Source organism: Streptomyces sp. NPDC126497, assembly GCF_040302425.1.
Classification (GTDB): Bacteria; Actinomycetota; Actinomycetes; order Streptomycetales; family Streptomycetaceae; genus Streptomyces.
In genome coordinates this window covers 214,932-264,599 of record NZ_JBEORT010000001.1, presented here as the reverse complement: position 1 = coordinate 264,599, position 49,668 = coordinate 214,932, and the positions used below count along the sequence as shown (strand labels likewise).

48 protein-coding genes and 4 pseudogenes (1 of these 52 cut by a window edge) are annotated in these 49,668 nt (G+C 69.4%); 28 read left to right on the top strand and 24 right to left on the bottom strand.

All coding sequences use genetic code 11. The annotated features are described in order from the left end of the window. Positions 1–246: 246 nt before the first annotated feature. The 7 genes and pseudogenes from ABTY20_RS01145 to ABTY20_RS01115 form a co-directional block, all read left to right on the top strand. A complete protein-coding gene (locus tag ABTY20_RS01145) occupies positions 247–2,340 on the top strand; it encodes a CHAT domain-containing protein (RefSeq protein WP_351994907.1) in 2,094 nt (697 codons plus the stop codon). A 168-nt stretch (positions 2,341–2,508) separates the two neighbouring features. Then, a pseudogene (locus tag ABTY20_RS01140) lies at positions 2,509–2,946 on the top strand (hypothetical protein). Positions 2,947–3,129: 183 nt separating this feature from the next. Further along, the gene (locus ABTY20_RS01135; RefSeq protein ID WP_351994906.1) at positions 3,130–3,858 is read left to right on the top strand and encodes a hypothetical protein; all 729 of its coding nucleotides are present in this window, start codon (positions 3,130–3,132) and stop codon (positions 3,856–3,858) included. 136 nt (positions 3,859–3,994) lie between these two features. Then, positions 3,995–5,782 (top strand): type IV secretory system conjugative DNA transfer family protein, encoded by a 1,788-nt coding sequence (locus ABTY20_RS01130; protein WP_351994905.1) that lies wholly within the window; start codon positions 3,995–3,997, stop codon positions 5,780–5,782. A gap of 223 nt (positions 5,783–6,005) precedes the next feature. Continuing rightward, the gene (locus tag ABTY20_RS01125) at positions 6,006–7,166 is read left to right on the top strand and encodes a DnaB-like helicase N-terminal domain-containing protein (RefSeq protein ID WP_351994904.1); all 1,161 of its coding nucleotides are present in this window, start codon (positions 6,006–6,008) and stop codon (positions 7,164–7,166) included. Between the two features lie 170 nt (positions 7,167–7,336). Beyond that, positions 7,337–7,447, top strand: a pseudogene (locus tag ABTY20_RS01120) (DNA cytosine methyltransferase); the annotation flags it as partial. Between the two features lie 121 nt (positions 7,448–7,568). Beyond that, a pseudogene (locus ABTY20_RS01115) lies at positions 7,569–7,802 on the top strand (DNA cytosine methyltransferase); the annotation flags it as partial. 126 nt (positions 7,803–7,928) lie between these two features. Here the strand turns inward: ABTY20_RS01115 and ABTY20_RS01110 are convergent. Next, on the bottom strand, positions 7,929–8,096 hold the full coding sequence (locus ABTY20_RS01110; protein WP_351994903.1) for a hypothetical protein: 168 nt from the start codon (positions 8,094–8,096) through the stop codon (positions 7,929–7,931). A 462-nt stretch (positions 8,097–8,558) separates the two neighbouring features. On the opposite strand from ABTY20_RS01110, the gene ABTY20_RS01105 reads away from it, so the two are divergent. The 7 genes from ABTY20_RS01105 to ABTY20_RS01075 all read left to right on the top strand — a co-directional run bounded on the left by ABTY20_RS01105 (position 8,559) and on the right by ABTY20_RS01075 (position 14,392). After that, positions 8,559–9,158, top strand: a complete 600-nt coding sequence (locus ABTY20_RS01105; RefSeq protein ID WP_351994902.1) for a DUF4913 domain-containing protein — start codon at positions 8,559–8,561, stop codon at positions 9,156–9,158. Further along, on the top strand, positions 9,155–9,931 hold the full coding sequence (locus ABTY20_RS01100) for a glycosyl hydrolase (protein WP_351994901.1): 777 nt from the start codon (positions 9,155–9,157) through the stop codon (positions 9,929–9,931). The genes ABTY20_RS01105 and ABTY20_RS01100 overlap by 4 nt, the downstream gene beginning before the upstream one ends. Then, on the top strand, positions 9,928–10,404 hold the full coding sequence (locus tag ABTY20_RS01095) for a hypothetical protein (protein WP_351994900.1): 477 nt from the start codon (positions 9,928–9,930) through the stop codon (positions 10,402–10,404). The genes ABTY20_RS01100 and ABTY20_RS01095 overlap by 4 nt, the downstream gene beginning before the upstream one ends. Further along, a complete protein-coding gene (locus ABTY20_RS01090; RefSeq protein WP_351994898.1) occupies positions 10,401–11,069 on the top strand; it encodes a hypothetical protein in 669 nt (222 codons plus the stop codon). Before ABTY20_RS01095 ends, ABTY20_RS01090 begins: the two co-directional genes overlap by 4 nt. An 846-nt stretch (positions 11,070–11,915) precedes the next feature. Continuing rightward, entirely contained in the window at positions 11,916–12,767 is an 852-nt protein-coding gene (locus ABTY20_RS01085) for a winged helix-turn-helix transcriptional regulator (protein ID WP_351994897.1), read from the top strand. A 114-nt stretch (positions 12,768–12,881) separates the two neighbouring features. Continuing rightward, positions 12,882–13,832 (top strand): SPDY domain-containing protein, encoded by a 951-nt coding sequence (locus ABTY20_RS01080; RefSeq protein WP_351994896.1) that lies wholly within the window; start codon positions 12,882–12,884, stop codon positions 13,830–13,832. A gap of 71 nt (positions 13,833–13,903) precedes the next feature. Further along, positions 13,904–14,392, top strand: coding sequence for a hypothetical protein (locus ABTY20_RS01075; protein WP_351994895.1), 489 nt, complete (start codon positions 13,904–13,906; stop codon positions 14,390–14,392). A gap of 4 nt (positions 14,393–14,396) precedes the next feature. On the opposite strand, the gene ABTY20_RS01070 is transcribed toward ABTY20_RS01075, so the two are convergent. Then, positions 14,397–14,660 carry a hypothetical protein gene (locus tag ABTY20_RS01070; RefSeq protein ID WP_351994894.1) on the bottom strand — a complete coding sequence of 88 codons (264 nt, stop codon included), beginning with the start codon at positions 14,658–14,660 and terminating at the stop codon, positions 14,397–14,399. 217 nt (positions 14,661–14,877) lie between these two features. Between ABTY20_RS01070 and ABTY20_RS01065 the strand changes: the two genes are divergently transcribed. Continuing rightward, on the top strand, positions 14,878–15,225 hold the full coding sequence (locus tag ABTY20_RS01065; RefSeq protein WP_351994893.1) for an SPDY domain-containing protein: 348 nt from the start codon (positions 14,878–14,880) through the stop codon (positions 15,223–15,225). A gap of 69 nt (positions 15,226–15,294) precedes the next feature. Then, a complete protein-coding gene (locus ABTY20_RS01060; protein WP_351994892.1) occupies positions 15,295–15,507 on the top strand; it encodes a hypothetical protein in 213 nt (70 codons plus the stop codon). A gap of 489 nt (positions 15,508–15,996) precedes the next feature. On the opposite strand, the gene ABTY20_RS01055 is transcribed toward ABTY20_RS01060, so the two are convergent. Then, on the bottom strand, positions 15,997–16,200 hold the full coding sequence (locus ABTY20_RS01055) for a hypothetical protein (RefSeq protein ID WP_252537744.1): 204 nt from the start codon (positions 16,198–16,200) through the stop codon (positions 15,997–15,999). Positions 16,201–16,328: 128 nt separating this feature from the next. On the opposite strand from ABTY20_RS01055, the gene ABTY20_RS01050 reads away from it, so the two are divergent. After that, a complete protein-coding gene (locus ABTY20_RS01050) occupies positions 16,329–19,013 on the top strand; it encodes a helix-turn-helix domain-containing protein (protein WP_252537741.1) in 2,685 nt (894 codons plus the stop codon). Positions 19,014–19,136: 123 nt separating this feature from the next. Here the strand turns inward: ABTY20_RS01050 and ABTY20_RS01045 are convergent, their stop codons facing one another. From ABTY20_RS01045 to ABTY20_RS01010, 8 genes are all read right to left on the bottom strand, one after another. After that, a complete protein-coding gene (locus ABTY20_RS01045; RefSeq protein WP_252537738.1) occupies positions 19,137–19,541 on the bottom strand; it encodes a hypothetical protein in 405 nt (134 codons plus the stop codon). Between the two features lie 106 nt (positions 19,542–19,647). After that, entirely contained in the window at positions 19,648–21,420 is a 1,773-nt protein-coding gene (locus ABTY20_RS01040; protein WP_351994891.1) for a relaxase/mobilization nuclease domain-containing protein, read from the bottom strand. Then, entirely contained in the window at positions 21,420–22,085 is a 666-nt protein-coding gene (locus ABTY20_RS01035) for a MobC family plasmid mobilization relaxosome protein (protein WP_351994890.1), read from the bottom strand. Before ABTY20_RS01035 ends, ABTY20_RS01040 begins: the two co-directional genes overlap by 1 nt. Beyond that, positions 22,082–22,306, bottom strand: a complete 225-nt coding sequence (locus ABTY20_RS01030) for a hypothetical protein (protein ID WP_085573417.1) — start codon at positions 22,304–22,306, stop codon at positions 22,082–22,084. Before ABTY20_RS01030 ends, ABTY20_RS01035 begins: the two co-directional genes overlap by 4 nt. A 103-nt stretch (positions 22,307–22,409) precedes the next feature. After that, positions 22,410–23,453 (bottom strand): DUF2637 domain-containing protein, encoded by a 1,044-nt coding sequence (locus tag ABTY20_RS01025; protein ID WP_351994889.1) that lies wholly within the window; start codon positions 23,451–23,453, stop codon positions 22,410–22,412. Next, complete coding sequence (locus ABTY20_RS01020; RefSeq protein ID WP_351994888.1) at positions 23,450–24,016, bottom strand: WhiB family transcriptional regulator; 567 nt, start codon at positions 24,014–24,016, stop codon at positions 23,450–23,452. The genes ABTY20_RS01025 and ABTY20_RS01020 overlap by 4 nt, the downstream gene beginning before the upstream one ends. A 118-nt stretch (positions 24,017–24,134) precedes the next feature. Further along, positions 24,135–24,830, bottom strand: coding sequence for an ATP-binding protein (locus tag ABTY20_RS01015; RefSeq protein ID WP_085573420.1), 696 nt, complete (start codon positions 24,828–24,830; stop codon positions 24,135–24,137). Then, complete coding sequence (locus tag ABTY20_RS01010) at positions 24,830–25,831, bottom strand: hypothetical protein (RefSeq protein ID WP_351994887.1); 1,002 nt, start codon at positions 25,829–25,831, stop codon at positions 24,830–24,832. The genes ABTY20_RS01015 and ABTY20_RS01010 overlap by 1 nt, the downstream gene beginning before the upstream one ends. Before the next feature lie 373 nt (positions 25,832–26,204). On the opposite strand from ABTY20_RS01010, the gene ABTY20_RS01005 reads away from it, so the two are divergent. The 4 genes from ABTY20_RS01005 (at position 26,205) to ABTY20_RS00990 (ending at position 29,187) form a co-directional block, all read left to right on the top strand. Then, a complete protein-coding gene (locus ABTY20_RS01005; protein WP_351994886.1) occupies positions 26,205–26,705 on the top strand; it encodes a helix-turn-helix domain-containing protein in 501 nt (166 codons plus the stop codon). A gap of 163 nt (positions 26,706–26,868) precedes the next feature. After that, positions 26,869–27,378: a hypothetical protein gene (locus ABTY20_RS01000; RefSeq protein ID WP_351994885.1), complete on the top strand. Its 510-nt coding sequence runs from the start codon at positions 26,869–26,871 to the stop codon at positions 27,376–27,378. 13 nt (positions 27,379–27,391) lie between these two features. After that, positions 27,392–28,573 carry an MAB_1171c family putative transporter gene (locus ABTY20_RS00995; RefSeq protein WP_351994884.1) on the top strand — a complete coding sequence of 394 codons (1,182 nt, stop codon included), beginning with the start codon at positions 27,392–27,394 and terminating at the stop codon, positions 28,571–28,573. Then, positions 28,570–29,187 carry a phosphatase PAP2 family protein gene (locus ABTY20_RS00990; RefSeq protein WP_351994883.1) on the top strand — a complete coding sequence of 206 codons (618 nt, stop codon included), beginning with the start codon at positions 28,570–28,572 and terminating at the stop codon, positions 29,185–29,187. The genes ABTY20_RS00995 and ABTY20_RS00990 overlap by 4 nt, the downstream gene beginning before the upstream one ends. Before the next feature lie 10 nt (positions 29,188–29,197). Here the strand turns inward: ABTY20_RS00990 and ABTY20_RS00985 are convergent, their stop codons facing one another. Then, entirely contained in the window at positions 29,198–29,833 is a 636-nt protein-coding gene (locus ABTY20_RS00985) for a hypothetical protein (protein WP_351994882.1), read from the bottom strand. 1,006 nt (positions 29,834–30,839) lie between these two features. Between ABTY20_RS00985 and ABTY20_RS00980 the strand changes: the two genes are divergently transcribed. From ABTY20_RS00980 to ABTY20_RS00965, 4 genes are all read left to right on the top strand, one after another. After that, on the top strand, positions 30,840–32,993 hold the full coding sequence (locus ABTY20_RS00980; protein ID WP_351994881.1) for a hypothetical protein: 2,154 nt from the start codon (positions 30,840–30,842) through the stop codon (positions 32,991–32,993). Continuing rightward, entirely contained in the window at positions 32,993–33,463 is a 471-nt protein-coding gene (locus ABTY20_RS00975) for a hypothetical protein (RefSeq protein ID WP_193512621.1), read from the top strand. The genes ABTY20_RS00980 and ABTY20_RS00975 overlap by 1 nt, the downstream gene beginning before the upstream one ends. A gap of 313 nt (positions 33,464–33,776) precedes the next feature. Further along, a complete protein-coding gene (locus ABTY20_RS00970) occupies positions 33,777–34,814 on the top strand; it encodes a hypothetical protein (RefSeq protein WP_193512620.1) in 1,038 nt (345 codons plus the stop codon). A gap of 141 nt (positions 34,815–34,955) precedes the next feature. Then, positions 34,956–35,234 (top strand): hypothetical protein, encoded by a 279-nt coding sequence (locus ABTY20_RS00965; protein WP_351994880.1) that lies wholly within the window; start codon positions 34,956–34,958, stop codon positions 35,232–35,234. A gap of 200 nt (positions 35,235–35,434) precedes the next feature. Here the strand turns inward: ABTY20_RS00965 and ABTY20_RS00955 are convergent, their stop codons facing one another. The 10 genes and pseudogenes from ABTY20_RS00955 to ABTY20_RS00910 form a co-directional block, all read right to left on the bottom strand. Continuing rightward, entirely contained in the window at positions 35,435–36,433 is a 999-nt protein-coding gene (locus ABTY20_RS00955; RefSeq protein ID WP_351994879.1) for a thiopeptide-type bacteriocin biosynthesis protein, read from the bottom strand. Further along, positions 36,415–37,647: a lanthionine synthetase C family protein gene (locus tag ABTY20_RS00950; protein ID WP_351994878.1), complete on the bottom strand. Its 1,233-nt coding sequence runs from the start codon at positions 37,645–37,647 to the stop codon at positions 36,415–36,417. The genes ABTY20_RS00955 and ABTY20_RS00950 overlap by 19 nt, the downstream gene beginning before the upstream one ends. Continuing rightward, positions 37,644–40,709 (bottom strand): lantibiotic dehydratase, encoded by a 3,066-nt coding sequence (locus ABTY20_RS00945; RefSeq protein WP_351994877.1) that lies wholly within the window; start codon positions 40,707–40,709, stop codon positions 37,644–37,646. The genes ABTY20_RS00950 and ABTY20_RS00945 overlap by 4 nt, the downstream gene beginning before the upstream one ends. 93 nt (positions 40,710–40,802) lie before the next feature. Continuing rightward, entirely contained in the window at positions 40,803–41,006 is a 204-nt protein-coding gene (gene fxlA / locus ABTY20_RS00940) for an FxLD family lanthipeptide (RefSeq protein ID WP_252537677.1), read from the bottom strand. 51 nt (positions 41,007–41,057) lie between these two features. Beyond that, complete coding sequence (fxlM, locus tag ABTY20_RS00935) at positions 41,058–42,296, bottom strand: methyltransferase, FxLD system (protein WP_351994876.1); 1,239 nt, start codon at positions 42,294–42,296, stop codon at positions 41,058–41,060. 187 nt (positions 42,297–42,483) lie between these two features. After that, positions 42,484–43,077: a hypothetical protein gene (locus tag ABTY20_RS00930; protein ID WP_351994875.1), complete on the bottom strand. Its 594-nt coding sequence runs from the start codon at positions 43,075–43,077 to the stop codon at positions 42,484–42,486. 89 nt (positions 43,078–43,166) lie between these two features. Then, complete coding sequence (locus ABTY20_RS00925) at positions 43,167–43,367, bottom strand: DUF5999 family protein (protein WP_252537669.1); 201 nt, start codon at positions 43,365–43,367, stop codon at positions 43,167–43,169. Between the two features lie 44 nt (positions 43,368–43,411). After that, positions 43,412–43,854: pseudogene (locus ABTY20_RS00920) on the bottom strand (DUF6302 family protein). 32 nt (positions 43,855–43,886) lie between these two features. Next, on the bottom strand, positions 43,887–44,339 hold the full coding sequence (locus tag ABTY20_RS00915; RefSeq protein WP_351994874.1) for a DUF6415 family natural product biosynthesis protein: 453 nt from the start codon (positions 44,337–44,339) through the stop codon (positions 43,887–43,889). 39 nt (positions 44,340–44,378) lie between these two features. Continuing rightward, complete coding sequence (locus tag ABTY20_RS00910; RefSeq protein WP_252537663.1) at positions 44,379–44,852, bottom strand: ATP-binding protein; 474 nt, start codon at positions 44,850–44,852, stop codon at positions 44,379–44,381. Between the two features lie 175 nt (positions 44,853–45,027). Here ABTY20_RS00910 and ABTY20_RS00905 point away from each other — a divergent pair, with 175 nt between their 5' ends. After that, positions 45,028–46,419 carry a helix-turn-helix domain-containing protein gene (locus ABTY20_RS00905; RefSeq protein WP_351994873.1) on the top strand — a complete coding sequence of 464 codons (1,392 nt, stop codon included), beginning with the start codon at positions 45,028–45,030 and terminating at the stop codon, positions 46,417–46,419. After that, positions 46,416–47,303: a phosphotransferase family protein gene (locus ABTY20_RS00900; protein WP_252537658.1), complete on the top strand. Its 888-nt coding sequence runs from the start codon at positions 46,416–46,418 to the stop codon at positions 47,301–47,303. The genes ABTY20_RS00905 and ABTY20_RS00900 overlap by 4 nt, the downstream gene beginning before the upstream one ends. Before the next feature lie 11 nt (positions 47,304–47,314). On the opposite strand, the gene ABTY20_RS00895 is transcribed toward ABTY20_RS00900, so the two are convergent. After that, positions 47,315–47,482, bottom strand: a complete 168-nt coding sequence (locus ABTY20_RS00895; protein WP_308293361.1) for a helix-turn-helix transcriptional regulator — start codon at positions 47,480–47,482, stop codon at positions 47,315–47,317. A gap of 474 nt (positions 47,483–47,956) precedes the next feature. Between ABTY20_RS00895 and ABTY20_RS00890 the strand changes: the two genes are divergently transcribed. Next, a complete protein-coding gene (locus ABTY20_RS00890) occupies positions 47,957–49,231 on the top strand; it encodes a tyrosine-type recombinase/integrase (RefSeq protein ID WP_351994872.1) in 1,275 nt (424 codons plus the stop codon). 201 nt (positions 49,232–49,432) lie between these two features. Here the strand turns inward: ABTY20_RS00890 and ABTY20_RS00885 are convergent, their stop codons facing one another. Further along, positions 49,433–49,668, bottom strand: partial view of a histidinol-phosphatase gene (locus ABTY20_RS00885; protein WP_351994871.1) — the 3' portion only. Its footprint extends 580 nt past the window's final position; the window shows 236 of its 816 coding nt (coding positions 581–816); its start codon lies beyond the right edge, outside the window; it ends in the stop codon at positions 49,433–49,435.

Here is a 49,668-nt window from a genome sequence, read left to right as displayed (position 1 = left end):
CTGGCGACGCCGCCACCAGGCCCGATCCCAGGCCAGCCACTATCAGCGACAAGCCGCCCAGTCATGAAGATCGCGATCTACAGCTGGAGTACTAGAGCGGGCACAAACGCCCACAACAGCAGCCACAGACGCCGATAGGGTAGGACGTGTCGGGCTGACCAACGTTTCGCCAGCCCACTCGGCCCAACTGCCGAGTCAGGTGTGGGAGTGCAACGCCCTGCAGGGCAGAGAGCGAGTCTGACGCAGGTGCGACCCGATGAATTGTTTCCTTCCGCTGCCGGATACCTCGACGTGCCCTCCAATTTGGATGTGGATCCCACGGATCCGACCAGTGTGGCGCAGTTGCTTGCCCATATCCGACTTCAACAGGATCACCTTCAGGACACCCCCCACGTGTGGGAGCAGTTCGCCAAAGCGCTCCTGAGCGACATTCGAGGTGTTCCAGCTGTCGCTCCCCAGGTTCCTGAAGGGGCGCGTGTTGTTCTAGCGCTGGGCGTCTGCTGGGCCCCCGCGCGGCTGGCGTTCGAGTGTGCGCAACCCTTAGCCATGTGGGAGTGGTTGCATAGGGCGGTGGCTACGTCAGACAACGAGGGCGGATCGATCGACATTGACTTGGGGCCGGTCGACCGGGCCCTGAAAGACCCGCACTGGGCCAAGTCCGTGGAGCGAATCGTCATCTTGCTGGCGCCGATGGTGTTCTATCTGGCCAATAACTACAGTACCGGCGAGCACCTGGCTCAGGGCTTCCGTGCACCTGCATTCTCCATCTGCGTCCGCGCCTTGCCGACCGGGGACGAGCATGTGGTGGAGGCTGCCCTTCACCTGACAAAGCATTTGGTCTGGCAGGACTTGCGTCGGCCGGCGTGCCTCCTAGGACACGCCTTGGAGGTTCTCCTGCTGGCCAATCCTACTCACCCTCTCGCGGGGGCCATGGCTGCCTTTCTGGCCGGGGAGCGACCTCCGGTGACCCATCGCGACCCCACTGTAATCGCGGCGTGGGCGGTACAACATGTCTCCATGAATCCCTTCGCCACCCTGAATCTTCAGGTGAGTCGATTCTTGGGGATGCCCAAGAACGAGGGGGACGCCGTCCTGCCTGAATTGTTGCAGCAGGTGGAAGAGGTCATCGCCATAGTGGAGAGCGAGAGCGATCCGGCGCAGGTGTCACGCGATCGAGGCATCGTTTTCTCCATTTTGGGCCAGCTTCAGTACCGGCTCCTCCAGTCAGGTGACACGTTGCACCTGACCCAGCTGCTGAGCATCTGGCGGGGTGTACCAGCGGATCAGGCTCGCAACGACCGGTGCCTTACGCTGGCGAACGCCGGAAGCAAGGTCTGGTTCCGGCCAGGTTCGGCCCCATCACCTGACCTCCCGGACTCGGGCAACCGTCTCACCACGGCCTTCAATAAGGCATTGGGGAAAGCCTTGGTTACCCGCGGCCAAGGCGACACCGCACTAACTCACCCTGCCACCGGGCGCAAAGATCTGACGCAGGCAGAGGAGTTGCACGACGCCCTGCACGCGCATCTCGACGTAGCGGATCTCGTGGAATTCGCCTTTAGTGAAAACACCGCCGCCTTTATCTCACTGCTGCCGAGTCTAACCCCGGTACAAGCGCTGCTGGCCCGCGCGCAAGGGCCGGCCCTTCCGCTGGCCGTCAGTTTGCGAGCACCGCTGCCGGACCGTCCTGTGGAACGAGTGCAGTTGTGGTGTGGCGATGCACCGTCAGCTCGTACGGAAGCCATCATCGTGGAGACAGTTTTTTCCTACGCTGGTAAAACTGTCGACGTAATCACTGGCGATGACCTGTCCTGCGACCGATTCCTTGCCGAGTTCCAGCGCGATGACTACGACGTCATCTGGGTCGTCGCGCACGGATCGCATCCTCCCTACGCGCCCGACCAATCTGCTGTCGTGCTCAGCGACAGCGAATACGTCTTCCTCGACGACCTCGCCCGCGTGACGCGGCCGCCAGCGTCAACCCGGCGACTCGTCGTGTTCAATACCTGTGACAGCGCGGCCGCTGACACACAAGGCCCTTATGATGACCGGGGAATCGCCCGTTCCGTGGTGGGACCCGACCAAGCGGTCATTGGCCACTTGTGGCCAGTCGACGGAGATGCCGCCACCGTTTTCGGTGCGCTCCTCGCAATCGAACTCGCTGACGGAAGCGATTACGCGGAGGCATTCGCCAACGCTCTGCGCGATCTGCAACAGGATTGGGCCACGTTGGCCGGTCAGCTTGGTGACCGTGGTATCGGGTCCCTGGTAGCCGAGCCCTTGGACGGCTTCAGGCAGCCCACCATCTTCGACTGGGGAAGCGCCGCCTTCCTGGAATGACCGATGGTGCACGCAAGGGGCTACGGGGGCCAGGCATCGCCAGCGCACGGGTCGCCCAAGCTGGCAGGCGCCTGATCGACTCAGGTATTGCGGAATTGGGATGATCCCTCGCGGTTGAAGACCATCTGGCCAATCGATCACACCTGCGATCACCATGCCGACCGCGACCTGTCCGACCGACCGGCCGACCGCCGGGCGGGCTTCGTCGAATGGCTCGCCAGGTAGGAGTGCACCGCCTGCTGGCGTGCCTCCAAAGAGGGCGACGAGCAGGACAGGGCCGCCTGGCTCAAGGCCAAGCGCGCCGAGGAGCAGGCCGCGTCCGAAGCCTGGTCCGAGCAGTACCGGATGCCTCCCCTGGAGGGGACTGAGCGGGCTGTCTCCTGGGGTGTGCGCTGTCGCCACCGGATCCTGACCGCCGCCTCCACCGCGCTGGTCACCGAGGGCGAAACCAGCGAGGCGGAGTGGGAGGGGATCGAGGAGAGCGCTCGTACCGTCACCCGCGCCGGGTGGTGGCTCGATCAGCGTTCCTCCCAGCCGGGCGACCTCACCGAGCTGCTCCAGGCCGCTACCGGGGCCGACCGGCCGGCCGAGAACCCCTACTTCTGACCGACCGGGTGCCCCGCTGCGGCGGGGCACCCGTCTTCTTCCGCCACCGGCGCGCCGGGGCCCCAAGCTGCCTGCGGCTTCTACCAGCGATCCCCGGCCGGGCCAAATCCCGGATGCGCCGGATTCTCTCCCTGCTGCCCCGATCATCCGGGCCCCTTGTTTCCCCCGAGCCCAGGAACCCTCTTGCCCACACGTTCGATCACCATAAAGTCCGAGCTCAGCGGCAGCGTCGTCGTCAAGGGCGCCACCGACGACCTCTCAGCCCAGCTCCTCAGGCACGCCGGTTTTCAGCAGATCGACGACTGGCACGGCCGGCGCCATCGCCTCCCCACCACCACCCCGCTCGCCGACAAGGTCGCCATCGCCACCCACGCGGCCGAGATGCTTCGCGCCGCCCGCTACAAAGTTGATCTTCCGCCCTCTCTCGACACGGCCCGGATGAGCCCTCCGGTGCATCCGCTCGGGCCCTACGCCGCCGGAGCGGAACTCCTCAGGATCACGGACCGGATCCGGGCGGCCGAGAACGGGGCCGACCTCCAGCAGGCGGTCGGCCACCTCCTTCACCCCGAGCACGGTGCTCTGGAGCGTGTCCGGGAGGCGCTGGAGGCGGTGGGGGAACAGGTCAACGACCTGGATGAGGAGGCGTACGCACTCGCCGATCGGTTCGGCTTCGCCTCGGAGTTCGTCAGCTCGGCGCAGTCCGAACTCATCGACTCCGAGGCCGAGCTGCGCCGCGTCGGCACCGCGTCAGAGGTGAACACCGCGGCACGGGCGCTGCGCGATCACCGGGGTGCCGCTCTGGCCACGTCGCCCGCAGCGGCCAAGGCCAAGGTCTCCTCGGCGCCCGGTTCCGAAACGGCGCAGCCCAACGCAACCGGATACTCGCCGCACGTCTCGGGCCCCCGGCGGTGACCCAGGTCGTCTTCGTCACCGTCGGCCTGCCGGTCGTCCTGAAGCATTTCCGCTCAAGCCCCCAGGAGTAGCCCCATGTGCTGTACGAGAGCCGAGCGCGCCCCGCCCCCGCACGCTCCACACCCAAGGAACCGCCGTGCCCTCCCCGCGCACCAGCGCGCCCTCGACCACCACCGGGTCGGACGCGCTCCTCCACCTCCTGTTCGGAGTCCTCGGCGCCGCCGTGGCCTTCGGCTCCCTCGCCTGGCTGACCGGAAATCTCACCAACACCCTTACAGGAAACGGGCCGTGGGTCCCGTTCCACGCCACCGACGCCCTGCTGCACCCTGACGTGCTGTGGCCGAACCTGAGCACCACCGCGCTGCTGGTCGGCGCCCGCGTCGTTCCCGGCATGCTCACCGTGGCCCTGATCACCACCGGAGCGGTGCTGTGGATGCGCTGGCGCGGCGGCTCCAAGTCCGGCCTCGCCCGCAAGGCCGACCTGGCGCCCCTGCTGGACAAGGAAATCGTCGCCAAGGCGAAGAGCCTGCGTCCGTCTCTGGGCGGCCGGGAGGGTAAAGAGGTCGCTCCCCCTGACCGTGGCATCCTGCTCGGCACCCTCGACCCCGGTCGTGCCGAGGTCCGTGCGTCCTGGGAGGACGTGATCGTCGCGATCATGGCCCCGCGCTCCGGCAAGACGTCCGGGCTCGCGATCCCAGCGATCCTCTCGGCACCCGGCCCGGTCCTGCTCACCAGTAACAAGGCCGCGAACGACGCCTTCACCGCCACTGTGGACGCCCGCGCCGAGGTCGGCACGATCTGGACTCTCGACCCCCAGCAGATCGCCCACTATCCCCGCGAGATGTGGTGGGACATCCTCGCCGACGCCCGCGACCTCGCCGGAGCGAAGCGCTTGGCCGGGCACTTCGTCACCGCGAGCGTGGACGAGTCCAGCGGATCCGACTTCTGGTCCACCGCCGCGAGCAACACCCTCGGCGCCCTGTTCCTGGCAGCCGCCAGCCACCGACGGCCGATCACCGACGTCCTGGCCTGGCTCGCCATGCCGGCCGACCGCACCCCGGTGGACCTGCTCACCGACGCCGGCCACGACGCGGTCGCCGCCCAGCTCCAGGGCACCGTCTCCGGCGCGACCGAGACCCGTGACGGCATCTACGAAACGGCGCGGCAGTACGCGAGCTGCCTGCTCGACCCCGACGTCGCCGCCTGGGTCACGCCGGACGAGGACCTCCCCGAGTTCCAGCCGATCGCCTTCGCCACCTCCCGCGACACCCTGTACCTGCTCAGCAAGGACGGCGGCGGCAGCGCCAGCGCGATCATCGCGGCGGCGGCCGATGCCGTGATGCGCGCGGCCGTGATCGTCGCCGAACGCTCCGGCGGTCGGCTCGACCCGCCCGCCCTGTGCGTCCTCGACGAGGCGGCGAACGTGTGCCGCATCTCTGACCTCCCGGACCTGTACAGCCACCTGGGCAGCCGGGGCGTGATCCCGATGACGATCCTGCAGTCCTACCGGCAGGGCCAGCGGTGTTGGGGCGAGGCCGGCATGGACGCCCTGTACTCCGCCGCCACCGTCAAGATCATCGGATCGGGTATCGACGACGCCGACTTCGCCGACCGCCTCAGCAGGCAGGTAGGCGACCACGACGTCCAGACCACCTCGGTGTCCACCAGCGAGGGCGGCAAGTCCACCTCGGTGAGCATGCGCACCGAGCGGATCCTGCCACCGGACGCGATCCGCGCCCTGCCCAAGGGCAAGGTGCTGCTGCTGGCCACCGGCATCCGGGTCGCCATGCTCAACCTCAAGCCCTGGTACAAGGAGCCCTCCGCCAAGGTGGTCGGCCCGGCCTCCGCCCGCGCCACGAAGGCGATCACCGAGCGAGCCCTCGCGAAGAACATCGGCCACGACGACCTCGGGCTGTCGGCATGAGCGCGCCCACGCCGCGTCCCCGGCAGCTGCCCCACTCTCCGGTCGTTCTGCGCAGCGGTCAGTGGTGGCTGATCGGAAGGACCGGCTCGGTCCCCGCCTCGGATCCCACCTTCACCACCGTCCTGGACGACTTCGCCCAGACGATGGCTGCTGCCGACCGGGCAGTCGCTGGCCTCCGCCTCCGGCAGAGCAAGCCCTCGGAACCTGATCCGGGAGACCGTCGATGAACCCGCTGCTGAGTGCCGAGCAGGCGGTTCTCGGCGCCGTGCTCCTCGACCCCGACCAGCTCTCGCACCTGGACTGGCTCGCGCCGGATCACTTCTACCGACCCGTCCACCAAGCGCTGTTCGGCGCGCTCCGCAAGCTCCGCAGCGACGGTCACCCCGCGCTCTCGGCCAATGGTCCGTTGCCACTGTCGTGGGTGACCGACGCGGTCGACGAGGCCGGCCTGCACGTGCGAGGGCTCACCGCGGCGTACGCCCACACCCTGGTCCAGGCGTGTCCACGCACCGAGCACGCCCCGGTGTACGGCCGCATGGTGCTGGAGGGGGCGATCCACCGCACCATCGCCCAGCACGCGATCCGTCTCCACCAGGCGGCTCGGGCCGACGCCGTCCAGGGCGAGGTCGAAGGAGCGCTGCGTACGGCGGACGTCCTGAACGGAGTGCTCACCGACCTTGCGCGCCGCTGGGGCACCGACCCCCGTCCGGCCGCGCCCACTGTCGCCTCGGCCGTCCCGCCACCGGTCCAGGCCGACCATGTCGCCGAGGACGAGCGGTTCCTCCTGGCCGTCCTCACCGAGCAACCGAGGGCCATGGACGAGGTGGTGGCCTGGCTACGGCCGGGCGACTTCGCCGACCCGGCCCACGGACAGCTCTACCGGTGCCTGAGCGCGCTGCACCACCGGGGCGAACCCATCGACCGGATCACCCTGCTCTGGGAGGCCCAGCGGCGCGGCCTTCTGGCCGACGGCACCCTGTCGAGCGAGCGGCTGACCGCCGTCTGCGACGGGATGGTCCCAAGCAGCGCCGACTGGTTCGGGCACCGGGTGATGCGCTCCTCGCTCACCCGCACCGCAGCCGCCTCCGCGCGTGCCATCCGGGCCCTGGCTGAGGACGAGACCCTGAGCTCCGGCCGGCTGATCAACCATGCCCTGCACACGCTCGGCCCGCTCGACGAGGTGCGTGCCCGCTGGGCGACCGCGAACGGCAGCTCAGCTCCGAAGCCCAGGGCCTCCGCTCCATCAGCGGGCGGACCGCCTCCCGCCCGGGTGCAGGCCGCCCGCGCCCGCAGCACGCCACACCCAGCCGCATCACCCCCGGCCCCGACCGGCCCCGTCTCCGCGTCGGCCGCCGCCCGGTCGCCCTCGCGCGGCCACTCCTGACACCTCACCACCCAGCACACCTTGCCTTCCTCTTCAGGGACTTCGCGTTGACTGACACCCCTCCCTCCGCTGCACTGGCCCATCGCGCCACGACGTCGGCCTTCGTCGCCCCGGCGCGTCCCCCGCTGATCGGGTCGCTCTGCTCGGGGTACGGCGGCCTCGACCTGGGCGTGCAGTCCGCCTTCGGTGGCACGCCGGCCTGGCACGCCGAGGTCGATCCGAACGCCTCGCGCATCCTGGCCCGCCACTGGCCCGGCGTCCCCAACCTGGGCGACATCACCACCGTCGACTGGTTCGCCGTCCCGCGGGTGTGTGTCCTGACGGCCGGCTTCCCCTGTCAAAGACGTCTCGGTCGCCGGCCGCCGGGCCGGACTCAACGCCCAGACCCGCTCCGGGCTCTGGCTGCACGTCGCCCGTGCGGTCCAGGCCCTCCGACCCTGCCTGGTTGTGATCGAGAATGTGCGCGGCCTCCTCACCTCACCCGCCGGTGCCCCTGGCGGCGTGGAACCCTGCCCGTGGTGTCTGGGAGACAACACAGGTCAGCCTGCTCTGCGGGCACTCGGTGTCGTACTCGGATCCCTGGCCGACATCGGGTACGACGCGAAGTGGCTCGTGCTTCGCGCCTCCGACGTCGGGGCCCCGCACCGCCGCGAGCGCGTCTTCCTCGCCGCCTGGCCCGCCGGACATCCTGCTGAAGACGCCGACCAGCAACATCGGCAGGAACGGCGGTTCGCAGCATCCGTCGAAGAGGAAGAGCGGGGGTCACGGGCCGAACCTGGCCGACGAGGTCGAGTGGCTGCTGCTGCCGACCCCGAAGGCGTCGGACGGGACCAAGGGCTCGCCGAACCAGCGGCACGGCAACGGCGACATGACCCTGCCCAGTGCGGCGGCGTCACTGCTGCCCACGCCGAGGGCCGGCGGCACGGGCACACCGGGCCGTCACCCCGGGAAGGAGTGGCGCCCTCCCCTGTCGGCGGTGGCCCTGCCGCTCTGGGCGGAGGAGTCGCCGGAGGCCGGGGAACAGACCGGCGATGGGGACCGTACGGAGCCGCCATCACCCGATGGGAGAGGCTCACCCGTCCCGCCCCGGCCTCCACGGACGCGGCTGGTCGGCTCCGCGCGGACTTCGTGGAGTGGATGCAGGGCCTCGACGCCGGCTGGGTCACCGCCACCCCGGGGCTCGGGCGTCCGGCACAGCTCACCGCGCTCGGAAACGGCGTTGTCCCGCAACAAGCCGCTCGGGCGTTGCAGTTGCTGGCACCAGCCTTCCCTCGCTGTCCCCGCTGCGCGGGCGAGTAGCGCTCCACTACCGCGTTTCTCCGGCCGGACCAACCCGCGGTTTCTCCGGATCCTCTCGGGCATGTCGCCGTCCCACAGATGGAGCACACCCCTATGCCCGACACCAGCCCGACCACCCCCGGCCCCGAGCCGTTCCGCGTCTCCGACGGAGACCTCGACGACCTCGCAAGCACCCTCGCCAAGACCATGGCCGAGGTCAGGCAGCACGGCGTCCTCCTCGACCGCCTCGGCTCCGAGCCCGAATCCGCTGCCGGCCAGCCGGCGGACGAGGCCCCGGAAGCCGAGGCGGCCGACGACAGGCAGGCCGACGGTCCCGCCTCGGTGTTCATCCTCGCCCTGGGCGGAGAGGCGTACGCCGTCGAGCTCGCCGCCCTCAGCGACTGGGTGAACCACCTCTTCCTCCCGGTGTACGGCCGGGAGATCAGTACGAGCCGTCCGTGGTGCGCGCAGTGGCACGAGCACCCCGAGGCCGTCGCCCGGCTCCACGCGCTCTGGCTCGCCTGGCAGCAGTTCACCGACGCGGAGGCCGGCCTGTCCGGCCCGTCGACCTGGCACCGCGACCACCTGGACCAGACGCTGGCGCACCTGCGTGCCCCAGACGGGCCCTTCGCGGCCTGCACGACGAGCGTGAGCCGCCCCAACCATCGTGTGCTGGCCACCCCGGCACCCGAGCAGACGGTGGTGACGGTGTGAACGCCTTCGACTTCGACCTCGCCGACCTCGTGCCCGCAGACGAAACCTCCGAGGACGCGATGGAGGCTTTCCTGGCCGGCGACCTGACGGTGCTGTCCCAGCACCACACCGCGCCCAACGGCTCCCACAGCTTCGTCCTCGCCCACGACCGGTCGGTCACGTGGGGGGTGCCCGGCGAGCCGCAGCTCGTTGCGATCGCAGTCGCACGGGATCTCAGCCGGTCCACGTTCACGTTCGAGACGAGCCGCCACGCCACGGCGTCCTTCGCCCAGAACTGGCTTGCAGAACGAGGCTGCCCGCTCGATCGAATCGCTCTGCGAGGTGGCGATTATGCCGAGCCCGCCGACGACCTCACGGTCCAGGTGGAACAGCAGATCCAGAGGTCGGGCACGCGCTACGAGGTCCTCGACACCTGTACCTCCGACCACGACCCCAGTGAGGCGTGGACGCTTGTCCGCGACTCCCGCGTCGCCCAGGCGCCGGTTCGTCTCTTCCACGAGGAGTGGGACCACGACGCCGGCACGTACACGGTGCGCGAGGGCGCCTTCGCCGACGTCGGTGCCGCCCAGACCTGGCTGGACGAGCGCAGCGGGCCGCTGCCCGAGCCACCGGAGTACAGCGATCACGACGGCGCCGTCGTCCGGGCCCGCATCGCCCGCATCGCCCTCGCCCGGTCGGCCGGTGCCTCCGCGACGCCGCGGACCGGCCTCGACGCACCCCGCACGACCCCGGCGGGACCGGTCCAGCGTCCGGTACGGGGGAGGCTGCTGTGAGCCGCGCCCGCTTCGCCTTCGCCGCGCACCCCGACGCCATCGCCGACCTGCGGCAACTCCCCGACGAAATTCGCGACCTGGCGCTGCTGGAGCTGCAGAACCTGGTCCACGGCAGCGACGACTGCCTGCCGTTGAATGGGCGTCTCGCCGGCTTCCACAAGGTCTACGTCGACCCCTCCGTCGCCTACCGGATGGTCATCCAGTTCCGCCCGGCCCCGCCGACCTCGACCCACAGTCGCGAGATCTACCTCGTCGCCGCCGGCAGCCGCAAGGACTACGCGGTCTATCACACGGCCCACCTGCGCACCGGCCCCCGACAGAACGTCGAGACGGCTTCCGCCACGGAGGCCCGCGTGCAGGCCGCCCGGTCCCGGTCGTCCGCCACCCTCGGCCGGGTGACGGCAAGCCACGCAGATCCTCCGACAACGGTGCCTCCCCCGGCTGCTGCGCCCCGAAAGGTTTCCCAGCGATGACCACCGACCGCACCCCGCTGACCCGTACAGAGCTGGCGGACCTCCTCACCGATGCCGCGCAGAGCGTCTCCGGCATCCTCACCGCCGAGTACCCGACGGCCGCCACCCGCTCCTACCTGCACCCCGTGCTGGGCGCACTGGCCGCCGGACCCCGGGTGGTCGGCGAGCTGAACGACCGACTCGAAGAGTTCGTGGCTGCCGAGCCGCGCCCCGCCACGCCGGCGGGCCTGTTCGCCCTGGCCTCCTACGCCTCCGCGCTGGGGTGGCTCACCGAGTCCCTCGCCGAGCTGACCGCCTCGGTCGACGAGATCTGCACCCGCGTAGGCATCCCCACGGAGCCCAGCGACCCGGCCGTCGCCGCGTCGGGCGACACCGAACGGGACGACGAGTTCGACTTCGCATTCAGCGCACTGGAGCTGCAGGCGATCCGCACCGCGGCCGAGGCCGCCGGTCTCGCGCCGGACGACTACGTCGAGGTCCTCTCCCAGTCGCTGCTCGCCGCTTCCCGGATCACCGACGCCTGCATGGAGATCTCCAGTGGCCTGCTCGAAGACGCCGCGTACGTGCTCGACGAGGCAGGCGACCAGATCTGGCTCGGCGACGGGCCCAAGGGCCTCCCCACGCTGGTCCGCTCTTTGCTCGCCCGGATGGAGGCGGCGGAGTGAACCCGTACGACGCGACCACGCACCCCGGGACCCACCTCGTCGCCGAGACGCTCGGCGTCACCGGAGTCAGCACACTCAACACCACGTACCACCTCGGTGATCCGCTGTACCGGGCTGCGACACAGGTGATCGGCGCTGCGTACGAGTTGGACGAACTGCACAGCCGGGTGACGCACGCGGCCAAGGACGCTCTCCGGCTACTCGAACCCGTCGGTCGCGGTGAACTCGACGGCGCGCGGGTGTCGTACGCGCTGCTGCGGACCGCGGTCCCCGGACTCGGAGACCTTCTCGCGCAGCAGGACCGAGCCTACGGCCAGCTCGTCGAGTCCATCTCCGCCTACCGGTGTCTTCTACTCGCGCCGGATTCGGCTCAGCGCTCGACGAACAAGGGCCTAGGGCCGGCCCAGAGGACGACTTCCGACCGGGATGACGACTGGGTCGTCGCGAGGGAGCGCCGACTCGTGGCTCTCGAAGCCGTTGAGGCCGGCGACGTCCGGTTCCGCCGGACCGCGATCGGCGAGGACGCGTACGTCTCGTGGGAGAAGATCCAGCGACAGGCCCCAACGATCTGGCCAGAGACCGTGCAACGGCTGGTCGCAGAGGGGCTGTTGCACCAGGACACCAGCGAGGGCCTGTACCGGCCCGGCCAGCTCCTCTCGCTCACACCGCAGGGCGAAGCCGCCCTGCGTGACGCTCGCGCGACGACGACCCGTGTGTCCGCCGCCCTCGGCCGCAGCATCACCCCGACCAGCTCCGGCGCCCTTGCTCACTCAGCCGCCGCACCCGTCGCCAGGACGCCCCCACGTCCTCCCGCTCCCGCTGACCCCACCCCGACAGGACGCCACTATGCCCGCCCCCGCACAGCCCCCCGCCTTCTCCATAGCTGCGATCGACGCTCAGCGCGTCGAGGATGCGCTTGCCCGGATCGGACCGAAGTGGACCACCTGGGCGGCGATGACCCTGGCCCAGGAGAACCGTCCCATGCGCGTGCGCGACGTCGCCGCCCAGCTCCCCTTCCTCAGCGAGCAGTTCGTCGGCAAGCGGCTGGCCACGATGCACGCTGACGGACTGGTGACGCGAGACGACGACCGTCGCGGGGCGCCGTACCGACTCAGCGCGCTCGGCACGTCTCTGGCTCCCGTACTGCGCACGGTGTCGGACTGGTCCCGCGCCTACCTGCCGCAAGGCCGGATGGCCGAAGCCGAACGTGTCGAGGACGCCCTGCGCCGGCTGCGTCCTCGGCACTCGACCGCCGTGATCCAGGTTCTCGACTCGGGCGGCGGCCCGATGCGGTTCGTGCACATCGCTGAGAAGGCCGGTCTGGACAATGGCCTCGCGCGGCAGCGGCTCCTCCGGCTTCAGGCCGACGGCCTGGTCGCCCGGACGGGCCCTCGACACGGTGACCCCTACGTGCTGGTCGATGCCGGCCAGGCGCTGGGGGCCGTCTACTCAAGTGTCGAGCACTGGAGCGAGCCCGTCGCCCTGCGGAGGGCCGCGTCGGTCCCACGTCCGGCAGCGACGGCCACGCGCTCCCACGCCGGCGTCCCGCTGGGGGCGGGGACGGACGGTGCCCGGACCGCGGCGGCCCTGCGGCGGAGCGCCGCCGCGCCGAACGTCATGTTCAGCCACGCGCCCCAACCGCAACCGCGGGTGCCGGCGGCCGTGGCCGCCCAGCCGGCACCGGGCCGGGGTCGGTGACGGTCGTGAGAACCAGAAACCACTCGTCGCTGCCACGGCGTCCACGTGCGCTCAGCCGCTCGTCCTGCCGCGCACGCGGGCGTGTTCCCCTCCTTCACTTCCGGAGCCTCGACCATGCACGCCCCTGATGACCCGAACCGGTACCAAGAGGTGCTGGTCAGCCCCATGTATCTGGCCGGCTCCAACGGGACCGGCGAGGCTGGATTCACCCCCGTCGCCCACTGGCCACACCACTACCTCGACGAGGGGCCCTGTCAGCTCCTCGTCACCTCGCCCGACCAGCGGATCAGGATCGGCTGGTTCGGCGACGACTTCGAGCTGTGGAAGATCAGCGCGGCTACCGAGGCCGCCTCCGCCACCCGCTGGACCGCCACCTTCAACCACGTCACCCCAGCCGAGATCGTCGCCGGTCTCACCACCGCGCTGGCCCACGACTACGCCGAGGCCGACACCTACGAGAGCAACGGACGCTTCCTGGCACACCCTTCGGTCTACTGGGCTGACGCCGTCCGACCACTGACGGATGCCGGCTGGACGCGCGGCATCCCCGACTCGCCCGGCATGATCGAGATCGTCGCCCCCGACGGCCAGGCCGGCGCCGTTATCGACAGGCGCGACCACGGCCCGGACGACGAGACCGTCACCCTGTGGGCCGGTCCACCGGGGTGGGGCACTCGGGCGGAGGCCGTGTTCACCGCTCGCACCCCGTCCCACCTGATCGCCGCGACAGCGGCCGTGATGGCGGAGTCGGCCCCGGTGATCCGTGAACGGCACCAGATCGACCGGCGGATGCAGCACCTGGTCACGATGACCCCGGTGACCTCGGTCATGCCGACCGCCGACGCTCAGGTCTCCCGCGCTCCGACCCCGCTGGACGTACGCCGTACGGCGGTCACCCAGGCCGTCCACCGTGCCGCGCGGGCTCCGCGCACGGCAGCCGATCTCCGAGTGATGGCCGCCCGGAGCCGCTCCGCGGGTGCGGTGCAGAACCGCTCGGGCAGCCTCGCGCCCACAAACACCGTCCGGCTGCCGACCGGTCCCTCGGCGTCACGGCACGGCCGCTGACTCCGGCCGCCCCAGACCTCTCCGGGATACCGCACCACCCGAAACCGTCCCTGCACAACGGGAGTTCCGTCATGCCCACCACCACCATGCTCGACCAGGCGACGGCCATGATCGAGGAAGCCTGGGGACGGCCCATCGAGGCTCTGGAGGTCCTCGCAGTCCGCCGCCCCAGCGAGGACCCGCTCCTGCGCTCGGCCATGCACACCCGTACGGCCCTGGCCATCACCGACAACGCGGTGACCGCCCACCAGGACCGTCTGCACGCTCTGACCCGACGCGGGTACGTGCCGGACTTCTACGAGCTGGACCGGATCACCGAATCGGCGGCCAGCCTCCGCGTCGCCCACGCGGAGAGCCGTGCGTACCTCCAGGCGATCAGGCGTGTGGTCGAGGCTCGTGAGGCCGCCGCGCCCGTGGCCGAGGCCCCGACGGTCCGGCTGGCCCAGGCCGCTGTCGCCCGCTCCGGGCAGGCACCGCACGCCTCGGGCCGCGTACCCGAACCGTCCTCTCCGTCGGCCGTCGTCGGGCCACCGGTGCCCACCACGGGGCCACGTCGCTGAACGGTCAGCGCGGGCCCTCGTCGCGGTGGGCGTCCTCGGCGCGGAGGCCCACCGCGCGGGCCAGCTCCTCCATCGTCAGCTCGACGCGCCGGCCTTCCGCGATCCGGCGCTCCACCAACTCCTCGTCCGGCAACCGGTCGGGCTGCGCTCCGACGCCCCACTGGCCGTCGGCGACCATCACGATGTCACCCACGGTCCACGGCCGCCCGGCTGCGCAGATCTTGCGCTCCAGCCCGGCGCCGTCCCGGTGTCTGCTCGCCTCGGCCATTCCTGCTCCCCCTTCGGTCCCGTGCGGCCCGTCGCCGCAACCCCGGTACGACAACCGTGGCCGCCGATCCATTCCCGGCCTCCAGTCACCCGCTGGCGACCTCGAGTTCGCCCACGGCAGACGTCATCCCTGGGGAAACGACTACGTACTTCGGCACGCTGCATGCCAACGTACGGGTGTCGGGAAAACCGCAGGTCAACGAAGGGATCGTCCAACCGTGAGCACCTCCGCCACCCTCCTGCCCGCCGCCGTCCGCCCCGCAGCGAACGACCACCACTGGCTCTCCTCCGACCACTGCGCCGGTCCGGTGCTCGATCTCCTGGGCGCCCTGGGTTGGGCAATCGTCGACACCCAAGAGGCCAACGTCCACGCGACCAGTCCCGACGGCCGTGTCTACGTCGGCTGGCTCCCCGAAGACCCGGCTGCGTGGAAGCGCGACATCGTCTGGCACGTCCGGGTGCAGCCCACCGACGACACCCCCTGGGTCCAGGAGTTCGGTCTCCACACTCCGTCCGAGGCCGTCGCCGGGTTCCTCGCCGCCCTGGTCACCCATTCCTCGCGCTGACCGCCGGGCAGGCCCCTTCGCCCTTCTTGCCGGCTGCCTCGTCACCTCCCACCGCTCTCGGAGATTCTTTTGCCCCAGTACCTGACCGTCGGCCACCTGCTCCGCCAGCTCCAGGAACTCGACCCCGACCTGCCGGTCCGCCTCGCCGTCAACCCCGACTTCCCCTTCGCCCACTACGTGGGAGCCGACATCATCGTCCGCGACGGAACGGCGTACATCGCCGACGACGGACAGGAGGGCTACCTCCCGGTGGGGGCACGCGACGCCTTCGCCTGGACCTGACCAATTCCTTCAACACCACGGAGGCTCCTATCTCGTCGCGGTCTCACCCCTCGCTTCTCCTTCCGCTGCACGACCTCGCCGTACGCCCCATGCCGGACGGCGTGCGCGGCGCGCTTATCCGGCGCATCTCCACCCGGCACGACGGCCCCCTCGACATCACCTGGCTCGCCGCCGGAACTCCCGGACTCCCCCTCGGCCGCATCCGTCTGCACTGGGAGCCCGCAGCTCGGCCAAGCATTCGCGCCACTCGCCGCACCAGCATGGTCGGCTTCAGATTCTGTTCCACTCTCAGCAGGCAGCTGACTGCAGACCACCAAGCTGAGAATCCCGTGCCTCCGCCATAGCTCGGCGCAGGGTCGCGGTGACGACCGCGAGGGCTTCCCCAGCAATCAGCACATTGCCCGCCCGACGGTGTGATGTGAGGTTGCGGTGAGGGGCATCGCCGACTGGCACGGCAACGGGCGGGGAAGCCTCTGGCCCGTCGGCCTCTCACCCCGCCAGCCCGCCAAGCGCTGCCGTCACGGCCGTGGCCAACATCAGCGTCGCGGCGAACGCGGCGGCTGCCCTGCCTACAGCCGCCGGATACGATGCCCCGTCCCGGCGGGCCAGATACCCGGCGCCTATCCCGGCCAGCGCTCCGAACAGCACCGCCAGCGCACAGCCGACCAGCACCATGAACACCTGCACAGACATAGCCCGTCGCTCCTTCACAATCTGCGGTTGACGAGTCGAATGTGGTGCAGCAGATGTCCGTCATGGGCCGCGCGAACAATGACGGACAATGACCGACACTCAGCACAGCGCATCGCGAAGGGAAGCGAATGACCGGCGACCAGCCAGAGACGCAGGAGTTCGGTGGCCGGGAATCGGCGCTCGCCGAACTGCGTGACCGTCTCAATGCGGCTCGTGCCAAGGCCCAATGTGACCAGACGCAACTGGCCAAGCGAGCACAGCTTGCGCGCTCGACCGTCAACCAGGCCCTCAGCCACACCGCGCCCGCCCCCAGCGTGAACACCATCACCGCTCTGGCAAAGGCATTACGACTCGATCCAGACCCACTGCTCGCACTGCTGCGGACAGCGCGGAGCACGCCGTCTTCTGAGGTCCTCAGGGACTGTGAAGCTGACGACGTCCCTGGACGCCCGATCACGGCATGTGACCCGCTGGAACTCGAAGTTCATCCGGCAGCCGCCCCAACTGCGCAACTGGCCTCACGCCCCCAGCGCGCAGCTCTACCGGCGTACGTGCCCAGGCCGCACGACGATCGCCTTGCCGAGATCGTCCGCGAGGTGAAGGCCGGCCAGAGCCGCATGGCTGTCCTTGTCGGCACCTCCTCCACAGGAAAGACGAGAGCGTGCTGGGAGGCCATTCAGCCCCTTGCAGAGGAAGGTTGGCTGCTATGGCACCCCTTCGACCCCACCCGCGCCGAAGCCGCCATCGCCGGACTGCAGCGTGTCCGTCCCCGAACCGTGATTTGGCTCAACGAGGCCCAGCATTATCTCGGGGCGCGCCAAGGCTCAGGGGAACATCTCGCCGCCGCACTCACCACGCTCCTCCAAGACCCTGCCCGCGGTCCCATCTTGATCCTAGGCACGCTGTGGCCTGACTACGCCGATGCCTACACCGCCCTCCCGAGGCCCGACGCGGAGGACTCACATCCTCAAGTCAGGGCGCTTTTGAACCACCGCCGACTTGATGTCCCGGACCGGTTTGACGCTGCCACGCTGGACAAGGCCCGGACAGCCGCCGTGAACGACGACCTGCTGCTTCAGGCGCTGGAGCGCGCGCCCGATGGCTGCGTGACGCAGGACCTCGCCGGGGGCCCCGAGCTTGTCCACCGGTACAACTCGCTAGCCCCGGCTGCCCGCGCCGTCGTGACCGCCGCCATGGACGCGCGCCGCCTCGGCATCGGCCTACACATCCCCCACGGTTTCCTTGCCGACGCGGTGGAGGGCTACCTCACAGACGTCCAGTACGACCTGCTTCCCAGCAACTGGTTCGAACAAGCCTTGGCCGACGCAAGCCAGCTTGTACGTGGCAACCTCGCCGCGCTGCGTCGAGTCCGCCCCCGACCATCACGTCGGCTCGGTCTCGCCGAGGCGCCCACCCCAGACAGCGTGTGCCCTGTGTATCGGCTCGCCGACTACTTGGAGCAGCACGGCCGCACCACACGACGCATGCAGTGCCCACCTGAGTCGTTCTGGCACGCGGCGTGGGTGCACATGGACAATCACGAAGACCTCGGCCGGTTGGCCGAGGCGGCCCTGGCTCGCTACCGGCTGCGCTGGGCCTTTCTCCTGCACCAACGCTCTGGTTGCTACCGCGACCTGGGCGAGGACTGCGTGAGTAAGTTCGTCGTAGCTCAACTGACGGGCGCGGCTGCCGAGGCCGTCGCAACGTGGGCTGCTGAAGAAGGGGAGACGTGGGCCATGCTCCACCTGGCGCGGGTGAGCTGGCGTAACAATGACCTAGAAACAGCCGAGGTCTATGCCCGACGAGCCGCCGATGCCGACGATCCCGAGGGCCTGTACTACCTAGGGCACATCCGGGAAGACGCAGGCGACCGTGAGGGGGCCAACGAACTTATCTGCCAGGCAGCCGATCACGGACACGAACAGGCGCTCCTACTCCTTGCTGACGCCTTCCACGCAGAGGGAGACACGGTCAATGAGATGGACGCTGTCCGTGACGCGGCCGAGCGAGGCAGCCTCGCGGGCCTTGGGCGCTTCCTCACACTGCTGCAAGAGGAAGGCGACGAGGAGCAGTTGACGCGGGTCGGATGGCAGGTCGCTGTCGCGTGTGGCCTCCCCGGAATGCTCTGCTACGCGGGCGTGAGGCGAAATGCAGACCACACCAGTGCACCTGAGGACATCGTCCACAACACCGTCGGTGGACCAGGTCCCGTCACACTCACCCGGATCGCTGAGGAGTTGTACCACCGAGGGGATAAAACCGCAGCCGCCGACTTTACTCTTGAAGCTGCGGCGGTGGGGGAGGCAGAGGCGTGGGGTGAACTCGTCGAACTCCGCCTCAAGGCGGGAGATGCGGCGGGAGCAGAGAAATTCGCAAGGAATGCGGCTGCAGCAGGCGACACGCTCAGCCTGCTCATAGTGGCCGAGGCCCACGAGGAAGCTGGCAATCCCGCAGCAGCCGAGGCCCTGGCGCAGGAGGCAGCTGCCGTAGGAGACACCGACGCTCTGCTGACCCTGGCGGACTTCCGGATGAACGCCGGAGACTCGGCAGGTGCCGAGGCGCTGGCCCTGCAAGCAGGTCGTCTGGGCAATACCGAGGCGCTACTCTGGGTCGCCGAGCAACGCGAGAAATCGGGAGACATCAACGGCGCCGAGAAGTATGCGCGTCAAGCCGCTGACGGCGGAGCCTTCAGTAACCCAGGTTACTCACACGTAACATACGGTGAATGGCTACCTGCCCAAGTAGCCGCACAGTGGCCTTACGGCCTCGACCCGGACGGCACACCCTCCACCGCCTGGCACCTCTCCAGATAACACCAACACGCTCGATTCCAATCATCCTTCGCCGGTCTGCCAGCACTGTACCCACTCCAGGAACCCCCGGAAGTCTTTGCGGGCGCGGGGCTGGCGTCTGCTGTATGGGGGCAATTCCGCTCACTACCCCAGGTAGGTGCCGGCAAAGACGCCGTCGAAGCCGAGCGCGATCAGCCCCTGTTCGATACTGGGGTAAGCCGTCCCATCCGCGATGTCGATCATGGTGTCGAAGTCGGCGCGGCTGATCTCGGGTTCGAGCCACTGGTCGCCGCATCGGCAGCGGATCCAGACGTTGCGGCCGTGGCTGATGAGCAGCCAGTCGCGTCGGGCCTGGCAGGCGGAGCACATCACGGGGATACCGCCGAGGGCGAGTTCGCGTGAGTGGCCGACGCAACGAATTGCGCCAGGACCGTCGGCCGGCCGCGTCTCGTACTGGAGCTGCAGCAGAGGGGCGGTGCCGGTGGGGAGGACGGGCAGCGCGGATGCCGGCTCCGTGGTGCGGTCGGTGGTTCTGAGCACGAGCGTCATCTCCCGGTCGTGAGTCCTGTTTTCATCCCTGACAGCCGGTGGAACCGGCTGCCCAGATATTTCGTGGCGTCCGGTCAGCCAGTGGCCGCCTGTCCGGACGAGCTGGTCAGCGACGTGGCGGGCGGCGGTCGTGGTCCGGGACAGCCGGGCGCGGCGCCGCTGCTGGGGCGTTCCGTTCGATGGTGCGGCTGGTCGAGGTCTTGGCCTGGCGGGTGCCGGCCTGTGGGCGGGGCGGAGCTTCGCCGGGGTGTGCGGGCAGCTGCGCTATGCGGCGAAGGCGCCAGACCAACACGTCGTTGACGTCCTCGGCGGTGTCGAGTTCACGCATGTCGATGGCCTGTCGCAGGAGGGCTTCGGGGTCGTGGCCCGCCTGCTCGGCCTGGGCGAGGGTGGCGACCAGGGCGTCGGTCCTCGTCGCCATGCCGCCCGCTCGTACGTCCTGCTCTGGCAGAACCGCGCGAAGAGTGGCTTCGTGCGACCGGCGTTGGGACTCGGGGAGGGCGCGACCTTGGTCGTGCAGCACCCGAATCGGTGTGGCGGCGGCCTGGTGGTAGGCGGTGCGCAGGTGCTCGGCGGCCTGTCGGGAGGCGTGGGCCTGCTGGGCGTGACCGCGGGCGGAGTGCCAGCGGGCGGCGGCGAGGGTGACCAGGACCAGGGTGGAGACGAGCATGGCGGTGGTGCCGCCGTCCTCGCCCCTGCCGAGCGCGCCGCCGGCCTGGACGATGCCCCGGGCGGCCGAGCGGAGAGCCCGGGTGTCGGCGAGTTCGGCGCGAACGTGGCTGCGGGTCGCCCGCTCGAACGCGCGAGCGGCGGCAGCCAGCTCGGCGCGGGTGGCGGCCGGGGAAGTCTGGGCGACCGCGTCCAGGAGTTCTCCGACGCCGACGAGCTGGGCGGCGGCTTCGCCGTCGTCGTCGCGGTCCAGAAGAACGGCGGAGCGTTCGGCGATGCCGGTGGCGCTCCGGCGTGCACCGGCGGGCGGAGACCAGTCCGTCCGGCCGCCGGTGGCCGAGGGCGTTGTCCGCTCGACGGTGCCGTCGGTCAGCCGAAGGCGGATCTTCGGCAAGGAGAGGTCGGGGGCCAGCTTGGAGCCGGGGTACCAGACCGGTTCGCCGTGGCGGTTGCGGTCGCCGGGCAGGGCGACGTTGTAGCCGATGGCGTCGCCGGACGGAGCGGTCCGCGTCTTCACGCGCAGGCCCGCCTCCCGGAGCCGGGTGAAGAACTCCTCTTCGGTGGCCGCGCCGGCGAGGGCCTGGCGGACGGCTTCGCGGAGCGTCTCGCGGGGGGCTTCGGGACGGCCGGTGCGCTCGGCCTTGAAGCGTTCGGCGCTGGTGGGGGTCTTGGCTCCGGTCCCGTCGCCGGGCTTGAGGCGGCGCAGACGCATGTCCTTCTCGATGCGTCGGCATTCCGCCTGGGCCTTCTTGAAGTCGTAGTTCATCCTCGGGCGGCGCAGGTCGCCTCGGACCATGGTGGCCAGGATGTGGATGTGGTCGTCGGCGTGGCGTACGGCGACCCATCGGCAACCGTCCGGGTCGCCTTCGGGGGCGAGGTTGACGGCGTGGACCAGGCGGCGGGCGACGGTGTTCCACTCGGCGTCGCTCAGGGTCCGGTCGCCAGGGTCGGTGCGGACCGAGCAATGCCAGACGTGCTGGGTGGGCGCGCTGTCGCCGGCTTGCTTGACCCGCAGGTCCAGAGCGGCGGAGAGGCGGGCGAGGGTGACCTTCGGATCGGGATCGAAGCTGGTGTCGCGGCCGGGGTCGGGGGCGAAGCCGTCCCAGCTCCCGACGAGGTGGGGGTCGACGTGCTCGTCGCGCTTGCCAGGGCCGTACAGGTAGACGAGCAGGCCGTGGGTTCGCGAGCCGCGCCGGACCTTGGGAACCATCAGGTTCGCCTCCTCACCAGGGCGTCGGCGGCGTCGTCGACGCGGGCCAGGAGCCGGGTCAGGATCGCGAGGGCGTGGTCGAGTTCGCCGGGAAGGGGCTGTCCGCCGGCGTTGTGGACGTGGGCGATCTGGTTGATGTTGTTGCCGATCCGGGCCAGGGCGGTTCGCAGGGCGGCGAGTTCGTCGATGGCGCTGTCGAGACGTTCGTCGGTGTGCAGGGCGGTCGAACCGCGGGCGGCGGCGAGGCCGGCGGTGGCGAGGAATCGGGCGACGGTGATGCCGCGCTGCGTGGCGGCGACGACGATCTCGGCGTGCTCGGTGTCGGAGAGGCGGGTGGTCGTCTTACGGGTGCGCTCGCTCGGGTTGCGGCGGCGACGGCGCGGTGTGCGGTCGGGAAAGGCGGGCGTGCTGGGGCGCGGCTGCTCGCGGTGGTCGTCGCGGTCGGCTTCTCCTCCCGTGACCGGTGTTCCCTGGTGCCGGTTGCCCGGCTGGTCCCCGTGCGCCCTCGCTCGGGGGCCGGCCGGGTCTCCCCTGCCCTCCTGAGCGGGGGCAAGTGCGTACGACGGGCCGTAGGACCGTCGTACGCGACAACTTGCTCCGCCTGGAGCCGAGTTGGGGTCACGCTGCGGTCCGGACGTGGTGGCCGCCGGGTCGTTGGCGGTCACCGGCCCGTCTCCGCGTCCTGCTGGTGGACGTCGCGGACGATGTCCTCGATCCAGTCCATGGCCAGGACCGGGTGGTGCAGGGTCCAGGGGCGGCTGTGTCGGCACCGTTGCACGGTCCAGGTGTTGTCGGGACCGGATTCGGCACGGTGGAGGTGACCGCGCTGGTGCAGGACGGTCAGCCAGGTGTCCACCTCGGCAGGGGTGGCGGGGTTCGTGCGCATGGCGGTGCTCTCCGGTTCGCGGGAGGGGGTCGTGGGGCGGGGTGCCCGGGGCGGGTGACCGGCCGCGGTGTCCGGCTCGGTCACCCACCCCTGGGGTGTGCGGTCAGTTCCGGGCGGTGGTGACCGACTGTCCGTGCTGCTGGCGGAGCTGGACCATCAGGGCGGTCAGCGTGTCGCTGGACAGCGGGATCTGCTGACCGCGGATCGCCTGGGCGACCACCTTGCGGGTCAGTTTGTCCTCGGCCCTGACCGCTGACCGGGCGATCTCCAGCAGTTCCTCGGTGTCCGGGTCAGGTCGCCGGCCACCCGTTGTCCGAGGGCCGCGGGCAGTGACCGGTGGCGGAGTGACCGGCGGGAGGTCGGCCAAGTGACCGGTGACCGGCTCAGTGACGGCCTCTCGGGCACTGACCGCCGGGGTGGTGTCCGACTGTCCGCCCAGGTCAGCGGCCTTGGGCTCCCGGTCAGGGTGACCGGTGTCCGGGCTGCTGCTGTCCGCTGGGGTACTGCCCCCGGTCAGTGTCCGGGCCTCTGGTGCCTGCTCGTCCGGGGACAGGCGGGGCCGGTCGGTCAGGGCGGTGACCGGCTGTCCGGCGCCTACCTGACCGGGCTGCGGCTGCGGCCGACCGGCCCGGTCAGTCCGAGTGACCGGGATACGCTCGGGGTGGCCGGCCTGACCGAGGTCATCGCGGTCACTTCGGTCACTGCCCTTGACCGGCCCCCGGGCGATGAGGATGTACAGGTGCACCGCTCCGGCCAGGGCCAGCGGGGCGATGGTGGACAGCACCGCGACCACCGTGTCTCCGAGCCGCAGCCCGGTGACCGAGGTGCTCTCTTCGTTGAGCCTGACCGCGTGCAGCGCGTTAGCCCAGATGCTGGCGGCGGTGGCCGTGCCGAAGAGCGTCCAGACGTAGAGCCGGGCGCGCAGCGGTGCGTCGCGCAGGACCAGCAGGGCCCGGACGCCGTACGCGATGAACCCGTCGATCACCAAGGGGAAGAGGTAGGTCAGCAGCCCCCGGACGTGGACGGCGACGGCCATCTGCTGCAGGGCGTCGTAGGACAGGGCGCATCCCGCACCGCCGAGGGCGATGACGACCGCTCGGTCCCACCGGGTGACGTGCGCCGTGCTCGGCGCGCCGGCGGTGCTCACGCCGCCGCTCCGAAGTCGTCGCGGCCCAGATGCCTGCCGTCGGTCTCGGAGGATGGGGTGCTCTTCGTGGTCTGCTCCAGGTCTCGGTTGCGCAGGGCTCGGCGGGTTTCGCGGTAGAGCTTCTGGGCGTGTTCCTCGCTGATCTTCAGGAGCCGGGCCAGGCGCTGTTCGGTGAGGCCGTGGCGGTAGGCGGCGCGGACGACCGCGCGACGCTCGGCCTTGGTGAGGTGGACGTCGCGCCCGGCGACGGTCGCGTTGACGCGGCTGTAGTCGAGGCGGTTGGCGAGCTTCTCGTGCAGCGGCGCACGCTCCTCCTCGGTCATCCCGCCACGGATGCCGTGGGTGTCGCCGCCTTCGAGGGCGGCGTCCAGGCAGGTGCGGCGGACCGGGCACTGGCCGCAGAGCGACTTCGCTGCGGTGATCTTGACGGTCTCGTCGGGCTCGGGGAAGAAGAGTTCGGGGTCCACCGGGTTGTACTCGGTGCTCTGGCAGACGGCCTGCTCCTGCCAGGTGTGGTCGCCGAGCGACCGGTGGCGGGCAGGGCTGATCGTCGTGGGTGTCATGCGGTTGCTCCGATCGCTCTCCGCGCGCGGTGGGCGTCGGCGGAGAGGTGTTGCTGGGTCGGGAAGTACATGGGGTGGCTCGCCGGGTGCGCAGCCCGGCGTGGCGGCCTGCGGCGGCTCAGGCGGCGTGGGGCCGGCGTCTGCGGTCGACGGGCTCGAAGGTGACGCGGGTGGTCATCTCGGCGAGACGGGAGGCGACCCGGTCCCCGAGGTGTCCGCGGAGGTCGCGCATGGCGAGGTTGCTGGTGATCAGCGTGGGGAGCATCAGGTTGTACCGGCGGTTGACCAGCCGGTAGGTGATCTCCTCGACCCACTCGGAGGTCTTGGCCGCGCCGAGGTCGTCCAGGATCAGCAGCGGGCAGCGACTGACCGTCTCGAGTCCGCGTTCGGTGTCGTGTCCGGGGCGCGGGCGCAGGTCCGCGTAGAGGTCGGCGGCCGTGGTGGCCCGCCACCTGGCTGCGATGCCCGCTTCGACGAGGGTTCGGACCGCGCCGTACACCTGGTGGGTCTTGCCCGCGCCGGTGACGCCGGCGAGGAGCAGGCTGGGGCCGGTGGTGATCTCCCGTCGCGCGCCGGGGTTGGGTGCCTCGGCCCGCGCGATCACGTCGCGGGTCCAGGCCAGTACCTCGGGGTGGTCGGCGCGGGCGGTCCGGTAGCGCGGGGGCATCCGGGCGTCCAGCAGGCCCAGCGGGGTGTAGGGCCGGTCCTCGTCCGGGGCGTCGGGGAGGTGCTGTGGGTTCATGCCCCGGGCGGTGAGGATCCGCTGCAGTCGCTGGAGGGCTCCGGCGCCGAGGAGCTCGGGCTCGCGGCTCATCACAGCTCCTCCGCGTAGGCGGCGGCCGCGTCGACCGGGTTGGTCCACGCTCGGTGCGTCGCACCGGGTCGGGATCCCGTCTGGGCGGGTACGCGGGCGTTCATGGCGTCGTTCACCAGGCTCGGCAGCCGCGAGGGATGGCCCTGGATCTCGGCGTAGCGAGCGAGGCCGGCGCGGATGTGGTCCACGTCGACGCCTTCGGCGAGCAGTTTCTTCAGCAGGCGCCCGAGGTGTCCGAGGACGTCACCGGGCGGGCGCTGGGTGCAGGAGCCCACGTACTCGGCGAGGAGGTTCCCGGCGGTGACCGTGCCGTCGGGCGCTGTGCGCCCCGTAGGTGAGGACGATCCAGGATCCATGATCCTGGATCCGGACGTCGAGGCTTCGGCAAGGTTTCGGGGAGGGTTCGTCGAAGCCTCTGCGAACCGTCCTTGACCTGCGGGTTCCCCTCCCGCTGGAGAGGCCGTCCCGCTGGTGTCGGGATGCGTGTCGTCGCCAGTGCCCGGCGCCGTGGTGCGGTCGCTGTGCGGACGTGCGAGCTGTGCGGGGTGCGGGTCGACGACTCGGTGAGGGTTCGCCGAGGGCTCGTCCAGTGCTCCCCGGGTGTTCGCCTCGGCCTCGACGCAGACTCCCTTGCACGGGCCGCACCTCTTGTCTCTGTTGTGGGAGACACAGACCGGGAACCGGGACTGGCTGGGCCGGTCGATCTTCTGGTGCTCGTACCAGCCGGTGATGTGGAGGTAGCGTTTGCCGTCGCAGCCGGTGTACCGACAGATCAGTCCGGCGTCGGCGAGCTGCTGGAGGTCCTCCTCCACGTGCACGGGGGTGTGCTCGGCGCGCAGCGGCCACAGGAGGCCGGCGATGATCGCCGGGTTGTCCCGGTGCCGCCCGTGGTCGTCGGACTGGGTGAACAGGCCGACGTAGGTGACGACCGCGGTGACCGAGCAGGCCGCGACCCGTTCGTTGACGAACAGGTCGGGCTTGACCGTCCGGATGCGGGCCATCAGCGCTCCCGGCGGGCTCGACGACGCTGGAGCCGCCGACACCGGCCCCGCTCCGAGGATGCCGGGATTCCCCTGCTGGGTGGGCGCATGTGATACTCCGTCCTCGTGGACGGGGCTGCGTGGTTGCCGCCTGCAAGCTTGGCCACGCGGCCCCGGATCATTGGCTGCCCTCGGCGAGGGCAGCCGACGGATGCCCGGGAGTTGGCGCTCCCGGGCATCGCTGTTCGGCCCCACCCCGGCCTGGACCGTTTTCATGGGTGGATGGCACGATGATCACACTAGACTGAGATGGGGCGCTGCTGTCAACCAGAGAAAATGGAGACAGGGCATCCATCCACCTCAGTGAAGGCGACGCGACCGGAGGACGGCCACGATGGACCACCAGGACAACCCACCTGCGACGCAGGCGGGCGGAGGAGCCACACTCGCCGGTCGCCTGGACCGGCTGTTCACCACCGTCCACCCGAAGGGCCGCGGCCCGTACAGCTACGAGGAGGTGGCGTCGGGCATCCGCCGACAGGGTGGCCCGACCATCTCCGCGAGCTACATCTGGCAACTGAGGACCGGCGCCAAGGACAACCCGACCAAGCGCCACCTCGAGGCCCTCTCCACCTTCTTCGGCGTGAAGCCCGCCTACTTCTTCGACGACGACGAATCGGAGAAGATCGCCGCCGAACTCGACGCGCTCGCCGCCATGCGCGATGCAGGCGTGAGATCAGTGGCCCTCCGCGCGTCCGGACTCTCCGACAAAAGCCTCAAGATCATTTCCGAATTCATCGAACGCGCCCGCGAACTCGAAGGCCTCGGAGTCCCCGACGAGGCCTCGATCACCGATGTTAATTCCAGTGGCAAACATCACGACAGCGTGAACTGATGCCCCATTAGCAAGGATTCGCCACTCCACTTGCACACGATTGTCCGCATTCGCCCAGCGCAATCGTCGACCCTCCAGATGTGCGACCGGAAATGATCCATATACTCGGCACGGCATCGCGGCAGTAGTCGCACGTTCGAGAAGTTCTGGAGTCGGAGGGCAGATGAAGTCCGGCCGTTCGGGGCCTGCCCAAGATCAGGGGATCCGGCTCGAATCCGTCCTGGACGATCTCGATCTTCCGGATCCCTTCAAGATCGAGGAACTGCTCGCCCGCGTGTCCAAGAAGCGTGGCCGTCCTATCCACCTGCACACGTTCCCGGCGATCACCGGTGACGAACTGCCCTGCGGGGCCTGGCTCGCCACGGAGAACGCGGACCACATCCTCGTGGAGAACGCCACCAGCCCCCTCCACCGGGATCACATCGTGCTGCACGAGGTCAGCCACATGCTCCTCGGACACACCCCTCGCCAAACCCTCGGCCGCGCCTTCCACCACCTCGACGCCGACCTCGTGACGGGTGTCCTCGGCCGCACGAGCTACGAGACCGAGGAAGAGCGGAGCGCGGAGACGCTCGCCGGCCTCATCGCGACCCGTGCCGCTCTGCGTGGAAACGGCGACCGGACCACCCCCAGCACCTTGCGCCGGCTCAATGCCGCGCTCAGCGACTCCTGAGACTCCCCCACACATGATCGACGCGATACCCGCCGTCCTGCTCTGGGCCGTCACCCTCTGGCGTGCCCGCTCCGCCTTCCGGAGACCCGAACGACTCAGTCTCTGGCTGGCCTTCGCGGCACTCGCCGTGGCCATGACGGTCCGGCCGGTCGCCATCGCGTCGGCGGTCGACGAGCACCTGCACGTCACCAACCTGTCGTTCCTGGTCAAGCACGTCTGCGGGACCGTCGCGGCGGCGTCGGTCCTCACCTTCGTCGCCGACATGGCCGAGTCGAAGACCGGGATGCGCGTGTCCAGGCTGCACAAGGCCGTGCCTGTCGTCACGGTCGTCCTGCTGGCCGCCTGTTTCTTCGCCACGCCCCAGCCTCACGAGGCGGAGTACCTCCTGGCGGACTACGCCGACCACTCCACGATCCTCGCGTACGGCGTCGTATGGACCTCCTACCTCGGCGCCGCCCTGCTGAGCGCCACGCTGCTCTGCTTCCGCTGGGGGCGCCGCCCCGACAGCGGACTCGTCGGCCGAGGGCTGATCCTCACCGGCACCGGCACCGCCGTCGGCCTCGTGTACGCCCTCCACCGCGTCGCCGTGCTGTTCATCGACTACGTCGGCAGCAGCCCGCTCGGTGAAAACGTCAACCACGCGCTCAGCACGGGCCTGCTCTTCCTGGCCCTGCTGCTGATCGTGCTGGGCAGTACCCTCCCCGCCGCCCCACGCGTCCTCGCCCGCATCCGGGCCCACTGGCAGCTCGTCAGCCTCTACCCCCTGTGGCGCACCCTCACCGACGCCGTCCCGGAGACCCGGCTCGACACACCGTCGAGCCGCGCCGCCGACGTCACCAACCCACTGCGTACGCACGACCGGCTGTACCGGCGCACCATCGAGATCCGCGACTCGATCCTCACTCTCGCCGACCACGCACCGGCTGAACTGCGTGGACGCGCCTACGACCACGCCACCTCCCTCGGCTTCATCGGCGCCCACGCCGACATCACCGCCGAGGCCTGCTGGCTCGCCGTCGCCCGCGAGGAACGGCTCCGCGGCGCGGCCACCGGCTCCGGCGAGCCCATGCCCCCGGCCAGCGGAGGTCGTGACCTCGCCACCGAGATCCGCGCCCTCGCCACCCTCAGCACCGCCTACCGCTCCCGCGCCACGCAGGACTTCCTCCGCGCCCACATCGAGGAGACACCGGCATGACCACCGTCACCCAGCTTCCACCCACTGCCGCCGCTCCTGCCGAGAGGCGCTCCGCACGCCTCGTCACCGAGGTCCTGGCGCCAGCCAACCTGGTCATCGGCGTCCTGCTGGTCATCGGCTGGCACTCCACCGATTCACTTGCGGGTGCGGGCTGGGGCCTGCTAGCAGGCGCCTTCTGCGGCGGTCTGCCGATCGCCTACATCGTCGCAGGCGTCCGCCGTGGCCGCTGGACGGACAAGCATCTCAAGGTCCGCTCCCAGCGGTGGACACCGCTCTTCGTCACCCTCGGTTCCGTCCTCGTCGGCACATGCCTGCTCCTGGCACTCGACGCGCCTCGCGAGGTCGTCGCCCTGGTCGCCGCCATGATCGCCGGCCTGGTGCTGACCATGGCGGTCACCGTCTGGTGGAAGGTCAGCGTCCACACCGCCGTCGCCTCCGGCGTCGCCGTCGTCATCACCGTCGCCTACGGCTGGTGGGCCGCCCTCCTCTTCCTCGGCGTCGCCGCCGTCGGCTGGTCCCGGGTCTCCCTCCGCGACCACACGACGGCGCAGGTGATCGTGGGCACCGTCCTGGGCGGCACGGCGGCAGCTCTGGTGTTCGCGGGGCTGCGCTGACTCGTCCGGATCAGACCTCTCGGGATCCGAAGGCATCAAGCGGTGACGGAGACATCTGGATCTCCCACCCGCTGCCCAGATGCGCCTCGCTCGGTCTGGTTCCCCAGGCCGACCCTCGCTGTCCTGCGGTCCGGCTGCCCACCTCCACGACCTGCCAGGTGGCATCCGACGCAGTGGCGGCACCACGGCGAGCTGACCTGATCACGGTCACCTTCCGTGGTCCGATGCCCATGCCGAGCTCGACGGCCATCTCCTGGCAGGTCACCGGCCCCTGCCCGAGCCGGGTCCGGCCGGCCGCCACCGTGAGGATGCGCTGGCAGTCCACCGACAGCACCGACCACTCAAGCCCCTCCCGCCACATGGGCACCTGCGTCTTCGGCCTCGCCGCCTCCGGTGCCTGCGCTCCCGTCCCGGGCCGCCCCTCGGCGGCCGACACTGTCTGACCGACGTGGGTGTGGTCCTGCTCCGTCCCGTTCTCCGGGGCCGACACCTCGCCGACCTTCGCGCGGGCGATCGCCCACTGCCGCTGTTCCCGCTCGGCCACGGCCAGCTCGGCCTGGATGCGTTCGGCTTCCTCCCGCAGCTCGTCCACCCGACGGCGAGCACCCGGCTCCCGCGCTTCCAGCAGCCCAACCACCGATGGCATCCGCGACCCCCACAGAGCGATCCTCATGTCCGGAAAGACAACCGCTTTTCACTGTCCCTTGCCGAACGCGCCTGCGCCCTGGCCTGAAGGTGGACATTGAACAGCGGTGAGCTCTCTCCTCCCCCAGGCACAACTGCGCCCCGACCGCAAGGGCTGGAGCGCAGCGCAGGCGTGCTATTAGGCGGGCGGCGGCTTCGGGAACACGTCCTTCAACCAGTCGCCCATCGGTGCCCCCGAGTTCGCGGCCTTGGGATTGATCGACTTGTAGGGTCTCGCGGCCCATGTCCCCCGAGTATCGCGGTGACCAGTTAGTTCTCGGGTTGTCTCACGTCCTGGCCAACCGCTCTTGTCTCAGGACGGGTGGTATTTCCTCATCGAGGGCTGCGGGTAGGACGCGTGGTCGGGCGCCACTCAGTTGTCGAACCAGATGACGAGTCGCACATTGTTCACCGCGCTGCGAGGCGAGCGCCTCCATGACAGTCAAAACCGGTTTTCACTCGCCTTTCTTTGGTCGGGCGCGCCGACGGCATGCCAATGATCGCGCCCATGCCCGCAGCGCGGACGCAGGCCAACGGCTGGCGATAGTCGCCATACTGTGCACGGTAGTTGACCAGGGCGAGACCTCAACGGAGCATCTCCCAAAGGGGCTTCACCTGCGCATTTGACAACTCCTGGTGCGAGCGCAACAGTTAGTCGCCTTCATGTGACTACTTGTTACATGGCATCGCGCAACCGCTCCGGCTACATCGGAATCGCACACCAGACCTGTGAGCTGCGTGTGACGAGCGACTGGCACTTCGCCACGGGACACATCTCCGTGCGACCAGCGGCTCACCTGATCCCGCCGAATGCCGGTCGGCACCGAACGGACCGGAGACGTGAACCGGGCTCGGGACGTGACGGCGCACGCCGCCCTCGGGAGGCGCGCAGCGGCCGTTTCGACGCCCAGCGTCAACGGTGAGGGGCTCTGCCCCGAGGCGCGCTACTTCCGAAGAGGACGACTCCGATGATTACCAACTCGGCCGGGGACTTCGACCCCGATGAGTCGGCTATCCCGCCCTTGACGCGCCGTCCCGACGAGCCGAAGGCTCCCGAACCGGTTGCGAAGTTGCGCCGTGCGTGGAAAACCATGGCGAGCAATCCGCTGTGCAAGGACAGCCTGGACGATGAGGCCAGGAACACCGTCACCTTCGGCGCCGTGGACCCGGCCCACCTTACGGCCCTTGCCAGCGTGAACAACGACGTCAACCTGCTGTTCCGCAAGCCGGCCGCAGACGGAGTTCTGTACCTGCTCGGACCACATCGTCGGTACCTCGACCTCATGATCCTGCCCGACCTCATCAACGGGCGATGGGGCGATACCATCCTGACCGCCATGGATCCCAAGGCGGACGGACAGCCTCCGGCCTACAGCACGCTGTATGTAGATGACGACACGGGTACGCAGCGCCCTCTGGCTATCCTCACCATCCGGATGCGAGACCGGCGCGCCCTAGCTGAGGCCGTGTACGACAGCATGGTCAACACGTACATGGCCGACTCGATGCGGCGGAATGTCTACACCGGTAGCATCCTCCAAGAAGGCGTCAAGGAGCCCCTGACGCTGTTCTTGGTCCGGGTGCTGTTCGACGACGGGACGCACGAGACCTACCTGGTCACCGGTGACGGCAACAGTAGGTTGATCAGCTTGTGGCTCGCCCGGACTGGCGGCGACATCCACGAGGCTGCCAGCGCCTGCGTGGCCGCCGTCATCGGTTCGGTCGACCGCAAGTTCCCCCGCAGCGCGGCGGAAATGCGTCGTGCCCGGAACACGGTGGCGGCCATGGCGCATCGCGTCAGGGCCGGCCTGGAGGAAGACACGCTCACCGAGGCGACCCGCCGTGAGGGACATACCCTCAGCTTCCCGGCCATGGTCGTGGTCGGTGCCATGCACGACACCGGTAGCGCCATGGTCGACCTCGTCGTTGCCCGTGATGACCTTCTGAGCAACCTCCACACCCGAGTTACACCGTGGTCGGAGACCGCACAGAACTCCCAGGGCATGCGCCGGGTCTACCGCAACGCCGGGGCCACCGGTCTGGTCAACGATCACGAGTACAAGATCCTCACCGGTACCGCCCGAGTCGACGACCTCCGCACCTTCCTCGGCCTTCCTCCGCACCGGCTGTGGGCCTCGGCTGTGCACCAGCAGGTTCTCCTGGCCGGAAGTCGGGCGGTGGAAATGACGGAGCTGCTGCGCCAGGAATTCGGGTTCCGGCGCGCCGACCGGCAGCTGATCGGCAAGCGCACAGGCGCGTTGATCCTTTCCCCCTATCGCAGCGACACCATCGACCAGGCGCTGCGCGCCTTTGACAACGGCGGGACCATCACCGACCTGGTTTGGAAGCGCCCCTGGGAGCTCACGAAGGGATCGGATCCGATGGAGGTGCTCGACGAAATCCTCACCAAGGCCCTAGTCGGTGACGAGGCAGCCATCGCGGAGCTGACCGTTCTCGGGGGGACCGCGGCCATCCTGCATGGGCTGATCACCCGTGACCGCGGCTCCAAGCTGGGGGTGAAGGCCGAGCCGCTCAAGACCCCCTACCGGGCCACTCCCACCCGGCTCCTCACGCTCCTGGCCTCGACTCTCGGCGGCCGCAAGATGTTGCATTCGATCGCCTGCGCCCACGTCACGGACACCCGAACCGTCAAGGCGTTCCACACGCGGGGCGATGTGATCGACGGGCGCACGGTGGAAGACGGCGATCCCGTCATCGACAAGGCCCGTGCCCAGGTGTCGATCCGCTTCGAGTGGGACCTGGCCTGGTACGCCGACACCAAGCTGGCCGAGGAGACCGTTGTCGCGACCCGGAAGGAGCTGGCTGCGGCCGGCAAGGAGGACGGCGAACTCCCTCTCCCTCCGCACGTCAAGGAGCAGAGGAACCTCGACTCCGCCGTGACCGCCGCGACCAAGGCAGCGCACGCGCTCGCCGAACTCTCCGAGACGGACCCTCTGGGATCGAGGGTGTTCGGTTCCTGGGAAGCGGTCGACGAGTGGAAGCAGCGCCTTGACGGCGTCAAGGGTTTCCTGGAGTACGGGCCGAAGAAGCCGCTGAAGCCGCTCACTGACGCCATGACAGCGGTTCTGAACCACAGCAACGAGGAAGGGGAGGACGACTGATGCTTCCCCGAACCATTCGCCGCCCCCTGCTCGGCGTGGCCACGTTGCTCCAGCCGCTTCTTTCACCGACCGTACTGGCCGACGGACAGGTCAACGAGGAGAAGCTCCAGGCATACACCTGCGTCGCGAGCCCCCACATCGTCCGTGCCCGGGTCGTCGCGCCTGCGGCGGTGTATGTGGTGTGGGATGGGCACGGGACCTGCCGTTACGTCGGCAGCGTCTCCCGCACCCGCGGTGACGCAGTAGCCGTCCGCCTGAACGAGCACCTGAACAACAAGATCCACGGCGAGTCCAGATCGGCCACGTGGATGCTGCTGTCGGTCCTGCCACTGCTAATCGGCTCCCCCAAGTCGGTTGTTCGGGCAGCGGAGGGGTGGGCTGCTCGCAACCTGGCGCCGTACGACGGCTCCCGGCAGCCCAGCGTGGAGTTCCACCTGCCGCCGCGGCTGCTGGCCCGTCGCCTGAGCTGACAAGGGTGGATCCCGGTGGCGCTCTGGGCGGCGTCACCGGGATCTGGTGCTGACAGGCCCCACCAAGCTGTGCGGCTTCGTGCCCCGAGCAGAAGCCGTCCCCGTCGGGGCGGCGCCCGGCCCCCAGCGGACTACGGTCATGCCAGGCGCGACTAAAAAATGTCGAAGCCACCTCCACCGTCGCAGTAGCGTTGTCCATCGCCCACCCGGGCCCAAGGGGCGATGGCCAGTGTGGCCAGGGGTGTCAGTGGGCGCGCGGACGGACTGAAATCCCGACATCGAATGGCCGAACCGAGAGGAGAGCACACCCACGATGACGGGCGAGAAGGAGGGTGCGGCGCCGGCCGAGCAGGCGGCGCTGGCGACGGGCGGCGAGGACCTCGCCGCCGAGGTTCACTACCCGCCGGTCGAAAACGGTCTGGACTACCTGGTCAGCGTGGTCGATCACCTACGTGGTGAGGAGGTCGGCCGCCGGGAGCTGAAGTACGCCGTGGTACACCTGCAGGCCGCCGTCGAGTGCCTGCTGAAATACCGGCTGGAGTTGGAGCACTGGAGCCTGGTGTTCAAACACCCTGGCGACGCAAAGCGCGGTGAGCTGGACGACGGCAGCCTGACCACCTGCACCGTGGATCAGACGATCACTCGCCTCGTCAACCTTGCGGGTGTCGCCATCAGCTCGAAGGAGGACAAAGACCTCAAGCAGCTGGCCAGCCTCCGCAACCAACTTCAGCACTATGGCCGCCTGCACGACACCAAGGTCAACCGGTACGTGATCGAGGCGAAGGCCGCGGACGTGTTGGAGTTCCTGATCCACTTCGTGGACTCCGAACTGCTGCCCCGCCTCGACCCACCGGACGGGGAGACGGCTGAGTCTCTGGCACGTATCCGCGAAGGGCTCGACGAGATCCGTGGCTACGTCACGGCGCGGATGCGGCGGCTGCGCCCCGACCTCGACCCCGTGAAGTCCCGTACCGTCCAGTGCTGGAACTGCGACCAGTGCGCCTTGATCGTCGGGGGCAAGGAGGGCGCCTACTGCTTGTACTGCCACTACCGGCGCGGGCCCGACGACATCGCGTCGGCATACGCGTACGAGGTCCTGGACCGCACCGAGTGGTCGGCGGTCCGCGGCGAACTGGATCCGGTCTACTGGTGTCCCGCCTGCGACGTCGAGGCCTTGGTGCGTGAGGTGCTCACTGCCGCCGCCCCGAGGAACCCGGTCGACCTGTGCTTCCACTGCGGCGAGACCTTCTCCGGGATGGAGGAGTGCGTCCGCTGCGGGAAGCCGTACGCTCCGACGGACGGCGAATCCGTCTGCGACGGATGCCTGCGCGAAGCGATCGCCGCTGAATAACTTCCGCCCTTCGCCGGAACGGTACGCGCCCCTTGGGCGGCTGGCTTCGTCCGTGAGCTATAGGTCTGGCTCGCCTGGGAGACCCATGACGTCGCCACCGCCGGCGAGCTGCCGATCGTCGACCCGGCACCCTGCCTGAACATGATGCTCGCCATCCTGGCCGGGCGTGTCCTGCACCAGTTCCCCTACAGCGAGCAGCTCCTGTCCCGCAGCCCCGAGGGCTGGGCGTCGGTGGCCCCCGGCTGGAGGCCGGCCCCCGTCCCGCAACCCGGCGGCGAACTGGTGCCGCCGATCCAGGCCGCGGTGAACTTCTCCTTCACCCCCATCAAGCTGGACCACCCCGACCCGTTTGGCGTCACCGCCGTGCTGATGGAAGAGGACGGCTACCGCATCAGCCTGACCGAAGCGTTCGCCCGCTGAGCCGGAGCATGGGAAGAAGGACAATCCGTGCCCCGCAGTCAGCCCGCCTAGCAATCGCGCCGAAACCGTCCCGGCCAGGTCCCGGACGGCCTCCCGGCTCGAAGAACAAGCAACAAGCCAGGCGCCACGACGTCGACAATACCGTCAAACGCGCCGAATCAGTCAAGGAACACCAAGCCCAGTGAGGTTAAACGCCAAGCTCAAAGGCCGGCACAGGCTGTCTGGTGCAGGATCGCTGCCCTGGCTGCCCAGGCCAGGATGCTCTGCCCTCGCATGGACAGCCCGAGCCGGTTCCAGTGGAAGATCACGTGGTAGCTGAGCACCTGCCGCAACCCGCGGTCGAGAGTTCCGTCCTGGACGCCTTCGGCGAGTGCTCGGCCGGTGCTGCGGAAGGCGGCGGCCCACTCTGCGACAGGCTCCAGCGGGCCACCGGAACGCAGCAGGACGTTGCTGTCGGCGAGAAGCAGGGGGCGGATCTCCCGGGCTCGGGCGTTGAGCCGCTCCACCGGAACGTCGCTGACGGCCGAACGGTGCTCCGCCGTGATGACGCGGTCCCAGACATCCCCCTGCTCGTACCACTCCAGGCCTGCGGCGCGCATCATGATCGTGCACAGGAGGACGGACAGCTCCCTGGGTCCTACGGCGAGGTCGCCGCGCCGGCGTAACTGCTGGGCCTCGCGGCTGTCGGTGACGAACAAGGTGTGTGCGGCCGCCATGCTGGTCCTCCCGCCGAACGCCGGAGCCTCCGGCTCGTAGATGCCGGGCCACCAGCGTCGAAGGTGACCTTCGGAGACGAGGCGGTCGAAGCCGTCCCCGATGGTCGGCTTGGCGCCGTCCGCGGGCTGGACGCGGAGGCGCAGACGCCAGCAGGGGTGCTTTCGGGTGTACCACCAGCCGTCGATCGCGCCGACGGACTCCGCCTCGCGCAGTACGGGCAGGACGTGTGCGGTGAAGGTGGTGTCGGCGTTCGACCAGTCGGTGAAGTGGAGGTACGCCTGCCACCAGTCGGTGGTGGCCGCGTGACGGGCCAGCGCTTCCCGGCCGGCCTGGTCGTAGACCGCGACCGCGTCGGAGAGGACCACGGGGTCCATCCGGTACTGCTGCGCTGCGTCGGCGATCGACAGGCCGGTGAGGACGGCGAGGACGGCGTGCTGCGTCGGGCTCGCCTCGGTTGCCTGAGTCAGTTGATCAGGAGACATGCGTCCCATCCAGTGCTCGGTGCCTGCTGAGAGGCGAAGGTGGTAAGGGCGAGCGCGGTACCGGCGGCGCCGTTGATCAGGCCGGGAGTCGACAGGGCGTCGGGCTTGTCCTGCGCGGTGAGGGCGTCACCAAGACGTTCCGGGAGGGTGCGCAGCCGCGGGTCGAGCGCGTCCGCGGCGGCGCGGTGAGCGGTCTGGTAGATGCCCGCCCATCCGTGGCAGAGGCCGCTGTCGACGACCTGCGCGATTTGCGCAGGATCGGTCAAGGCCCGGTACATGGCGTCCTCGTAGAACTTCTGGAGTGCGGGAGAGCGCAGGGCGATTCCCGCGAGTTGGCCGGCTCGTGCGATGCCCGTCGTGCCGTAGCACCAGCTCGGACGGGTGGGTGCGGTGTGGTGGGGGCGTCCGCGGTCGAGGTCGCGACGCGAGACGTGCTCGGGCCACCACGGGCCGGAGTCACCGTGCTGGCACCAGGCGTCGAGGTGGGCGCAGATCGTGAACATCGCGTCCTGGTGACCGTTGACGGTGATGCCGTGGCGAAGGGCCTGGGCCAGGAGGAGGAGCGGGCCGGTGATGCCGTGTGCGGCGCCGAAGTTGCCGTGTCCGCCGGGGAAGTAGGGGGACTCGCCGCGAGCGGGGTCGTGGCGGACCCACCAGCCAGGGAGCCCGCGGCCGGCGGGGGCGAGCGGCCGCGTCAGGGCGACGAGGTAGTGCAGGATTCTCTCCAGGCCTGCGCCCTCGGGCTCTGTGCGCAGGAGGTAGGCGCCGATCCCCGTAAGACCGTAGAAGAGGTCGTACTCCGCGAAGGTCGGCAGGTCTCCCCTGTCGATGCGGGCGAGCGCGGCGTCCACGCGGCGGTTCGTGAGGTCGGCGATGTGCTGGTGGAGTGTCGTGCGCGCCAAGGCGTACAGATGCTGGTAGGCCGGGGGGACGGTGGTGAGGAGGAAGCCGACGGCCGGGGCGCCGAGGAAGAGGCCCGTCCGGTCGGCCGCGCTGATGGGCCCGGAGGCCGCGCTCGTGATCCATCGGTGGGCGGAACGCCAGGAGCCACCGTACCGGCTGACGGTCTCGGTGTGCAGGAGAGCGATTCCGGCGGCACCCTCGGCAAGGGACTGCACCGCCCAGGGCTCGTTCTCCGGCGGCGGGTCGGGTTCTGCCAGGCGGACGGTGTACTGGTCGAGGATGGCCGGCACCGTGGTGGCCGGGGCGGTCATCGGTTCGCCTTCCGGTGCTGGAGAGCCACGGTGCGGACGAGTCGCAGCGTGGTGGCCTCGGCGGTCGGGCTGACGCCCAGGGCCCGTACGTGATGCTGGTGGAGCAGGGATCGGGCGACGGTGAGCGGGTCACGCTCACCTGCCACGGTGTTCCGGTAGGCGGCCACCGCGGCGGCGCGGGCCTGCCAGGCTGCGGCGACCTGGGGGCCGCCGGGGAGAGGCCCGAGAACTGATACGGCGCCGGGTCCGGCGAGTCCGAGGGTCTGACTGCGCAGGGTCCGGTCCAGGCGTCCGGCGCCTTGGGGGAGGTTGTGGACCAGCCACTGTTCGGCCTCGGCGGTGCTCGGCGCGAGGTGGGCGACGAGGTTCAGCGCGCTGGCCGCAGTGAGGGCCTGCGGGGCGATGGTCTCGGTGCGCTCGGTGAGCTGGATCTGCGCGAGGGCGGCGGCGGAGTCCGCTGCGAACACCTGGTGCGCGGCGTCCATGGCCGCCTCGCCGCCGAAGCGCCCGGTCTGCGGCTGGTAGGGAGCCAGGACGAGCCCGGACGCCAATCCCGTCCTGTGCAGGCTGTCCGCCCAGGCGCCGACGTGCTGTGCGGCGACCGCGTAGGCGCCTTGCGGCAGGTGCAGCGTGACATCGAGGTGCTGGTCGGCCTCCGGACGAGCCGTCTCCCGGTGCCGGGTGAACCACCAGGCCAGCGGCTTCTCCCCGAACGCGGCGAGCAGGTGGGGGAGGTGGTGGCGCAGGATCTCGTCGTAGCGGCGCGGATGAGCGTGGAGTTGCGCATGGAGGACACCGCCGGAGCCCGGGAGGTGTCGTCCGGCCCCCGGCGACGTGACGGGGCGCGGCCGGGGCACATGGGCGGTGTCCGGCTCGGACCGGCCCAGGGAGAGCCAGATCTCGTGTGCCCGTCCGATCCACCCGTGGGCGTCTCCGTCCGGGACCTCGCGCAGCTCCACGCGCCGGGCGTTGTCGAGGTGTGCGCGCAGGACCCGGAGGTGGACCGGGTGGGACAGGTCTAGGGGGAGGCGTTGGTCGTACTCGATGACGGCGACCTGCTTCGGAACCCTCAGCCGGTCCCGCCAGGCGGTGAAGGCGTTCTCCCACTCCTGCCTCGGTGCTTTGCGGCCGGGCAGGTCGTCGACCGTCAGCAGCCATCGGGCCTGCGTGAGGATGATGCGGCGGTAGCGCACTCGCGGGAGGAACGGGAGCCGGGAGCCGACGCCGAAGTCGAACGGCTTGTAGGCGGCGTACCGCCCGTTGGCCACTTCGGCGAGGAACCGGGCCAGTGGCGGGGTCTGGGTCCCGCCTTCCAGGGCGTGCAGGACCCGCACGTCGATGCGCCGGCCGGTGGAGCACTGCACGAGGTGGAAGCTGCGCGGGTCGGCGGTGACGGCGATGTCGGAGAGTCGGATGGTCGTCTCGTCCGTCTCCTGGTGGCCTGACAGTTCGATGATGTGCGGCAGCATCCGCGGTGTGCGGGTGACGTTCTCGTTGCGGTGTCGGCGCGGCGGAAACACGAGCTGCGCCGTGAGCCCGTCCGGCGCCCCTCGGTATGTGGCGGCGAGCGCGTCCTGATGCTCGGGCGGCAGGACGTGGGCGAACCTGCCCGCCATGCTGCTGCCGGGGCGGGGAGTCGCAGTGAGCAGGACGTCGAAGGTGCCGCCGGACAGAGCCGTGGTGCTGGGTGAGTGGATCTCGAAGGCGGCCTCCACCCTGGACACGAACAGTCGCTCGTCCGTTCCGGCGGCCTTCTCCAAGGCGTCGATCATGTCGTCTGTCAGCCGGAGTTCGTCGCGGCCGTCGAGGAGGACTTGCTGCATCAGAGCGAGCAGTAGTTCGTCGCGGTCGGTTCGCGGTTTCGGGGTGGCGCCGCGTTCGGAGCCGATGTATCCGGCGGGCAGTCCCAGGCCGCTGTCGGAGACCAGGTCCGTCACCGGCACCAGGGCGCCGACGCCGTACCGGGCCCGGAACCGGCGGTGGTAGTCGCGCCAGTGTTGGTAGCCGTAGGGCTGTGGGGTGGTCCGGTACAAGGCCGACACGGCTGCCTGCACTTCCGCGATCACGGCGTGCGGGAGCTGGATCTCGCAGTCGAGGGCGGTGTCGATGAGCAGCGGTGTCGGGGTGACGGGGGTGAGACCGCGCATCCGCGCGGCGATGGCGCTCACGCTGGTGTCGGAGAGCGCCGGCTGGTGGGCGGACAGCTCGTCGCGTAGGGCGTACAGCGAGTGGACCAGGTCTCGCACCTCGGGGATGCTGTCCGCCCGGTGCCGGTCGAGTTCGTGGCATAGGTGCTGGAAGGCGTCCACGGCGGTCATGGGCCCCCAGAGGCTGGTGACGAGGAACTGCTGCTCGACCAGGCTGGTGAGAAGGGCGTCGATCTTCTCCGGAGTGGCCTGCGGGAAGTGGTCGCGCAGGTGGGCGTACAGGTCGCTGTAGGCGATGGGGGTGCGGGCTGCGTCCAGAGCTGCGGCCACCGGCCGGGCGTTGCGGACGGATATCTCGACCGGGGCCAGAAGGACGGCGTGACCGTCGGAGGGCGGGCCCGGTGCCACAAGCCGGTCGCCGCGAGCGCGGGCGGCGTTGTTGGCGACGAGCGGTAGCCGCTTCAGTAACGCGGGGGTGCGCTGGAGCTGGAGCACCATGTCGGTGACCCATTCGGCATCCGCTCGGATCAGCACACGGTGCTTGTCGCGCCACCGCGCGCTTGCCCGGGACCCGACCGTCACCGGGGCGGTTCCGGCGAACAGGCCCAGCGGCGTCGGCCGGTGCTGCCATCGCAGGAGGTAGGAGACGGTCGACAGCGCGCTGCGCCGGACGTGACGGGGCTCGGTCTGCCGGCCCCGGACGACGGCCTCGATGGCGTCGGACAGGACGGGAGTGGCCAGTTCCAGCGCGCTGCGGAAGTCCTCGCGCTGCCAAATGCGGTTCAGCCATCCGCGGGTGACGGCCACGTTGTCCAGGTCGAGGGTACGGGGGATGTCTGCCGGCCCGGGACTGGTGGTGGCGCGCAGCATCGCAACGCCTTGCCACAGGTATCCGGCGGCTGCTCGGGAAGCCATGAGGCCCTTCCATGAGGCGGCGCGGGAGGGGAGAGGGGCCCGTGGGCCGGGCGAAGCTCTTCGCCCGGCCCACGGGTGACGGGTCGGCCTGGATCAGGCCGGGTCCTCGGTGAAGGAACCGCAGGCGGAGGCACCGGTCGCGCAGGTGGTGCCGCAGCCGTCGCCCGTGGAGCACATGAGGTGGCCGTACGCGTGCTCGGCGATGACGACCTTCACGTCCAGGGGCGCGAAGTCGTCGTCCAGGTCCGCCGACGGCGCGGGCGCGACCGGGGGCGGGGCGAGAGTGGCGCTCGTCATAGTGTGTCCTTCTTCTTGTCGGGGTGGTGCAGGATGGCCTGGCTCCCGGGGTTACGCCGAGGGCCAGGAGAGTGAGATCCGGCTGTGCACCTTGTCGATGACCCGGTCGGCCGGGATCTGCTCATCGGGGGTGCCGACCGGATAGACCCGGATGACCGGGCTGGGGCCGCCGCGCCGGTCGGCCTCCCAGTCGCGGAGCACGTCGGCGATCTTGTTGGCGAACTGCTCCGCGTGCGGGCCGAGGGCGTGCACGCCGTACTCCAGGTGCTTGTTGTCCTCGGTGCGGCGGGTGACGAGGTAGGCGAAGGTGTCGTCCTCGACGGCCGCGAGGGCGAACCGCTTGTTCACGGGGTCGACCACGCCCGTGTCCGAGTTCTCGTCGACGGCCATCGTGCAGAAGCCGGGCAGGCTGATCGCCATCGCCATCTGGAGGGTGTCGATGAGTTCCTGGATGCGGACGGTGACGCCGGTCCACAGCTCGTGGCGCGGGAACGTGACCGCGTTGTCCAGCCGGTGCGGGTCGGCCGGCAGGCCGTCATCGAACTTGAGCCCGATCTCCGGAGTGCCGTTGACGAGGAGGAGTTCTTCCCGGTGGGCGTTCGAGCCCTGCATCGGGACGAAGCCGCAGATCTTCGCCGACTCGCTCTCCAGGTAGGGGCCGTGCTCGCCGTTGACCTGGATGAAGGAGACCGACCGGGTCAGCCCGCGCATCCGCAGCGGGACGACCAGCCGGCCGCCCTGCTTGAGCTGCGCGGTCCAGACCGGGGAGATGTCCCAGGCCCCAGCGGTCACCATCACGATGTCGACCTCGCCGAGGTCCGGGATGGGCTCGGCAGCGTCGGCGGTGACGACGTGCACCCGGCCGTAGCCGTGCTCGTCGAGGAGGTGCCGCGCGCGGTCGGTGACGACGGGGTCGATGTCGACGGTGACGACTTCACCGTCCTCACCGACGAGCTCGGCGAGGTAGGCCGCGTTCAGCCCGCCCGAGCCGATCTCCAGGACCCGCATCCCGGGCTTCACCTGGGCCTGTTCGAGCATCATGGCCTGGATCTGCGGTGCGGAGACGGAGCTGAGCTGCACACCGTGCTCGTCCGTCTTGGTGATCACGGCGGCGTACGTGTCGTACGCCTTGTCCAGCGGCGTGTCCGTGGGTGTGAAGTCATGCCGGGGCACCTTTCGCATCACCGCTTCGATCTCCGAGGAGGAGATGTTGCCGTCCGCGCACAGCTCGTCCACCACCTTGTTCCGCAGGCGGGTCGCCTCGTCGGGCTCGACGGTCGTGTTCGTCATGGACTTCCTTCGGTCGTTCGTGTTCGGGGGAGGTAAGCCGGCATCGCGTGCCGGTGGGCCGGGAGGTTATCGGCGACCGCTCTCCGTTCTGGGCCGGACCGCCGAGGGTCGGCGGTTTCGTGCTGACCGGCACACGCGGGCTCTGGCGCACCGGTGGTGAGCCGCCCGGCGGTCCTGTCCGTGTCACTCAGGACCGCTGGGCGGCCGTCTGGGCAGCGGGCACGAGATCGTCCAGATTGACGACCTCGTAGTCCCGTAGTTCGCGTATGAGTTGGCTCGCCAACAACCAGCCCAACTGGGGGTGCCCGTACGCCACTGGCGCGTCGTCGCCCTCGACAGGGAGCGGCGCCAGCCCGGTGGCAGTGAGGCGGTACCGGGTGCCGATGACGCCCCACGGCGAGGTGGCCCGCGCGCAGAAGGCGACGTGCCCCTTCCGCAGGTGCGGGCACAGTTCTGTGGCCGACCGCAGGTGCTTCAGACACACCGGCGGCTGGGCTGTCCTCACCGGCTCACCAGCACGGTGGGACGCGTCTTCCGTGGTCCCGGTGAGGAAGACGTATCCCCGTTCGGTCTCAGCCGGGCAGAAGCCGATCTGGCATCGAAGCTGCTCCATCGCCTTGCGCTGCCGGGTGGAGTTGACCAAGCGCCACTGCGGCTTGCCCGTCGGCTTCCCGGCAGCGTTCAGCGACTGGGAGCACCGCGCCCACAGCTCGCCGCGCGGCCCGCGGTCAGCGGGGGTCTCCTCCTGGTAGGCGAGACGTACGGCACCGAAAGTGTCCATACTCAGCATGAGTTCCGACTCCAGCCCGCCGTACTCCCCCTCTCGCTGGGTGATGTACGGGACGAGCCGGGGTGCAGCACTGGCCCGTTTCACGCGGCTGCCCTCGCCAGGTCGAGCGACCGGAGCGGGGGGACGATCCAGCCGTCGGGGAGGAGTTCGCCGGTGTCCTCGAAGAGGAACACGCCGTTGCACAGCAGGCTCCAGCCCTGCTCAGGCCGATGCGCGCAAAGCCGCGCGGCTTTCCTGTCGGGAGCCTCGGCCGTGGGGCACGGCGGGTTGTGCGCACACATGATGCTCGTCCTCTCAGGTGGGAAGTTGGGCCCTCTTCGGCCAGCTACGGTGCCGTGGGGGAACACGGTTCGGGCGCGGCCGAAGAGGGAGTCTCGTGGCACGGCCGCCCTGTGAAGGCGGCTATCGCTGCTTCGCTGTAGCCGTAGAAGCGCCGCAGGGTGGTGGCGTCACGGTCGCCCCAGAGCTTCGGCAGCCTTTCTCCCCACTCGACAACGAAGCAGGTGTCCGGGTAGGGCGACCACTGCACGCGGAGGTCGAGGAAGCCCGGCCGTCCGAGGAGGAGGCCACGGACCTTGAGCCCGAAGCACGGACACGACACCGGGTAGTCCCCGCCGCGCCTCGTGCCCCGACGGGAACTGCGAGGAACGGCATGCGCATGGTGCGTACGGCGAGGCTCTTCTCCGAGAGCCAGGTGTCGGAGATCCTCCGCTCGTAGTACTCGAAGTCGTACGCGTCGTGCGGGAGGGCTATCGCCGTGGCGGTCACGGCCGGGTGCCGAACGGAGCTGGGGTCGTGGGTCACTCCGCCTCCTTGATGTAGCGGGCCTCGATCAGCTCTTCGACCAGGTCGGAGGTAACGAAGGCCAGACGACGAGCAAGGCCGACGGCCTGCCGGTAGTCGGCCGGCTCACGCTCCTCCCTCAGGGGGACCCCGCGTGCAACGAGCTGGAGCATCTCCGCTGTGGGCGGGTACTGCTCGTCCGCGACGGCGATGTCGCTGAGCTGCTTCAGATGGCCCCGGAGACGGTCGACCAGGGTGTCGGTCACCGCGACAGGCGGCGTCTGGTCGCCGATGGCCGTGTCGAGGTCGTCAAAGACCTCCTCCACGTCGAGTGGCTTCCAGTTCTTGATCCGTTCCAGGACGGACCGCAAACCCTCGGCATCGAGTGGAGGGGTCCACTGCGGGGTGCGGGGCTCGTCGGCTGACGGAGGAACCACGTCGTTCTCCGGAACCAGAACGGTGAGGGACATCGGGACTCCTGGGGAGGGCCAAGTACCGGCCGCGGAGGGCTACAGGTTCTCGGTCGAATCCGAGATCGCTATGAAGACCCACACGTCCTTGCCCGCTGGGGTTACGGACACGGACGTGTCGTCGGCCAGAGCACTCAGCAGCATCAGCCCGCGCCCCTCCTCGGCCAGGAGGGCCGGCGACGAGTACACCGGCGGACAGCGGTCATGGTCGCGAACGATGGCGGTGACGCCGTCCGGCACCTTCTGGAGGAGCAGGCTGGCCATCCGGCACCCGTCGGCGTCCGCAGGGGTGTGCTGCAAGACGTTGGTGAGCAGTTCGTTGACAACGGTCAGCGTGCGGAACGCGGTGCCGTTGTCGACGCGCCACCAGCAAAGGTGCGCTGCGACGATGTCCCGCACGGTTCCCAGGTCTTCGGCCCGGACGTCGAAACTCATGTCGAGTTGACCGTCCACGCCCCTGGACGTGGCTCGAACAGAAGCATCCCGCTCGCGGGTGTCGACGAGTAGTTCCATCGCTGCTTCCTCCGTTCTGCCGGAACCCCTTCAGCAGGGGTGGGTTGCGGTGTGTACTGGACTGGAACCGATCAGCAACCATTTAGGCAGAGCGCACCGAGAACGTGCAGAGCCTGATGCCGAGAGGTGAAGAGTTCGGCATCAACGACTTCGGGGGCAGAACATGCCGCAGCCAATGAAGCAGCTCGATCCCGGGGCGTCCCCCCAGGAGTGGTTCGGGAACGAGCTGCGCAGACTGCGCCTTGGGCAAGGGCTGTCGGCCAAGGAGCTTGGGCGGTTAGTGCAGGTCAGCGACGACATGATCCTGTCTATCGAGAAGGGTAAGTACCCGAGCTGTCGCCGCGATGTGGCTCAGCGGCTCGATGACCTCCTCGGCACGGGAGGACTCCTCGACCGGGCGTGGCCGATGGTCTTCGGCAACCGTGATGCCGACAAAAGGCGGGCTGATGCCGATAAGGCCTCCCCGCGCCGAGGGGAGGGACCCACTCAGGCGCCGACAGGCCGCATCCTGGGCAGAGACGAACCAACTCTTCGCCCTGGGAGCCATGAGCCCGTGATTCGACGCTCGTTCCTCCAGATCGGCGGCCTCGCCGCCATAGCCCCTCTCAACCTCACCGACGTCTTCGCGCCCGCCGAACTGTCTCTCCCGGCAAACGTCAACCCGAGCCACGTCGACCAGGTCCTGGCCGCCGCCACCGCCATCAGCGGCATGGACAACGAGCTGGGCGGCGGGGGCGTGGTGCGAGACGTAGCCGCCCGAGCGATGCAGTGGTCAGCCGGCCTGCTGCAAACCCAGTTCCCCGAGCACATGCGAACCGACCTGTTCGCCGCCGTGTCACGGCTTGGCATCGTGGTCGGCGCCTCTGCCTTCGACGCCTACCACCACGACGAAGCCACCAAGACCTTCCGGTTCGCAGCGGACTGCGCCGAAGAGGCCGGCGACTGGCATCTGCGGGCCAAGACGTACTCGTTCCTCGCACGGCAAGCCGTATGGATCGGGGCGCCCGATGACGGCCTCACGTACGCCGAGAAGGGGCTTGTGCGCTCCGACCGCCTGACGGCGACCGAGCAGGCGATGCTTCACACGGCAAGGGCCAGGGCCTTCGGGAAGATGGGCAACGTCCGGGACACCATGGCGGCCGTCGGCGCCGCAGACGAGGCGTTCTCTCGGGCCCGGCCCTCCGAAGACTCGCCGTGGATGGCCTACTACGACGAGGCGCAGCACAACGGGGACACGGCTCATGCCCTGTTCGATCTCGCGATCCTCGCCGGACAGGACCCGGGCCGGGCAGCGCGCCGATTCAACACAGCGGTGAACGGACACGCGGACGCCTACAAACGGTCTCGTGCGATCTCGCGGACGAAGCTGGCCTCCCTGCTCATGGCCAAGGGAGACCCTCGCCAGGCGGCGGCGCTCGGCCACGACGCCTTGAACGAGGTAGGCCGACTCACCTCCCGGCGAGCTGCCGACGATCTGCGGCAGCTCGGCCGCTTCGCCTCGAAGCATCGGACTGTCCAGGAGGCTTCAGCACTGCGAGATCGGATCGCCGCTACGGTTTCCGCATGATTCCTTCGGCATCCGAACCTGCACGTCACGTCCTGAAGCAGGCCTGTTCGGCGGTGGGATTGGACTCCGACGGAGCGGAGCCTCTCCGTCTGGCCGAGAACCAGATATGGCGGCTGCCTCGTCAGCGGGTGATCGTACGGATCGCCCGAGAGGGACAGAGCGCTGCGGCGGCCCGCGAGGTGCGCGTCGCACGCTGGCTCGCCCAGGAGAACGTCCCGGCCGTTCGCCTGGTCGACGTGGAGCAGCCGGTAGAGGCGGACGGCAGGCCCGTGACCTTCTGGGCGGAACTGCCGCCGCAGCAGCACGGCTCGGTTGAGGATGTCGCTGAACTCCTCGCGAGGCTCCACTCCCTGCCCACGCCGGCGATCGAGCTGGGGTACCTCGATCCCTTCGTCCGGGTCGACGAACGGCTGCACGCGGCCACCACGATCCGCGACGACGACAAGCAGTGGCTGCACGCCCTTCACCGCGACCTCGTAGCGGCCTGGGCCGAGCGGCCGGCCGGTCTCCCCGATCGGGCCGTGCACGGTGACGCCTGGCCCGGCAACATCGTCCGCACGACCGACGGGGTCCTGATGATGGACCTGGAGCGCTTCTCTGTCGGCCCCCCGGAGTGGGATCTCGTGTCCACTGCCGTGCGCGCGAAGACCACGGGCGTCGTCAGCGCACGCGAGTACGACCGCTTCTGTGCGGTGTACGGGTACGACGTCACGGCATGGGAGGGCTATCCCGTCCTCGCGCGCGCCCGTGAGCTGCGCATGGTGACGTACGCGGCTCAGCACGCAGCTAGCAACGCGGAGTGGAGGAGCCAGGCGCAGTATCGGATCGACTGTCTCCGCGGTCGATCCGGCCCGCGGCCGTGGCCGTGGACGGGAATCCTCTGATCCGGGGTGCTTCAGCCTCGATCCACCGCCCGAGCTTCCAGCCACGCCTCCACCTCCGGCCAGCGGTAGCGCAAATAGCGGCCTACCTTGTGGGCTCGCGGACCCTGGTGTCGGTGATTCCATATGTAGACCGTGTTCAGTGGCACGCCCAGGAAGTCGGCCAGTTCCCTAGCACTCATCAACGGACAACGACCCCCCGCGCCACTCTCGGCTTCTGCCACACGGGCGGTGGTTCGACGCATGAGTACTCCAAAACGGCTCGGAGCGGGCAGGAAAGAACCACGTGAGCGATAGTCCGCTGGGGTGGCAGACAGAACAGTGACACGGAATTCCAGCCGAACCAAATAGAAGAACTTTTGGCGAAATACCCCCCTCCGAACTCTCGGAAGATGCCAGCGAATCCTCGGCGAGGGCTCGTCGAATCCTCGCAGACGTGTGAGCGAGGATTCTCCGAGTGAGATCTTCCCCACCACTCCACACCCTTTTCCACAAAGACCCCAAGAATACGTTTGACATTTTCGGATCACCTGGATCAGGATCCCATTAACTCGGGAGGCGATGAACGGGAACGCGATCTCGCCGTCGATGACGCCCCCTGAGACGGGAACCCACAAAGAGACTTCAAGGCCCGCCGGAAAACAGGAGTTGAGTCCATGCCGTACGACCGCTGGCACAAGTCGCGTCCGAAAGCCGGAGAGTCGGCCTGCCGAGAGCACGGCAAGGTTCCGACGGCGGATCACGGGGTCGGCAAGCGGTGGCAGGCCCGTTGGCGCAACCGGGAAGGTGTCCAACAGACAGAGCTGTTCCGCACCGAGGCCGAAGCCCGCAGGCACGAGACCAAGATGCGGTCCGGGGTGGACGACGGGTCGTACATCAACCCCCGCGCAGGAGAGATCAGGGTCTCTGAACTCGCCCTCACCTGGCTCAAGGGACACGAGCACAAGAATCCGCGCACGTACCGCCGCCACAAGGAGCGGGTTCAGCTGCACATCATCCCTACCGCCGTCGGGAAGATGCGGGTGAAGGACGTGAAGCCGTCGTCACTGCTGAACTGGCTGCACGATCGCCGGCGACTGCTCGGAAGTTCTACGCTGCGCCTGGTCTTCGACAACCTTCGGGCCATATTCGACCTGGCGGTGGACGACAGCCTGATAGCCAAGAATCCCTGCCTGGCCAAATCAGTACAGGATGCCAAGCCGAAGCGAGGAGACGGCGGCCGGGCAGAGCTGACCCTGTCATGGGAAGACACCGAGAAGATCCGTGCCGAACTTCCCGACCGCTACAAGGCACTCGTCGACTGCGGTCGCGGCCTGGGCCTTCGCCAAGGAGAAATATTCGGCCTGTCGCCGGAAGACATCGACTGGACGCATTCGGACGGCCCGATGGTGCATGTACAACGACAAGTAGTCCACGACGGCTCGTTCCTGGTATACGCCCTCCCCAAAGGGGGAGACGCCGAGGACCCGAAGGACCGGTGGGTCGAGCTGACCGAGGACGTGGCCATCCCCCTGCGCGAACACATGGAGAAATACCCACCCGTCGAGGTGACCCGACCGTGGGGCCACAAGGACGGTGCCCCGGTCACAGTGCAGCTGATCTTCTACACGCGGGAGAAGACCGCCATTCAGTCGAACTGGTTCAACTCCTACCGCTGGAAGCCCGCCCTGGCAGCAGCCGGCCTCATCAAGCCCCTTGACCCCGACGCGAAGGGGCGGCGCTGGGAGAAGTCCCGCGACATGATGATGCATGCCCTGCGACACCTGTACGCGTCGATGATGATCAACGGCGGGGTAGACGTGTACACGCTCGCGGACCGGCTCGGACATGCCGATCCCGCGTTCACTCTCCGTAAGTACGTGCACCGGATCGTGGGAGCCGGTTCCAAGATCCGCATCGCGGTCCGGAGCGCCTACGCGAGGGCCGCCTGACACCCGCACTGGTCGGCTTGTGCAGCATTCGTGCAAGATGATCTTCAGAAGGCTCGTTTAGGCAGGTCAGAGAGACTGTAGAGGAGTTCCGGGACATCTGAGGGTCCTCGGGAAGGACGCCGCCACACCCCTTCCGGCCTGCGCGGACGCGAGGCAGGGGGGGCCGTGGCGGCGCCTTGGGGACTTCTCCGCCGGCCGGCGTCAGGCCAGGGGGAGCGTGCGGGGCACGCCCCGGCGGAACACCGTCCAGGTGCGGAAGCCGATGTCGTGCAGCACGCGCACCACGTCCGGGTACTGGTCGCAGACGCGCTCGGGGACGTGCGCGTCGGAGGCGAAGGTGAGGGGCACGCCGAAGTGGTGGGCGCGCTCCAGGAGGTCGTGCTCCGGGTACCAGCCGCCGTGCATCTTGGTGCCGCCCGAGGTGTTGACCTCCATCA

Coding starts and splice junctions, on each gene's coding strand:
- ABTY20_RS01125 (WP_351994904.1), top strand. CDS start 6,006: ATGAACCCGCTGCTGAGTGCCGAGCAGGCGGTTCTCGGCGCCGTGCTC.
- ABTY20_RS01105 (WP_351994902.1), top strand. CDS start 8,559: ATGCCCGACACCAGCCCGACCACCCCCGGCCCCGAGCCGTTCCGCGTC.
- ABTY20_RS01090 (WP_351994898.1), top strand. CDS start 10,401: ATGACCACCGACCGCACCCCGCTGACCCGTACAGAGCTGGCGGACCTC.
- ABTY20_RS01085 (WP_351994897.1), top strand. CDS start 11,916: ATGCCCGCCCCCGCACAGCCCCCCGCCTTCTCCATAGCTGCGATCGAC.
- ABTY20_RS01080 (WP_351994896.1), top strand. CDS start 12,882: ATGCACGCCCCTGATGACCCGAACCGGTACCAAGAGGTGCTGGTCAGC.
- ABTY20_RS01075 (WP_351994895.1), top strand. CDS start 13,904: ATGCCCACCACCACCATGCTCGACCAGGCGACGGCCATGATCGAGGAA.
- ABTY20_RS01070 (WP_351994894.1), bottom strand. CDS start 14,660: ATGGCCGAGGCGAGCAGACACCGGGACGGCGCCGGGCTGGAGCGCAAG.
- ABTY20_RS01055 (WP_252537744.1), bottom strand. CDS start 16,200: ATGTCTGTGCAGGTGTTCATGGTGCTGGTCGGCTGTGCGCTGGCGGTG.
- ABTY20_RS01050 (WP_252537741.1), top strand. CDS start 16,329: ATGACCGGCGACCAGCCAGAGACGCAGGAGTTCGGTGGCCGGGAATCG.
- ABTY20_RS01045 (WP_252537738.1), bottom strand. CDS start 19,541: ATGACGCTCGTGCTCAGAACCACCGACCGCACCACGGAGCCGGCATCC.
- ABTY20_RS01040 (WP_351994891.1), bottom strand. CDS start 21,420: ATGGTTCCCAAGGTCCGGCGCGGCTCGCGAACCCACGGCCTGCTCGTC.
- ABTY20_RS01030 (WP_085573417.1), bottom strand. CDS start 22,306: ATGCGCACGAACCCCGCCACCCCTGCCGAGGTGGACACCTGGCTGACC.
- ABTY20_RS01020 (WP_351994888.1), bottom strand. CDS start 24,016: ATGACACCCACGACGATCAGCCCTGCCCGCCACCGGTCGCTCGGCGAC.
- ABTY20_RS01015 (WP_085573420.1), bottom strand. CDS start 24,830: ATGAGCCGCGAGCCCGAGCTCCTCGGCGCCGGAGCCCTCCAGCGACTG.
- ABTY20_RS01010 (WP_351994887.1), bottom strand. CDS start 25,831: ATGGCCCGCATCCGGACGGTCAAGCCCGACCTGTTCGTCAACGAACGG.
- ABTY20_RS01005 (WP_351994886.1), top strand. CDS start 26,205: ATGGACCACCAGGACAACCCACCTGCGACGCAGGCGGGCGGAGGAGCC.
- ABTY20_RS01000 (WP_351994885.1), top strand. CDS start 26,869: ATGAAGTCCGGCCGTTCGGGGCCTGCCCAAGATCAGGGGATCCGGCTC.
- ABTY20_RS00995 (WP_351994884.1), top strand. CDS start 27,392: ATGATCGACGCGATACCCGCCGTCCTGCTCTGGGCCGTCACCCTCTGG.
- ABTY20_RS00990 (WP_351994883.1), top strand. CDS start 28,570: ATGACCACCGTCACCCAGCTTCCACCCACTGCCGCCGCTCCTGCCGAG.
- ABTY20_RS00985 (WP_351994882.1), bottom strand. CDS start 29,833: ATGCCATCGGTGGTTGGGCTGCTGGAAGCGCGGGAGCCGGGTGCTCGC.
- ABTY20_RS00980 (WP_351994881.1), top strand. CDS start 30,840: ATGATTACCAACTCGGCCGGGGACTTCGACCCCGATGAGTCGGCTATC.
- ABTY20_RS00975 (WP_193512621.1), top strand. CDS start 32,993: ATGCTTCCCCGAACCATTCGCCGCCCCCTGCTCGGCGTGGCCACGTTG.
- ABTY20_RS00970 (WP_193512620.1), top strand. CDS start 33,777: ATGACGGGCGAGAAGGAGGGTGCGGCGCCGGCCGAGCAGGCGGCGCTG.
- ABTY20_RS00965 (WP_351994880.1), top strand. CDS start 34,956: ATGATGCTCGCCATCCTGGCCGGGCGTGTCCTGCACCAGTTCCCCTAC.
- ABTY20_RS00955 (WP_351994879.1), bottom strand. CDS start 36,433: ATGTCTCCTGATCAACTGACTCAGGCAACCGAGGCGAGCCCGACGCAG.
- ABTY20_RS00950 (WP_351994878.1), bottom strand. CDS start 37,647: ATGACCGCCCCGGCCACCACGGTGCCGGCCATCCTCGACCAGTACACC.
- ABTY20_RS00945 (WP_351994877.1), bottom strand. CDS start 40,709: ATGGCTTCCCGAGCAGCCGCCGGATACCTGTGGCAAGGCGTTGCGATG.
- fxlA (WP_252537677.1), bottom strand. CDS start 41,006: ATGACGAGCGCCACTCTCGCCCCGCCCCCGGTCGCGCCCGCGCCGTCG.
- fxlM (WP_351994876.1), bottom strand. CDS start 42,296: ATGACGAACACGACCGTCGAGCCCGACGAGGCGACCCGCCTGCGGAAC.
- ABTY20_RS00930 (WP_351994875.1), bottom strand. CDS start 43,077: ATGGACACTTTCGGTGCCGTACGTCTCGCCTACCAGGAGGAGACCCCC.
- ABTY20_RS00925 (WP_252537669.1), bottom strand. CDS start 43,367: ATGTGTGCGCACAACCCGCCGTGCCCCACGGCCGAGGCTCCCGACAGG.
- ABTY20_RS00915 (WP_351994874.1), bottom strand. CDS start 44,339: ATGTCCCTCACCGTTCTGGTTCCGGAGAACGACGTGGTTCCTCCGTCA.
- ABTY20_RS00910 (WP_252537663.1), bottom strand. CDS start 44,852: ATGGAACTACTCGTCGACACCCGCGAGCGGGATGCTTCTGTTCGAGCC.
- ABTY20_RS00905 (WP_351994873.1), top strand. CDS start 45,028: ATGAAGCAGCTCGATCCCGGGGCGTCCCCCCAGGAGTGGTTCGGGAAC.
- ABTY20_RS00900 (WP_252537658.1), top strand. CDS start 46,416: ATGATTCCTTCGGCATCCGAACCTGCACGTCACGTCCTGAAGCAGGCC.
- ABTY20_RS00895 (WP_308293361.1), bottom strand. CDS start 47,482: ATGAGTGCTAGGGAACTGGCCGACTTCCTGGGCGTGCCACTGAACACG.
- ABTY20_RS00890 (WP_351994872.1), top strand. CDS start 47,957: ATGCCGTACGACCGCTGGCACAAGTCGCGTCCGAAAGCCGGAGAGTCG.